The organism is Kineococcus rugosus, assembly GCF_050871975.1.
Lineage (GTDB): Bacteria > Actinomycetota > Actinomycetes > Actinomycetales > Kineococcaceae > Kineococcus.
The window spans coordinates 57,672-113,406 of the sequence record NZ_JBJLSJ010000003.1; the positions used below are offsets into that span (position 1 = coordinate 57,672).

A 55,735-nucleotide genomic window follows, 5' to 3' on the forward strand; every position below is an offset into this window, starting at 1 on the left:
GCCCTGGAGGCGCTGCCGGCGCGGCAGCGGGAGGTCCTGGTGCTGCGGTACCAGGGGGAGATGTCCGAGCAGGACATCGCCGACGCCCTCGGCATCAGCCGGGGTGCGGTCAAGACGCACGCGCACCGCGGGTTGTCCGCGCTGCGCGAGGTGATGAGCCGCGAGGTGAACCCGTGAACGACCAGACCCCGCTGGGTCCGCTGCCGGACCCGGACGGTGACGACGACCTGAGCCCCACCGCGCGGCAGCTGCGCGACGCCCTGGCCGCACGGGCGGCCGGGGTGCGGCCGACCGACCGTCTCGAGGAGATCCGCGTGAGCAGCCGAGCCCGCCGTCGTCGTACCCGCGCGTGGGCGGCGGTGGCCGGGGTCGCCGCCACCGTCGTCGTGGGCGGCGGGGCGTACGCCGTGACCCAGCGCGACGGGGGCGAGGTGCGGGTCGTGGCGGCCTCCTCGTCGTCGGAGACGTCCGTGGCCCCCGCGTCGTCCGCCCCGGCGCCCTCCTCGCCCCCGGAGGTCACGCAGGTCCCGGCGGCGCCGCGGTCGAGCGGGGCCCCGGCGCCGGCGACGTCCGCGCCGCAGCCGAGGGCCACCGGGTCGACGGCCGCGGCGCAGCCGTTGCCGTCGGGCGCGGCCTCGGTCCCGGTGTACTGGCTCGGCGGGCAGCCGGCGAAGCTGTTCCGCGAGTACGTGGCGGCCGGCGACGGGCCCGACGACGCGACGAACGCGCTGCGGGCCATGCTCTCCGGCGAGCCGAGCGACCCGGACTACTCCAGCCCCTGGTCGGCGGACCCCTCGGCCCGGGTGACCGCCACCGGCGGGCGGCTGGTCGTGGACCTGTCCGCGGCCGCGGCGGCGGGGTCCACCCCGGACCCGGCGGCGGCGGTGCAGCAACTGGTCCACACCGTGACGGCGGCGGCGGGGTCGACCGACCCGGTGGTGGTCCGCGTCGACGGCGCGACCGGCCCGACGCTGTTCGGGACGCCGGTCGCGCCGGAGCTGACCCGCGCGCCGCAGGCCGACGTGCAGGCCCCGGCGTGGATCACGCGGGTCGTGCCCGGGGCGGGGTCGGTGACGGTCGAGGGCGTCGGCACGGCCTTCGAGGGCACCCTGCTGTGCACGCTCACCGACGCGGCGGGCACCGAGGTGGCGCGGGACGCGGTGCAGGCGGGGGCGAACGGGACGTTCGGGGAGTTCTCGTTCACCGCGCAGGTGCCGGCGGGGACGTACACCGTGGCGGTGTTCGCCCCCGACGAGTCCGGCGGTGAGGGCACCCCGGCCGTGGGCGACACCAAGGACGTCACGGTGCGTTGACCCCCGGGCCTGAGCCGTCACCCGGACGGCTCAGGTCCGCACCCCCGGCTGCCGATCCTTCTAGAGCACCACCGCCCCGGAGCCCCGGGGCGGGGTGCCACGGATCCAACCAGGGTCGGGAGGCGCACGCGATGACGACGACGACGGGCCGGGAGCGACGAGCCCCCGTGCGGCCCACCGGGCAGGAGCGGACCTTCTCCGCCGACGAGCTGATCGTGTCCAAGACCGACCCGCGCGGGATCATCACCTACGCCAACGACGTCTTCCTGCGCGTCGGCGCCTTCGAGCGCCACGAGGTGATCGGGCAGCCGCACAACCTCATCCGGCACCCCGACATGCCCAAGGCCGTCTTCAAGCTGCTGTGGGACACCGTCTCCAGCGGCCGGGAGCTGTTCGCCTACGTGAACAACCTCGCCGCCGACGGCGCGAACTACTGGGTCCTGGCCCACATCACCCCCAGCCTGGACCGCTCCGGGCGGATCGTCGGGTACCACTCCAACCGCCGTCGGCCGCACCCGGAGGGGGTGCGCGCCGCGAGCGCGCTCTACGACCGGCTGCTGGCCGAGGAGCGCCGCCACAGCGGCGGCCGGGCGGCCGTGGAGGCCTCCAGCGCCCTGCTGGCGCAGCTGCTCGCCGAGCGCGGCGTCTCCTACGAGGAGTTCGTCTGGTCCATCGTCCCCGAGGAGGTCTGATCGTGAAGCTGTTCAGCGGTCGCGGCGGGCCGTCGCCCGCCGACGAGGTGGCCCTGTACCGCGAGCTGGTCCGCCAGGTCGCCGACGTCTGCGACCAGGCCGCCGCCGGTGACCTCGAGGCCCGCGTCGCCGGGGTGCCGGGGTCGGAGGCGGTGCCGGAGCTGGCGCGGCTGGCGAACTCGGTCAACCGGTCCCTGGACGTCTCCGACGCCTTCGTGCGCGAGGCCGGGGAGGTCCTCACCGCCGCCGCCGAGGGGCGGTTCCACCGCCGGCTGCTGCTGGGGGGCCTGGGCGGGGCGTTCCGCCACTCGGCCACCGCCATCAACTCCGGGCGCACCACGATGCAGGCGGGCAGCGCCGCCGTCGAGGGGGCCCGCACGACCCGCCTGGCCCTGGCCGACGAGTTCGAGACCGGGGTGCTCGGCGTGTCCGAGCAGCTGGCCACCGCCTCCACCGAGCTCAGCGCGTCCGCGCAGGGCCTGGCGACCGCGGCCGGCGCGGCCAGCGAGGAGGCCGACCAGGCGGCGCTGACCATGCAGGCGCTCACCGAGGCCTCCCGCGAGATCCAGCAGGTCGTCTCGGTCATCAACGCGATCGCGGACCAGACGCGGCTGCTGGCGCTGAACGCGACGATCGAGGCGGCCCGCGCCGGGGAGGCCGGCAAGGGCTTCGCCGTCGTCGCCGCCGAGGTCAAGGAGCTGGCCGACCAGTCCGGGCGCGCCACCGAGCAGGTCAGCCAGCGCGTGGACAGCATCCGCCAGAACGCCCAGGACGCCGTGCGCGCCATCACCGGGATCGGCAGCACGATCGGGGAGATGAACGGCCTCGTCGACGGGGTCCGCACCGCCGTCGACGGGTCCGCGTCCTGGGCCTCGGCGCAGGACACCACCGGCCTGTCGCAGCTGGCCGAGGAGCTGCGCAGCCAGATCAGCGGCTTCCTGGCGGGGATGCGCGGCTGAGCCGGGCGCCGGTCAGCGCCCGGACAACCGGTCCCGCAGCTTCGAGAACACCCCCTGGTGGGTCTCGGACAGCTTCCCGGACGGGCGCACCTCGCCGCGCAGCTCGGCGAGCCGGCGCAGCAGCTCCTCCTGCTCCTCGTCGAGGTCGCGGGGGGTCACGACCTCCAGGGTGACCAGGAGGTCGCCGCGGCCCTGGGCGCGCAGGTGCTCGGCGCCCTTCTGCTTGAGGGTGACGACCTCACCGGCCTGCGCCCCGGGGCGGACGTCGACCTCCTCGGCGCCGTCGAGGGTCTCCAGCGGGATCGTCGCGCCGAGCGCGGCCGCCGTCATGGGCACCTGCAGGGTGCACAGCAGGTCGTCCCCGGAGCGGGAGAACACCGGGTGCGGGCGTTCGTGGATCTCGACGTAGAGGTCACCGGGCGGGCCGCCGGCGGTGCCGACCTCGCCCTGGGAGGCGAGCTGGATCCGGGTGCCGGTGTCGACGCCGGCGGGGATGCGGATGGTCATCGGGCGGCGGGCGCGGACGCGGCCCTCCCCGGAGCACTCCAGGCACGGCGAGGGCAGGACGGTGCCGAAGCCGCGGCAGGTGGGGCACGCCTGCGTCGTCATGACCTGGCCCAGCAGCGAGCGCACGACCCGCTGCACCGAGCCCTGCCCGTGGCAGATGTCGCACGTCGCCGGGCTCGTGCCGGGCTGGCAGCAGGACCCCTTGCAGGTGGGGCACAGGATCGCGGTGTCGACCTGGATGGACCGCTCGCCGCCGAAGGCGGCCTCGGCGAGGTCGACGTCGACGCGGATGAGCGCGTCCTGACCGCGCTGGGTGCGGCTGGCGGGCCCGCCGCCGCGGCCGCCGCCGCCCTGGCCGAAGAAGGCGTCCATGATGTCGGAGAACCCGAACCCGGCGCCGAACCCGCCGCCGGGGCCGCCGACCCCGGCGCCGCCGCGGTCGTAGGCGGAGCGCTTCTCGGGGTTGGACAGCGTCTCGTAGGCCTGGGAGACCTCCTTGAACTGCTCCCCCGCCTCGGGGTTCACGTCGGGGTGCAACTTGCGCGCGAGCTTGCGGTACGCGCGCTTGATGTCCTCCGTGGAGGCGTCCTTGGAGACGCCGAGGACGTCGTAGTAGTCGCTCACGAGGTGGGGTCTCTCCTGTCGGTTCTGGGCACTGCGAAGATCACTGCGCGAGGATCCGCGAGACGTAGCGTGACACCGCACGCACCGCGGCCATCGTCGTCGGGTAGTCCATCCTGGTCGGGCCGAGGACGCCGAGCCGGGCCACGACCGCCTGGCTGCCGTACCCGCTGGTCACCACGGAGGTGCCGTCCAGGCCCAGGTGCAGGTTCTCCGCACCGATCCGGACGGTGAGGCCGCCGCGGTCGCCGTCCTCCTCCTCGGCGAGCTCCTGCACCAGCCGCAGCAGCACGACGTGCTCCTCCAGGGCCTCCAGGACGTTGCCGAGGGAGGTGGACAGGTCGGCGCCCTTGACGAGGTTCGCGGTGCCGGCGATGACCACGCGCTCCTCCAGGGAGGCGCTGAGGCAGTCCCCCAGCGCCGCGGCGACCTCGGCGGCGACCGCCATGTCCGGCTGCGGGGTCTGCTGGACCAGGTCGGTCAGCCCCTCGCGGGCCTCGCGCAGCCGCTTGCCGCCGACGGCGGCGTTGATCCGCGTGCGCAGGGTCGCCAGCGCGACGGCCAGGTCGTCGGCGTCGGTGGCCGAGCGGATGTCCAGGACGCGCTGCTCGACGCGGCCGGAGTCGGTGATGAGGACCAGCAGCGCGCTGCGGCCGCCGACGCCGACGAGCTCGACGTGGCGGACGGTCGCCCGGCTCAGCGAGGGGTACTGCACGACGGCGGCCTGCCGGGTGATCTGGGCCAGCAGCCGGACGGTGCGGTCGACGACGTCGTCGAGGTCGTCGGCGCCGTGCAGGAACGTCTCGATGGCGCGCTTCTCGGCCGCCGACATCGGCTTGACGTTGGCGAGGCGGTCCACGAACAGGCGGTAGCCCTTGTCGGTGGGGATGCGCCCGGCGCTGGTGTGGGGCTGGGTGATGTAGCCCTCGTCCTCCAGCACGGCCATGTCGTTGCGGATGGTGGCGGGCGAGACGCCGAGGGCGTGGCGCTCCACGAGGGTCTTGGAGCCGACGGGCTCGTGGCTGGAGACGTAGTCCTCGACGATGGCCCGCAACACCGCGAGCCTGCGGTCGTCGCTCATCCGTCCCTCCCTGCTCCGGCAGCCGGTGCTGCGCCCCCCGCGCGTCTGGCACTCCACGCGCGCGAGTGCCAAGTCTAGGCGCTCGGGCACCGGTCGCGCCTCCCCCGCCGGCCGCCCGGGCCTGGTTAGCGTTCCCCCGTGACCCGCTACGACGACCGGTACGGCGCCGACGTGCTCTCGGCCGACCCGCACGCCCGCAGCCGCCCGAAGCCCACCCACCGCGACGAGCCCGCCGTGCGCGGCCTGGTCGTGGAGGACGTCGACACCGGCTGGGTCGGCGCGGTCGTGCGGGTGGAGAAGAGCGGCGGGGTGCACGTCGTCGTCCTGGAGGACGCCAGGGGCCGCACCCGCACGTTCCCGCTGGGGCCGGGGTTCTGGGTGGACGGGCAGCCGGTGCGGCTCGTGGCGCCGCGGGCCGCGGGCCCGGCCCGGCCCACCCGCACCGCCAGCGGGTCGGTGGCCGTCGCCGGCGCCCCCGCCCGCACCGCGCGCGCCTCGCGCCTGCTCGTGGAGGGCCGCCACGACGCCGAGCTCGTCGAGAAGGTGTGGGGCGACGACCTGCGCGTCGAGGGCGTCGTGGTGGAGATGCTCGACGGCGTCGACGACCTCGACGCCGCGATCCGCTCCTTCGGGCCCGGGCCGGGGCGGCGCATCGGCGTCCTCGTCGACCACCTCGTGCCGGGGTCGAAGGAGTCGCGGATCGTCGCGGGTGTCGCGCGCAGCCCGCACGTCCTGGTGGTGGGGCACCCGTTCGTCGACGTGTGGCAGTCGGTCCGCCCGCAGCGGCTGGGCTGGACGGCGTGGCCGACGATCCCGCGCGGGCGGGACTGGAAGCACGGGATCCTCGCCGAGCTGGGCTGGCCGCACGCCACCCAGGCCGACGTCGCACACGGCTGGAAGCGCATCCTGGGGACGGTGCGCACGTACGCCGACCTGGAGCCGGCGCTGCTGGGCCGGGTGGAGGAACTCGTCGACTTCGTGACCGCCGACCTGGCGGACCGCTGAGGGAACGGTCAGGATCGGAGTCGTGACCCAGCCCCCGATGCCGCCGCAGCAGCCCTACGCCCCGGTCCCGATGTCGCCGTCGGACGAACGGATGTGGGGGATGTTCGGGCACCTGTCCGCGATCGCCGCGAGCTTCCTGACCCTGCCGTTCCTGGGGCCGCTGATCCTGTTCCTGGTCTTCAAGGACCGCAGCGGGTTCGTGCGCGGGCACACGGCCGAGGCGCTGAACATGACGATCTCGCTGATCGTCTACGAGGTGGTGCTGTTCGTCGTCTGCTCGGTCCTGGCGCTGTTCACCTTCGGGCTGTCGTACGGCCTCATGGTGGTGCCCGGCATCGTCGCGCTGGTCTTCGCGATCCTCGCGGCGGTCGCGGCGAACCAGGGCCGCGCCTACCGCTACCCGCTGATCTTCCGGCTGGTGCGCTGAGGCGCGGGCGGTCTCAGGCGCTCACCGCGCGCAGGTCCCCGGTGGGGTCGACCCCCAGGGGGACCAGCGCGACGGTGCTGACCCCGGCCCGGGCGTAGTCGTCCAGCCGGGACCGCACATGCGCCACCGGGCCCACCAGGCTCGTCGCCTCCACCAGGCCCGCCGGGACGGCCTGCACGGCGTCGTCCTTGCGCCCGGCGAGGTAGAGGTCCTGCACGGCGTCGACGGCGTCGGCGAACCCGAGGCGGCGGCCGAGGTCGGCGTAGAAGTTCTGCTCCCGCGAGCCCATGCCGCCGACGTACAGGGCGATGAGCCGGCGCACCGGCAGCTCCGCGCGGGCACGCTCCTCCCCCGTCGCGCCCGTCAGCACGAACGGCACCGAGGCCGTCACCTCGAACCCCTGCACCGGCCGGGTGCGGCGCGCGAACCCGGCGCGCAGCCGGTCGAACGACTCCGCGCAGTTCTCCGGGACCAGGAACGAGGGCAGCCAGCCGTCGGCGATCTCCCCGGCCAGCTCCACGTTGCGCGGGCCCACGGCGGCCAGGTGGATCGGCAGGTCGGGCCGCGGGGCGGGCTGCATGAGCTTGAGGGGCACGCCCGGGCCGCCGGGCAGCGGCAGCCGCAGGTGGGTGCCCTCGAACCGCGAGTCCTCGCGGGCCAGCAGCCGGCGGACCACCGCGACGTACTCGCGGGTCCGGGCCAGGGGGTGGGCGAAGGGCTGGCCGTACCAGCCCTCGGCGACCTGCGGGCCCGAGACGCCCAGCCCGAGCCGGAACCGGCCCCCGGACAGCCCGTCGAGGGTGGCCGCCGTCATGGCCGTGGAGGCCGCGGCCCGCGCGGGGACCTGCAGGACGGCCGAGCCGAGCCCGATGCGGGTGGTCCGCCCGGCGAGCCAGCCCAGGACGCTCACGGCGTCGGTGCCGTACGCCTCGGCGACCCAGGCGGAGGCGAACCCGGCGTCCTCGGCGGCGCGGGTCAGCTCCAGGGCCCGGGCCGCGGCGGGCCCGACGGGTCCGGTGAGGTAGCCCAGGCTCAGTCCGAGGTCCATCCCCGCACGCTACGGGACGGCCGCGCGGGCCCTTGCCGCCACCGGGCCCCCGGGGCATCCTGTGCCCCGTCCGTGCGGTTCCCGTGAGGGCGCACCCGGACCCCACCCCCGACCACCGCGGTCGACGACGCGAAGGACCCACCGTGCTCCGTACCCCCCTGCGCCGCTCCCCCCTGCTGCGCCGCCTCTGCGCGTCCGCCTCCCTCACCGCCGCCGTCGCCGGCGCCGGGCTGGTGGCCACCGCCGCCCCCGCGGCGGCCGCGACCTGCTCCGACGTCGAGGTCGTCTTCGCCCGCGGCACGGGTGAGGCGCCGGGCCTGGGCATCGTCGGCGGCCCGTTCGTGCGGGCCCTGACCAGCCAGCTGTCCGACCGGAGCGTCGGCTCCCACGCCGTCGACTACGCCGCGAACTCGTCGCAGACCAGCGCCGGTCCCGGGGCCAGCGCCATGAGCGCGCACGTGAGCTCGGTCGCGGCGCAGTGCCCGGGGACCCGCTTCGTCCTCGGCGGGTACTCCCAGGGGGCCACGGTCACCGACATCGCCCTCGGCATCCGCACGGGGACCACCAGCGGCACCCCCGTCCCGGCCGGGCTCGCCGGGCGGGTGGCGGCCGTGGTCGTGTTCGGCAACCCGCTGGGGCTGAGCGGGCGCACGATCGCCACGGCCAGCCCGACGTACGGGCCGAAGTCGAAGGACTACTGCAACAGCAGCGACACCGTCTGCGGCAGCGCCCCGAAGACGGGCACGGGCGGTCACCTCAGCTACGTCTCGAACGGGTCGGCGACCGCCGGTGCGCAGTTCGCGGCGGGCCTCGTCCGCGCCGGCGGGACCCCGACCCCGACCCCGGACCCGGACCCGACGGACCCGGGGGCGGGCACGTGCGTGCGGGACAGCACCCGCGCGCACGTCGCCGCCGACCGCGCCGTCAGCGTGTTCGGCCGCGCCTACGCGCGCGGCAGCCGCGACGACCTGGGCCTGGTGAGCAGCTACAGCAGCGTGTCGCTGCGCGCGGTCGACGGCGGCTGGGAGCGCGTCGCGTCCTGCTGAGACGGACCCCACCGGGCGGGGCCGGCGTGCTTCAGTCGAGCAGCCGGCGCACCACGGCGTCGGCCAGCAGCCGGCCCCGCCGCGTGAGGGCGACCCGGCCGCCGGGGGCCGGTTCCAGCAGCCCGTCGAGCAGGAGCTGCGCCGTCTGGGGGCGCACGTCCCACCAGGCGGGGTCGAACCCCTCCGCCAGCCGCGAGCGCAGCAGGACGTCCTCGACGCGGCGGTCGTCGGCGCCGAGCTGCTCGCGGGCGTGGGCCGGGGACTGCCCGGCGCCGATCCGGCCGGCGTAGGCGGTGGGGTGCTTGACGTTCCACCACCGCACCCCGCCGACGTGGCTGTGCGCGCCGGGCCCGATCCCCCACCAGTCGCCGCCGCGCCAGTAGGCGAGGTTGTGGGCGCAGGCGAACCGGGGTTCGCGGGCCCAGTTGCTCACCTCGTACCAGGCGAACCCGGCGGCGGCGAGGGTGTCGTCGACGATCTCGTACTTGTCGGCCTCGTCGTCGTCGGAGGGTTCGGGGACCTGCCCGCGGCGCATCTGGCCGGCCAGCTTCGTGCCCTCCTCGACGATGAGCGCGTAGGCCGAGACGTGGTCGGGGGCGCAGTCGAGCGCGGCGTCCAGGCTGCGGCGCAGGTCGTCCGGGGACTCCCCGGGGGTGCCGTAGATGAGGTCGAGGCTGACGTCGAGCCCGGCCTCGCGGGCCCAGCGGACGGCCAGGGGGACGCGGGCGGGGTCGTGGGTGCGTTCCAGGACGGCCAGGACGTGCGGGACGGCGGACTGCATCCCGAAGGAGACCCGGGTGAAACCGGCCTCCCGCAGCCGGAGCAGGCCCTGGGGGGTCACCGAGTCGGGGTTGGCCTCGGTGGTGACCTCGGCGCCGGGGGCGAGCCCGAACTCCTCGCGCACCGCGGTGAGCATGGTGGCGAGGTCCTCGGCGGGCAGCAGCGTGGGCGTGCCGCCGCCGAAGAACACCGTCGCGGCCGGGCGGGCGGCGTCGCCGAGGACGCCGGCGGCCATCCGCACCTCGGCCGCGGCCGTCGAGGCGTAGGCCGCCTGGGAGCCGCCGCCGCCGAGCTCGGTGGCGGTGTAGGTGTTGAAGTCGCAGTAGCCGCAGCGCACCGCGCAGAACGGGACGTGCAGGTAGACGCCGAAGGTGCGCCCGGCCGCACCGTCGAGGGCGTGCGGGGGCAGGGATCCGTCGGTGGGGGCGGTCTCGCCGTCGGGCAGGGTGCTGGGCACCCCCCCAGTGTCGCCCCTGGGACTCCCTGCCCGGGTACCCCTAGGGGGTAGGGGTTGCACGACACACCCCAGGGGGGTATCAAGGAGGCATGGAGCACGCACCCGGGTACGCCGGGGAGAAGACGGAGGTCCTCAAGCGGCTGCGCCGCGTCGAGGGCCAGGTGCGCGGCCTGCAGCGGATGGTCGAGGAGGACGCGTACTGCATCGACGTCCTGACCCAGGTCTCCGCCGCCACCAAGGCCCTGCAGGCGGTCGCCCTGTCCCTGCTGGACGACCACCTCGGGCACTGCGTGGCGCACGCGGCCGCCGAGGGCGGGACCGTGGCCGACGAGAAGATCAAGGAAGCGAGCGCGGCGATCGCGCGGTTGGTGAGGTCGTGATGAACCGGTTCGGCGTGTCCGGGATGACCTGCGGCCACTGCGTGGCGGCGGTGACCGAGGAGGTCTCGGCCCTGCCGGGCGTCGAGTCGGTCCACGTCGACCTCGTCGCCGGCGGCACCTCCACCCTCACGATCACCAGCGCGTCCCCGCTCGACCGCTCCGCCGTCGCGGCCGCGGTCGACGAGGCCGGCTACGACCCGGTGGACTGACGTGGTCACCACCAGCGGTTCCGTCGAGCTCCTCATCGGCGGCATGACCTGCGCCTCGTGCGCCAACCGCGTCGAGAAGAAGCTCAACCGGATGCCCGGCGTCGAGGCGAGCGTGAACTACGCCACCGAGAAGGCCACCGTCCGGCTGCCCGCGGGCACCGGCGTCGCCGAGGCCATCGCCGTGGTGGAGAAGACCGGGTACACCGCCACGCTCCCCGCGGCGGACCCCGCACCCGCTGCGCCGCAGGAGGACCCGGTCACCGCCGAGCTCGGCCACCGGCTCGCGGTCACGGCCGCCCTCGGGCTGCCCGTGCTGCTGCTGTCGATGGTCCCGGTCCTGCAGTTCGCGAACTGGCAGTGGCTGGCGTTCGCGCTGACCTCCCCCGTCGTCGTCTGGGGGGCCTGGCCGTTCCACCGCGCCGCCGTCGTGGGCGCCCGCCACGGCGCGGCGACGATGGACACCCTCGTCAGCCTGGGCGTCGTCGCGGCGTACCTGACGTCCGCGGCCTCGCTGTTCCTCGGCGACGCCGGGATGCCCGGGACGCACATGGGGTTCTCCCTGCTCGGCTCGACCGGGGACGAGCTGTACCTCGAGGTCGCGGCCGTCGTGACCGTCTTCGTCCTGGCCGGGCGGTACCTGGAGGCCCGCGCGCGGCGCCGGTCGGGAGCGGCGCTGCGGGCGCTGCTGGCCCTGGGCGCCAAGGACGTCGCGGTGCTGCGCGCCGGCGCCGAGGTGCGCGTCCCGGTCGCCGACCTGCGCGCCGGGGACGACTTCGTGGTCCGCCCCGGGGAGACCGTCGCCACCGACGGCACCGTCCGCGAGGGCACCTCCGCCGTCGACCAGAGCCTGCTCACCGGCGAGTCCGTGCCGGTGGAGGTGGGCGCCGGGGACGCCGTCGTGGGCGGCACCGTCAACGCCGGGGGCCGGCTCGTCGTGCGCGCGACCCGCGTCGGCGCCGACACCCAGCTGGCCCGCATCGGCCGGGCGGTCGAGCGGGCGCAGTCGGGCAAGGCCGCGGCGCAACGGCTCGCCGACCGCGTCTCGGGGGTCTTCGTGCCCGTCGTGCTCGTCGGGGCGCTGGCCACGTTCGTCGGCTGGCTGCTGGCCGGCACCCCCGCGCCGGAGGCGCTGACCGTCGCCGTCGCCGTCCTCGTCATCGCCTGCCCCTGCGCGCTGGGCCTGGCCACCCCGACGGCGCTGCTCGTCGGGACCGGCCGCGGCGCGCAGCTCGGCATCCTCGTCAAGGGGCCCGAGGCGCTGGAGTCGACCCGGCGCGTCGACACCGTCGTCCTGGACAAGACCGGGACGGTGACCACCGGGCGGATGTCCCTGGTCGCCGTGGTCCCCGCCCCCGGCGTCGACGCGGACGACCTGCTGCGGCGGGCCGGCGCCCTGGAGGACGCCTCCGAGCACCCCGTCGGCCGCGCGGTCGCCGCGGCCGCCCGCGAGCGCGGTCCGCTGCCGCCGGTCACCGACGTCACCGCGGTGCCCGGGGTGGGGATCAGCGGTGTCGTCGACGGCGTGCCGCTGCGGGCCGGGCGCCCCTCCTGGATCGGGCTGGACCTGCCCCCCGAGCTGGAGGAGGCGTTGCGGCAGAACGAGTCCGCCGGCCGCACCGCCGTCCTCGTCGCCGCCGACCGCCCGCTGGGGGTGCTGGCCGTCGCCGACACCGTGCGCGCCGGCAGCGCCGCCGCCGTCGAGGGGTTCCGGCGCCTGGGCCTGCACCCGGTCCTGCTGACCGGGGACAACGAGCGCACCGCGCGGGCCGTGGCCGCCGTCGTCGGGATCGACGACGTCGTGGCCGGGGTCCACCCCGAGGACAAGGTCGCCCACGTCGCCGCGCTGCAGCAGCGGGGCCGGGTGGTCGCGGTCGTCGGCGACGGCGTGAACGACGCCGCGGCCCTGGCCACCGCCGACCTCGGCATCGCGATGGGCTCGGGCGCCGACGCGGCCATCGAGGCCGGTGACCTCACCCTGGTGCGCGCCGACCTGGGCGCCGCCGTGGACGCGGTGCGCCTGTCCCGCCGGACGCTGTCGACGATCCGCGGGAACCTGTTCTGGGCCTTCGCCTACAACGTCGCCGCGCTGCCGGTGGCGGCGGCGGGGCTGCTGAACCCGGTGGTCGCCTCGGCCGCGATGGCGTTCTCGTCGGTGTTCGTCGTCACCAACTCCCTGCGGCTGCGCCGGTTCCGCTGACGGGCTCCCCCACCGCGGCCGCGGTGGGGCGGGCTCAGATGCGGAAGCGGCTCACGGCGGCGCGCAGGTCGGACGTCAGCGCGGCGACCTCCCCGGCCGCCAGCCCGGTGTCGCGGCCGCGGTCGGCGGTGAGCGCCACGCTCCGCGACAACGTGGACAGGTCCTCGGCGGAGCTGCGGGTCGAGGCGGCGACCGTCGAGACCTGGCGGACGTTCTCGTCGCTGGCGGCGCGCTGCTGCTCGGTGGCCGCCCCGATGGTGGCCTGCAGCTGCGACATGCGCCCGATGACCTCCGCGATCGCCTCCAGGGAGGAGATCGCGCCGGAGCTGTCGGCCTGCAGGGCCGCCACGGTCCGGGCGATGCCCTCGGTCGCGGTCGCGGTCTCCCGCGCGAGCTGCTTCACCTCGCCGGCCACGACGGCGAACCCGCGGCCGGCCTCACCGGCCCGGGCGGCCTCGATGGTCGCGTTGAGGGCCAGCAGGTTCGTCTGCGCGGCGATGCCCGCGATGACGCCGACGACCTGGCCGATCTCGCCGCTGGAGGCACCCAGCCGGGCCATCAGGGCGTTCGTGGCCTCGGCGATGCCGACGGCCTCGGCGGCGACCTCGTGCGAGGCGCCCGTGCTGCGGGTGATCTCCGCGATCGCCGTGACCACCTGCTCCCCGGTCCCGGCCATCCCGGCGGCGGTCAGGGACACCCGCTGGGCCTCCTGCGCGGCGGAGGCCGCCAGGTGCTCGGAGCGCTCGGTGGCGGTGGCGATCTCGGCCGAGGACGCGGTCAGCCGGTCCCCGGCGGTCTCGAGCCGGCCGGCGGTGGTGGAGATGGCGCCCACGAGCCCGCGCAGGCTGTCGAGCGCCTCGTCGAGCGCCTGACCGGTGCGCCCCACCTCGTCCTCGGCGTCCAGCCCCGACCGGGCGGTGAGGTCCCCCCCGCGCAGCGCGGCGGCGACCCCCGCGAGCGCGGTCAGCGGTCGCACGACGCTGCCGCCCACCCACCGGGCCACCAGCAGGACCAGCAGCGCGGTCGCGGCCAGCACGGCCACGACCAGCACGGTCCCGCGCGCGCGGGTGTCCCGCACCGCCCGGTCCTCCACGTCGAGGCGGTGGGCGGCGCTGTCGGCGACGGCGGGCAGCAGCTCCTCGACGGCCGAGAACCGCTCCAGGAAGGCGGGGTACCCGGCGAGGGCGGCGGCGGGGTCGGTCCCGGCGAGCACGACGAGGTCGCGCCCGGCGCGGGCGTAGTCCTCCACGGCCGGTGCGGCGGCCGCGACGGCGGCCTCGACGTCGGGCCCGAGCCCGGCGTCCCCGACCTCGCGCAGGCGGTCGAGGGGGGGGGGGGGGGGGGGGGGGGGGGGGGGGGGGGGGGGGGGGGGGGGGGGGCGGGGGGGGGGGGGCGGTGGGCGTGCTGCGGGGTGGGGCCGGGGGCGGCGGGGGGGCGGGCCGGCCGGGGCCCGCCGGGCGGGCCCGCGCGGCGGCCGCGGCCCGCGCCCCCCGCCCCCCCCGCGGCGCCCGCGGCGGCCTCGGCGTGCTGCTCCCCGCGGGGGAACAGCAGCGCCTGCAGGACGTTGCCGCGCAGGGCGTCGTGGGCCATGTCGGCTTCCAGGGTGGTCCGGACGGCCGCGCTGGCGGTGTTCAGCCGCGTCGTGGCCGCCGCCGTGCGGTCCAGCGCGACGAGCGTGACGGCGCCCAGCGCCGTGCTGCCGAGCAGGGCGACGCCGGTCAGGGCGGCGAGCTTGCGGCGCAGCCGGGCGTCGCGCCAGGAGCGGGCGAGGGCGCGGCGACCGGTCGTGGGCACACCAGGGGGATCGACCGCCCGCCGCCCCGGCTTGAGGGGGCTGCTCCTCCCCGCCGGTGCGGGGTCAGGGCAGCGCGCCGGCGCGGGCGACCCCGCCGTACCAGCGGGCGCTGGGCTTGGGGGTTCGGGCGAACGTCTCGCGGTCCCAGCTCACGAGCCCGAACGTGGGTCGGTACCCCGAGGCCCACTCGTAGTTGTCCAGCAGGCTCCAGTGCAGGTACCCCCGTACGTCGATCCCCTCGGCCAGGCAGTCGTGGACCCCCTCCAGCGCCGCCCGGGTGTAGGCGACCCGCCGGGTGTCGTCGGCGGTCGCGATGCCGTTCTCGGTGACCAGCAGCGGCACGCCGCCGGTGAGCTCCCAGGCCGAGCGCAGGCCGTCGGCGGCGGCGGCCGGGTAGAACTCCCACCCGGTGAGGGTCGTCTCGACGTCCTCGCGCACGGGCAGCGGGCCGCCGGGCCCGACGAAGGTGCGGGTGTAGGCCTGCACCCCGAGGAAGTCGTCGCCCTTCGCGGCCTCCAGGTACCAGTCGTCGCGGGGGTGGCCGTACTCGGCGAGCCGCTCGTCGGCGCCGGGTTCGCCGGTGCTCGTGAAGGCCTGGGTCGCGACCGTCCAGCCCGACTTCACCCCCGGGACCTGCGAGAGGACGTCGCGGGCGCGCCGGTGGGCGGCCAGGAGCTGGTCGGCGACGTGCAGGTCGGGGTTCGGCAGGCCGTGCGCGACGAGGTTGGAGGCGTCCTCGCCGCCGGCCAGCATCGCGGCGATGTTCGGCTCGTTGACGGTGCAGACCCACTCGACGTCGCGGACGACGGGCAGCGCGGCCTCGACGTAGCGGCCGAACCGGTCGGCGGCGTCGTCGGCCCGCCAGAACCCGTCGCGCTCGAACCAGCGGGGCACCGTGAAGTGCAGCAGCGTCACGACGGGTTCGACGCCGAACTCCCGGCAGGTGTCGACCATCCGCCGGTAGTGGTCGACCGCGGCCCGCGAGAACGACCCGCGCTCGGGTTCGACCCGGGCCCACTCGACGCTGAACCGGTAGGAGTTCAGCCCGAGTCCGGCCAGCAGCGCGATGTCCTCGCGGTAGCGGTGGTAGCTGTCGGCGGCGTCCCCGGACGGTTCCACGATCCCCCACGCCGCGGCGAGGGCGGGGTCGTGCTCGTGGACCCACCAGTTGCTGCCGACGTTGCCGCCCTCGACCTGGTGGGCGGCGGTGGCCGCCCCCAAGAGGAACCCGTCGGGGAAGGTCCGCATGGTGGTGCTCCTATCGCGTGCGTGCGGGGTTCGGGACGGCGTCGAGCAGGGACACCGTGTACGGGTCGGTGGGGTGCTGGAGGACCTGCGCGGTCGGGCCGCGCTCGACGACGCGGCCGGCGTGCAGCACGAGGACGTCGTCGGTGATGAGCCGGGCGCTGAGCAGGTCGTGGGTGATGTAGAGCAGGGAGACGCCGAGGCGGGCCCGCAGGTCCTCCAGCAGGGCCAGGACCCCGGCGCGCAGCGTCACGTCGAGCATCGAGACGGGTTCGTCGGCGACGATGACCTGCGGTTCGCAGGCCAGCGCGCGGGCGATGACGACCCGCTGCCGCTGCCCGCCGGAGAGCTGGTGCGGCAGCTTCTGCGCGAACTGCCGGGTGGGGGTGAGCCCCACGGTCTCCAGCAGTTCGTGGACGCGCCGGGTCGCCTCGCGCCCCGTGAGCCCGGTGTGGTTCACGACGGGGCGGGTGAGGGCGTACTCGACGGTGTGCAGCGGGTTCAGCGCGGCGTAGGGGTCCTGGAACACCATCTGCACGTCCCGGTGCAGCTGCTTCAGCTCGCGCCGCTTCAGCCGGCCGACGTCGAGGTCGCCGAACCGGACGGACCCGGCGGTGGGGGTCTCGATGCCGGTGATCATCCTGGCGATGGTCGACTTCCCGGACCCGCTCTGGCCGACCAGGGCCAGCGACGCGCCGGGTTCGAGGGTGAAGGAGACGTCGCGGACGGCGTGCACCTCGCCCTCCCCGCGCCGCGGCGGGGGGTAGGTCTTGGACACGGCCTCGACGACGACCGGGGTGCCCCCGGCGGGGGGTGCCGGCCGGGGCCGCAGCGACCGGTCCTCGAACCCGGGCAGCGAGACGACCTCGGCGCGCGGGTCGGCGTAGTGGCTCAGCAGGTGCCGGGTGTAGTCGTCGCGCGGGGCGGTGTGGACCTGCCGGGAGGTGCCGTCCTCCACGATCCGGCCCTCGTGCATGACCAGGACCCGCTCGGTGGCCTCCAGGACGATCCCGAGGTCGTGGCTGATGAGGACGGCGGTGAACCCCTCGGTGCGCTGGAGCTCGACGACGGTGTCCATGACGGCGTGCTGGACGAGCACGTCGAGCGCGGTCGTCGGTTCGTCGAACACGACCAGCTGCGGGTCGAGCGAGAGGGCCAGCGCGATGGAGACGCGCTGGCGCATCCCACCGGACAGCTCCCCGGGGAACCGGGCCAGGACGGCGGGGTCGAGCTCGACCTTGGCCAGCAGCTCGGCCGACCGGTCCTGCCAGCGGGCCCGCTCGACGTGGCCGTGGGCGCGGTAGATGTCGGCGAAGTGGTCCCGGACGCGCCGCACCGGGTTCAGCGCGTTCATGCCCGACTGCAGGACCATCGCGAACCCGCCCCGGCGCTGGCGGCGCAGGGCCTCGTCGTCGAGGTCGCGGATGTCGTGCCCGCCGAAGAGGATCTGCCCGCCGTTCGTGCGGGCCGGGGGTTTCTGCAGGCGGGTGACGGCGTAGCCGAGGGTCGACTTGCCCGACCCCGACTCCCCCACCAGGCCGACGAACTCGCCGCGGCGCAGCCCGAAGGAGACGTGGTCGACGGCCTGGACGGGGCGGTGCCCGCTGGACTCGTAGACGACCGACAGGTCGCGGACCTCGAGCAGGTCCTCCTCGACGGCGGTCGGGGCGCTCACGCGCGACGACGCGGTGGTCATCGGTTCTTCCCTTCACGCAGCCGGGGGTTGCTCACGGCGTCGACGCCGAAGTTGACGAGCGTCAGGCTCATGGCCAGCAGGGCGATGCACAGCCCGGGGGCGAACAGCAGCGCCCACTGCCCGGTGAGCAGGGCGCTGGAGTTCTGCGCCCAGTAGATGATCGTCCCCCAGCTGACGACGGAGGTGTCGCCGAGGCCGAGGAACTCCAGTCCCGCCTCGGCCAGGATCGCCGAGGTCGCCGCGCCGAAGAAGCTGCCGACGATGAGCGAGGTCATGTTCGGCAGGATCTCCCGGAACACGATGCGCGGGGCGCTGTCGCCGGAGAACCGGGCCGCCTCGACGAAGTCCCGCGACCGCAGCGACCGGGTCTGCGCGCGCAGGACCCGCGCGCCCCAGGCCCAGCCGGTGACGACGATGACGGCGATGATGACGCCGATCCCGCCGTTCTGCAGGTACGCCGCGATGACGATCATGAAGGGCAGGGCGGGGATGACCAGGAACAGGTTGACGACGAAGCCGATGACCTCCCCGACCCAGCCGCGGGTGTAGCCCCAGGACAGGCCGACGAGGACGGCGACGACCGTGGCGAGCAGCCCGGCGCTGAACCCCACCAGGACGCTGACGCGGGCGCCGTGGACGAGCTGGGACAGGACGTCCTCGCCCGCGGCGGTGGTGCCGAGCCAGTGCGCCGCGCTGGCGTCCTGGCTGCGCTCGAAGGTGTTCGTCTTGGCCCCGTACGGCGCCAGCAGCGGTGCGAGCAGGGCCACGAGCAGGAAGAACCCGAGGATCACGAGACCGACGCGAGCCTTGCCGTCGGACCAGATCGTGGCGATGATCCGGCCCGCGGCGCGCCACGCGCTCGGACCGCGCTGGACGGAGAGCTCTGCGGCGGTGCTTCCGGTGGTGGTCGTCATCGGGCTCACTTCCGGGTCCGCGGGTCGAGGAGGCCGTAGAGCACGTCGACGAGGAAGTTCGCGACGAGCACGCTGACGGTGATCATGAGGAACAGCGCCTGCATGAGCGGGTAGTCCTGGCCGATGACGGCGTTGAACAGCAGGTACCCGATGCCGGGGTAGCCGAAGACCTGCTCGACGAGCACCGACCCGCCGACGACGCCGCCGAGGGAGAGCCCGAACCCGGTGAGGTTGGGCAGGATCGCGTTGCGCGCGGCGTAGCGGACCGCGACGGTGCGCCCGCGCAGGCCGTTGGCCTCGGCGAAGGTCACGTAGTCGTCGCCCAGGGTGTTGATCATGGTGTTGCGCATGCCGAGGATCCACCCGCCGAGGGAGGTCAGCAGGATCGTCAGGGCCGGCAGGGCCGCGTGCGCGATCGCGTCGCCGAGGAAGTCGAGGGTGAACCCGGGGGTCGTGGTGGCCGAGTAGGCCCCCGTCGTCGGGAACCAGTGCAGCACGTACCCGAGGAAGAACAGCAGCAGCAGCGCGGTCCAGAAGTACGGGAACGTCGACAGGAAGCTGCCGGACAGGGTGGGCAGGGCGTCGAGCCAGGTGCCGCGCTTCCAGGCCGCCGCGACCCCGATGAGGGTGCCGAGCAGGAACGCCAGGACGGTGACGACCCCGACGAGCAGCAGGGTGTAGGGCAGCGCCCGGGCGACCATCGAGGAGACGGTCTGCGGGTAGAACGTGTAGGAGACGCCGAAGTCGAGGGTGACGACCTGCCGGAGGTAGGAGCCGTACTGGGCCAGCAGGTTCCCGTCGGGGACGCCGAGCTGGGCCTCGATGGCCGCGCGCGTCGCCGCGCTCACGGGGCCGTTCTGGGACAGCTTCGCGACGGCCGCGTCGGCGGGCGTGCCCGGCATGAGGCGGGGCAGGACGAAGTTGACGGTGACGGCGGCCCACAGCGTGAGGGCGAACAGGCCGAGCCTGCCGAGCAGGTAGCGGCCGGGGAAGGGGCCCCGCGAGCGGGTGGCGGCGGGCCCGGCGGACGTGTCGAGGATCGTCACGACGCACCTCCGGCCAGCTTGAGCCGGGTGAAGATCCCCAGCGGTGCCGAGTCGTAGTTCTGCGGGATCATGTAGGGGTCGGCCTCCGTGGGCCAGCCGACGAACTTGGCGTCGTTGTACAGACCCCAGGAGCCGCCGTGGTACAGGCCGATGACGGGCAGCTTGTCGTAGACCTGCCGCTGCAGGGCCCGCGCGGCCTGGAGCTGTCCGGCGGGGTCGGTGGTCGACTTGAACCGCGTGAGCAGCGCGTCGACCTCGGGGTCGGAGAAGCGCTCGAAGTTCGCGGCGGTGGTCTGGCCGACGTCGGTGACGAACTCGGAGGACATGAGGTCGTTGAAGGCGCGGAACACGTCGCCGTTGCCCATGCCGCCCAGGGCCACCTGGAAGTCGCCGTTCGCGATGGCCGACTGGTACCCGGCGGGCTGCGGGAGGAGCAGCGAGACCTCGACGCCGATCCCGGCGAGCTGGCGCTGGACCTCCTGCGCCGCGCGGGTCCAGTCGGTGTAGCCGTTGGCGGAGGTGAGCGCGAAGGAGAACTGCTCGCCGGCCGCGTCGACGAGCCTGCCGTCGCGCTGGGTGTACCCGGCGCGCGCGAACGCGGCCAGCGCGGCCGCGGTGTCCTGCGCGACCATCCCGGCGTCGGGGATGCCGGGGTCGAGCCAGTCCTGCTGGTTGGGGAGCATCAGGCCGGTCTGGCCCGCCGGTCCCATGTACCCCTCGCTGGCCACGTCGGCGATGCGGGCGCGGTCCAGGGCCAGCGACAGCCCCCGCCGCACGTCGACGTCGTCGAACGGGGCGACCGTGTGGTTCGGCACGAGGGCGACGATCCCGGCCGGGGGGAACCAGAACCTGTTGTGCGGGCTGGCCGCGCCCCAGGTCCCCTCGACGTCGGAGATGAACGAGTAGCTCCAGTCGTACCCGCGGGTCACGGTGTCGAGCTGGGAGTTCGTCGAGGGCAGGACGAGGTGGGCGATCTCGACCGCCTCGGCCTGCCAGTAGTTCTCGTTGCGGTCCATCGAGTACTGCTGGTCGTTGTAGTTCCCGAGGACGAACGGCCCGGTGCCGACGGGGTCCTCGTCGCGGAACGTCGCCGGGTCGGCCACCTGCGACCACAGGTGCTCGGGCACGATGCAGGTGGCGCCGAGGATCGGCAGCGCGGGCACGTCGTCGGTCTGCAGGTGCAGGACGACGTGGTCGCCGGAGACCTCGACGGACTCCAGGTGCTGCCAGGCCCCCTTGGTGTCCAGGGAGGGGACCTCCCGGAGCAACCGGAACGTGAAGGCGACGTCGCGGGCGGTGAAGGGGGTGCCGTCGCTCCACTCGGCCGCGCGGACCGTCATGTCGATCGTGCGGGCGTCGGGCAGTTCCCAGGACTCGGCCAGCCACGGGATCTGCTCGCCGTCCAGCGGGTTGACCAGGACCAGCGGTTCGTAGATCCAGGTCGCGGCCGTCCGCTTGTTGGTCAGGTACGGGTTGAACCTGCGGTCGAACAGGGGGTTGCCCTTGTCCGCGTTGATGAGCATGGTGTCCCGCCCGATCGTCGGGTCGGGCTGGCTGCGCACCTGCACGCTGCACCCGCCGATCCCCGCGCCCACGAGGGCGGCGGCTCCGCCGAACCCCGCGAGCACTCCCCGGCGGCCCAGCGCCGGTCCCTGCCGAAGCGTCATCGCTCGACCTCCACGTTCGTCGTGGAGGTCAGCGTATGCGCTTACATCCGAGTGTCAACCGGGGGGCAGCTCTCCCGCAGCAGCACCTCCACCGGGAGCCGGGCCACCAGCCGCGGCGCGTGCGGCGCCGCGAGGCGGTCCACCACCGCCCGCACCGCGGCCCGGCCCAGGTCCGCCATCGGCTGGGCGACCGTCGTGATCGGCGGGTCGCTGAAGCGGGCCCCGTCGACCCCGTCGAACCCCGTCACGTAGACGTCCCCCGGCACCGACAGCCCCGCCGCGCGCACCGCGTCCAGCGCCCCCAGCGCCGACTGGTCGTTCCCGCAGACCAGCGCCCGCGGCACCCGCTGCGCCAGCAGCCCCGACACCGCCTCGGAGGCGCGGTCGCGCCGGAAGTCCCCCCGCACCTGCGGCACCGGCGGCAGACCCGCGTCCGCCAGCGCCGCGGACAGCCCCAGCTGGCGCTCGGCGTCGTCCGGGGAGTCCGGCGGGCCCGCCACGTACACCACGTCCCGCACCCCCAGGGCGCCCACGACGTGCCCCACCAGCGCCCGCATCCCGGCCGCGTTGTCGACGCCGACGTGGTCGAAGGCGTCCCCCCGCTCGCCCGGGTGGGCACCGTCGGCCAGGACGACCACCGGGATCCGGCGGGCGACGTGGGCCAGCAGGTCGTCGGAGACCGTGCGGGCCACCACCGCCAGCCCGTCCACCCGGCCGGCCACGTCGTTGACGACGACGTCGCGCGCCGGCCCGCGCCCGGCCGCGACCATCAGCGCGAAACCGCGCCGCCAGGCCTCCACCTCCGCCCCCCGCAGCACCTCGTCGAAGTACAGGTTCGGGGTGCCCGGCCCGGCCCCGCGCCGGCGGTCGTCGACGACCCGCACCCCGCCCTCGGTGACCAGCGACGGCCGGTCGTCCTCCTCCAGCCCGTCGTGCCCCGGGAAGCACAGCCCGATGACCCCGGTGCGCCGGCCCGCCAGCGCCCGGGCGTTGCCCGACGGGACGTACCCCAGGGCCCGGACGGCGTCCATGACCCGCTCCCGGGTGGCCTCCCGGACCGCGTCGGGGGTGCGCAGGACCCGCGAGACCGTCGCGATCGACACGCCCGCGCGGTCGGCGACGTCGTAGACGGTCGGGGTCCTCGGCGCCTGCGGCCGGGTCGGGTGGCGGGCCATTCCCCCACGTCTCCTGCTCTGCTGCGGTTCGGCTGCTCGACCGCCGATGCTACGACGCACCCGGCGGGTCCCCTCCGGTTGCGGCGGCGCTGACCTGGCAGTTCCCTCGACGCATGTCCGGTCCAGCGCGTTCCCAGGCCAGCTCCGAGGTCCGTTCGCACGTCCGGCGCGGGGAGGCCTTCGCGCAGGCCCACGAGCAGGGCCTGAAGAAGGTCGGCCGGGCCGGTGTGGCCGCCGACGGCGTCGTCCACCTGCTCATCGCCTGGCTCGCCGCGCAGGTCGCGCTCGGCGGCTCCGGCGGCTCGGCCGACTCCAGCGGCGCGCTCGGGCAGGTCGCGGCGCAGCCGTTCGGCGCCGTCCTGCTGTGGGTGCTCGCGCTGGGGTTCGTGGCCCTGCTGGCCTGGCAGGTCGTCGCGGTCGTCACCGGCGGCAAGACCTCCCACCGCCTCAGCGCCGCCGTCAAGGCCGTCGTCGCGCTCGCCCTGGCCGTCTCCTGCGTGCGGTTCGCCACCGGTGGCGGGTCGTCACCGGGCACCCAGCAGCAGACCCTGACCCAGCGCGTCCTGGAGGCCCCCGGCGGGGCGGTCCTCGTCGTGCTGGCCGGGCTCGTGGTCGCCGGCGTCGGGATCGGCCTGGTCGTGCGGGGCGTCCGGAAGGACTTCGAGGACAAGGTCGAGGGGTCGCTGTCGCGCCCGCTGACCGCCCTGGGGGTGGCCGGCTGGGTCGCCCGCGGCGTCGCCTTCGCCGTCCTCGGCGCCCTGGTCGTGGTGTCCGCCACCGGCGACACCGGCAAGTCCCGCGGCCTGGACGCGGCGTTCCGCGAGATCGCCTCCCAGCCGTTCGGGGTCGTCCTGCTCCTGCTCGTCGCCCTGGGCCTGGCCGCCTACGGGGTGTTCGCCCTGCTCACCGCGCACCGGCGCGCCCGCGCCTGAGCGGGTGATCCACGGCACAACGGCTCACGGAACCCATCCACCGGCCGATGGGTTCCGAACCGTTGACGGCCTCACGTCGGGGTGCGCACCGTGCGCACCGAGCCCGACGCGCACCCGAGTCGCAGGCCAGGAAGCAGGAGATCCGTGTCGCGCAAGCTCATCACCCCAGCGGACATCCGCGACCACGTGCTGCGCCTGGGTGAGAAGCACCCGCCGATCCCGCTGGAGTCGGTCGACCGCACGGTGAGGGACCCGCGCGGGGTGCGCGAGCGCTTCGGCCACGTCGTCGACTACCTCGCCCGCGTCGAGCTGGAGGTCGACCGCAACGTCCTGGAGCTGCTGACGCTGCTGCCGGACGTCTCCGAGACCGACCGCCTCTTCTACGCCGACGTGTGGCAGCCGCAGGAGATCCAGCACGGCCTGATCCTGGACCGGCTCCAGCAGGACGTCGACCTCCCCCCGGCCGACCCGAACACCGACGAGGTCAGCGCGAAGATCCGCCTGCTGGGGTCGCTGGCGCACCTGCGCCCGGTGCAGGAGGTCGCGCGGCTGCTGTACTACCTGACCGGCGCCGCCACCGAGAAGGCCGCCGTCGTGGCCTACAACCTGCTCGTCGACGGCCTCGACGAGATGGGCGAGGACGCCGTCTCGCGCACCGTCGTGCAGCCCATCCGCCGCCAGGAACCGGGCCACTTCGCCTTCTACCGCCTCTCGGCGACCGAGATGCTCCAGCAGGAGGTCCTCGCGCCGTGGCAGCTGCGGCTGGCCCGGGTGCTGCGCCGGAAGTCCTTCGCCCCCGTCGGTGCGCACACCCCGGCCCAGCGCGCCCAGTTCGGCGCGGTGCTGACGACGCTGGGGCTGGCCGACCGCGTGGAGGACTTCGGCGCCCAGGTCGGGCTCGTCGAGCGCGAGCTGCTGTGGGCCCGCCACCAGGGCATGCGGGTGCCCGACTACGTCCTCACGGCGCTGCGCGACACCCTGGAGCAGTTCCGCGCCCACGGGCACCCGGCCACCGCCTGAGCGCCCGCGCCGGGGCCCGCAGTAGCGTCAGCACGTGCCGCTGACCGATCTGCCGCTGGACTCGCTGCGTACCTACACCGGCGAGGTCGGCGAACCCGCCGACCTCGACGCGTTCTGGGCCGGGAGCCTCGCCCTCGCCCGCCGCCACGACCTCGCCGTCGAGCTGACCCCGCACACCGGGCCGGCGCTGCCCGCGCTGGACGTCCTCGACGTCCGCTTCGCCGGCTGGGGCGGCGACCGGGTCGCGGCGTGGCTGATCCGCCCCGCCCACCTGCCCGGCCCGCTGCCGGTCGTCGTGGAGTTCATCGGCTACTCCGGCGGGCGCGGCCTGCCGGTGGACCGGACCGCCTGGGCCGCGGCCGGTTTCGCCCACCTCGTCGTCGACACCCGCGGTCAGGGCCACGACACCCCCGACCCCGACCCCGACGTCGCCGGCGGCCAGTGGGTCGGCGGGTTCATGACCCGCGGCATCGACGACCCGGCCACCCACTACTACCGGCGGGCCCTGGTCGACTGCGCCCGCGCGGTCGACGTCGCGCACGCGCTGCCCTCCCTGGGCGTCGAGGTGGACACCGCCCGCGTCGTCGTGCGCGGCGCCAGCCAGGGCGGCGCCTTCTCCATCGCCGCCGCCGCGCTGTCGCCGGGCCGGGTCGCGGCCGCGCTCGTCGACGTCCCGTTCCTGTGCGACGTGCGCCGCGGCACCCACCTCGCCGGCGACGGCCCCTACCTGGAGGTCGTCTCCTACCTGCGCCGGCACTCCCCCGAGAAGGCCGAGCGGGCCTTCACGACCCTGTCCTACGTCGACGGGGTCAACCTCGCCGCCCGCGCGAAGGCCCCCGCGCTGTTCAGCGTCGCGCTCATGGACCCGGTGTGCCCGCCGTCGACGGTGTTCGCCGCGTACAACCGCTGGGGCCACGACGACCGGGAGATCGACGTGTGGGAGTTCGCCGACCATGCCGGGGGCGGCGGGCACCAGACGCAGCGGCAGCTGCGGTTCCTCGACCGGCTCGGCCTGCGGTGACGCTCCCGGAGGAGACCGACCCCTGGTCGCTGTCGCTGGTCGCGCGGGTCGAGAAGGACGAGCGGGGCGAGCCGCTGCCCACCCACACCGACACCCTGGTCGCCGCGGCGCGCGCCGTCGTCCTGCTGCTGTCCGACCCCCGCGTCACCGACCCCGACGGTGAGCTGCGGCCCGCCGTCCAGGCGTGGCGGGACCGGCGCATCCGCAAGATCTGCCGCCGGGCGCGCGGGACCCGGTGGGAGCGCACCGCCGCCCTCCCGCACGCGCAGGCCACCAGCGGGGACGCCGTCGTGCGGGCGTTCGCCCCGCACCCGCGCGAGGAGGTGCCCGACCTGCTGCGGCCCCTGCAGGTGGGCGGGCTCGACCTCGCCGACCCGGAGGCCGGCCCCGACGGCCGCGAGGTCCCCGGCCCCGACGGCGTCCTGACGATCCGGCTGACGCCGGGGATCACCATGACCACGGGCAAGGCCGCGGCCCAGGTCGGGCACGCCGCGCAACTGGCGTACGAGCGGCTGCCGCAGGCCGCCCGCTGGCAGGAGGCGGGGTTCGGGGTCCGCGTCGTGACCGGCGCCCCGGTGCTGCCCGAGGGCCGGCGGGTCGACGTGCGCGACGGGGGTTTCACCGAGGTCCCCCCGGGCACGGTCACCGCCAGCGCGGGTTTCGAGGGGACGGTCTGACGTGCCGGTCGAGGGTGCCGCGCTGCGGCGGATGGGTTTCCTGACGATCGGGTCGTTCGACCCGGCCGACCCCGGGCCCGGCCACGAGACGACCCTGCGGGTCGTCGAGCTCGGCGAACGGCTGGGGTTCGACAGCGCCTGGCTGCGGCACCGGCACCTGCAGCCGGGGATCTCCTCCCCCGTCGCCGTCCTGGCCGCGCTCACCCAGCGGACGTCCCGGATCCACCTGGGCACGGCCGTCACCCCGCTGGGCTGGGAGAACCCGCTGCGGCTGGCCGAGGACCTCGCGACCGTCGACGTCCTGGCCCGGGGGCGACTGGAACCGGGCGTGAGCGTCGGACCGCCGATGCAGTTCGAGCACGTCAAGGCGTCCCTGTACCCCGACACCGCCGACGTCGAGGACTTCAGCTACGAGCGGGTGCTGCGGCTGCACCGGTTCCTGCGCGGGGACGAGGCCAGCGACTTCGCCGGCACGCAGGGCATCGAGGTCTTCTCCGACCGCGTCGAACCGCACTCCCCCGGCCTGGCCGACCGGCTCTGGTACGGCGGGGCCAGCCTGCGCTCCGCGCAGTGGGCCGGCGCGCAGGGCCTGCACCTGCTGGCCTCCAGCGTCGTGCGGGCCGAGGACGGGTCCACCGACTTCGCCGCGATCCAGGCCTCGCACCTGCGGGCCTTCCGGGACCTGCACCCCACCGGCCGCACCTCCCAGGGGCTGGTCGTCATCCCCACCGACTCCGCGACGCCCGCGCAGGTCGAGAAGTACCGGGCCTACGTGGAGCACCGCTCCGCGCGGGTCGGGGTCCCGCAGGGCCCGGGCCGGCTGCTGTTCGCCCAGGACCTGCTCGGCCGCTCCGACGAGATCGCCGACCGGCTGTGGGCCGACGCCGGGTTCCAGCTCGTCGAGGAGGTCGTGTTCGCGCTGCCGTTCGGGTTCGAGCACGAGGACTACGTGCAGATCCTCACCGACACCGCCGCCCACCTCGGCCCCCGGCTGGGGTGGGCCCCGGCCTCATGACGGGCGCACCCGCGCCGGGCGGGCGCCCAGGGCCGCGGCGGCCACGACGACGGCCAGCACGAGGAAACCCCCGCTGAGCGACGTCGCGGCCGCCACCGCGCCCAGCACCACCGGGCTCACGGTCGAGCCCAGGCCCTTGGCGACCGAGTCGGCGGCCGTGACGCTGCCGCGCAGGTCCGGGTGCCAGCCCACCAGGACCGCCGGGCTCAACGGCATCAGCACCCCCAGCACCGTCCCCAGCAGCACCAGGGTCACGAGCAGCCCGGCCACCGCCCAGGCCCCGGAGAACGCCACCACGACGGCCAGCACCGCGCAGGCCAGCGGCAACGCCGGGTAGGCGCAGCCGAACAGCTGCACGGCGCTGCGCCGCGACAGCGCGAACTGGTTCAGGCCCGCCCCCAGGAACACCCCGGCCGGGATCACCACCGACAACGCGATGCGCTGCGCCAGCGGCGGGGACAGCTCCTCGGCGAGGATCCCGACGGCGTAGTGGGTGGCCTGGATCGCCCACCCGACCCCGGCTGCCGCCAGCAGGAACCCGGCCGTCCGGGGCACCCGCAGCGCGGCGGCGCCCTCGCGCAGCACCGTGCGCAACCGCACCCCCGGGGACCGGCCGCCCGCGCGGTCCGCGGCGCGCGGCAGGCGGCGGGCGATGACCGGGGCCAGCGCGAGGACGAGCACCCCGTACCCCACGACGGTCCACGACCACACGTGCGGCCGCCCCAGCCCCGCGGCGGCCGCCCCGACCCCGAGGCCGACCATCGCCCCCAGGCTCGTGAACGTCTGCAGGCGGGAGAACCCCCGTTCGCGCGCCGTCCCGTCGTCCCGGTTCGCGTCGGCCACGACCACGGAGGCGCACAGCACCAGCGCGCTGTTCGTGACCCCCGACAGCACCCGCGCGGCGACGATCCCGGCGAACCCCGGTTCGAGCAGCAGCGACGCCGACAGCAGCACGTTGGCGGCGACCGCGACCGGCAGCACGCGCCGGGGGGACACCAGGTCGAACACCGGACCGAGGACGACCGTGGCGAGCGCGGCAGCGGCCGCGTAGACGCCGACCGTCAGGCCGACCTGGCCGACGCTCAGCCCGAGGCGTTCGCCCAGGACGAGCGAGACGGGGGTGAACCCCAGCTGGGACAACGGGGACAGCGCCACCAGGAAACCCGGGAGCACCCCGAGCCGCGGACGTCCGGGGTTTCGGGGCACGGGCCCGACCCTAGGGTCCGGCCGGTGCCCCCGCGCGGTGGCGCGGGGGCAGCGACCTCACTTCTTGGCGTTCTTGTCCTTCGCCTTGTCCCCGGCGGCGTCGGAGGACAGCGCGGCGATGAAGGCCTCCTGGGGCACCTCGACGCGCCCGACCATCTTCATCCGCTTCTTCCCCTCCTTCTGCTTCTCCAGCAGCTTGCGCTTGCGGGTGATGTCCCCGCCGTAGCACTTGGCCAGGACGTCCTTGCGGATGGCGCGGACGTTCTCGCGGGCGATGACCCGCGCGCCGATCGCGGCCTGGATGGGCACCTCGAACTGCTGGCGCGGGATGAGGTCCTTCAGCTTGCCGGCCATCATCACGCCGTAGCCGTACGCCTTGTCCCGGTGCACGATCTGGCTGAACGCGTCAACCTGCTCGCCCTGCAGCAGCACGTCGACCTTCACCAGGTCGGCGGCCTGGTCGCCGTCCACGTCGTAGTCCAGGGACGCGTACCCGCGGGTGCGCGACTTCAGCTGGTCGAAGAAGTCGAAGACGATCTCGGCCAGCGGCAGCCGGTACCGCATCTCGACGCGGTCCTCGGACAGGTAGTCCATGCCCTGCAGGTCGCCGCGGCGCTGCTGGCACAGCTCCATGATGGCGCCGATGAAGTCGGCCGGGGCCAGGATCGTGGCACGCACGACCGGCTCGCGGACCTCGGCGATCTTGCCCTCGGGGAACTCCGAGGGGTTCGTGACCTCCACGACCCGCTTGTCCTCCAGCGTCACCTCGTACGGCACGCTCGGCGCCGTGGAGATGAGGTCGAGGTTGAACTCGCGCTCGAGGCGCTCGCGGACGATCTCCAGGTGCAGCAGGCCCAGGAAGCCGATGCGGAACCCGAAGCCGAGCGCCACCGACGTCTCGGGCTCGTAGACCAGCGCGGCGTCGTTCAGCTTCAGCTTGTCGAGCGCGTCGCGCAGCAGCGGGTAGTCGGAGCCGTCGATCGGGTACAGCCCGGAGAACACCATCGGCTTGGGGTCCTGGTAGCCGCCCAGGGCCGTCGTCGCGGGTTTCGCGGCGTTCGTGACGGTGTCACCGACCTTGGACTGCCGGACGTCCTTCACGCCGGTGATGAGGTACCCGACCTCACCGACGCCGAGCCCCTTCGAGGGGGTCGGCTCGGGCGAGCTGACGCCGATCTCCAGGAGCTCGTGGGTCGCCTTCGTCGACATCATGGCGATGCGCTCGCGGGGCGTGAGCATCCCGTCGATGACCCGGACGTACGTCACGACCCCGCGGTAGGTGTCGTAGACCGAGTCGAAGATCATGGCGCGGGCGGGCGCGTCCGCGTCGCCCACGGGCGCGGGGACCTGCTTGACGATCTCGTCGAGCAGCAGGTCGACGCCGACGCCGGTCTTGCCCGAGACCTTCAGGCAGTCCTCGGGCTGGCAGCCGATGAGCTTGGCCAGTTCCTCGGCGAACTTCTCCGGCTGCGCGGCGGGCAGGTCGATCTTGTTCAGGACCGGGATGATCGTGAGGTCGTTCTCCATGGCGAGGTACAGGTTCGCCAGGGTCTGCGCCTCGATGCCCTGCGCGGCGTCGACGAGCAGCACCGCGCCCTCGCACGCCGCCAGCGACCGGGACACCTCGTAGGTGAAGTCGACGTGCCCGGGGGTGTCGATCATGTTCAGGACGTGGTCGGTGCCGTCCAGGGCCCACGGCATGCGCACGGCCTGCGACTTGATGGTGATGCCGCGCTCGCGCTCGATGTCCATCCGGTCGAGGTACTGCGCGCGCATGGCCCGCTCGTCGACGATGCCGGTCAGCTGCAGCATCCGGTCGGCCAGCGTCGACTTGCCGTGGTCGATGTGGGCGATGATGCAGAAGTTGCGCAGCAGCTCCGGCGCGGTCGCGGCGGGTGCCGGTGCGTCGGCGGCTCTCGGGGACACGGGTGGGGGGCACCTCTCGATCGGTCGGGCAGGCGGTGCCCATCGTCGCACGTCCGGGCGCACCGGTGTCCGGGGACGGAACCGCGCGGCACGGCCCGGCGTCCGAGCCGCACGGTCACGGCGACCGCCCCGCCCCGGAGGTGTCCTGTGCGCTCCCCGACCCCACCCGCACCCGCCCGCGCCGCCCGCCGGCGCCGCCGCCGCCGCCGGCTGCTCCCGGCCACCGCGCTCGCCCTGACCCTGCTGCTGGGGGCCGCGGCGTGCAGCGGCTCCGGGTCGGACTCCTCCTCGGGGTCCTCCGGGGCCCCCGGCGCCGCGCCGCAGGGCGTGCAGGACGCCGGGGGCGGGTCCGTCGCGGCGGAGGCCGGCGGCGCCGACGCCGCGGGGACGCAGCCGGGGGCGGTGGTGGGCCCGGGCACGGCCGGGGAGGACCGGGCGGTCGTCTCCACCGCCACCCTCGCCGTCCGGGTCCGGGACCTGCCGGCGGCGGTGGGAGCCGTCCGCGAGCGCGTCGCCGCGGTCGGGGGCCTGGTCAGCGCCAGCACCACCGGCGGGGCGGCGGGCGCGGGGACCGCGCACCTGACGCTGCGGGTCCCGGCCGCGGAGTTCGAGGGCACCCTCGACGCCGTCGCGGGCCTGGGGCAGGAGACCGACCGCACGACGAGCGCCGCGGACGTCACGGCCGAGGTCGCCGACGTCGAGAGCCGGGTCACCTCCGCCGAGGCCGTCCTGCGGACCTTCCGCGACCGGCTGCCGCTGGCGACGACCGTCCCCGACGTCCTGGCCGTCGAGGGCGAGATCGCGCGGCGGCAGGCCGACCTGGAGGCGCTGCAGGCCCGCCGGCGCGCGCTGGCCGACCAGGTGGCGCTGTCGACCGTGGACGTGGACCTGGTCCGGGGCGCCCCGCTGGACGCCGTGCAGGCGCGCGACGAGCCGGGGTTCACCGGGGGCCTGGCCGCCGGGTGGCACGCCCTGGGGGAGGTCGTGCGGGTGCTGTCGGTCGCCGTCGGCGCCGTGCTGCCGTTCGCCGTGCCGCTGGCCGCGGTCGCGGTCCCGGGGTGGGTGCTGGTGCGCCGGCGCCGCGCGCGGGTCGCGGGCGGGGTCGGGGGCGGGGTCGGGGTCGGGGGCGGGGTCGGGGGCGGGGTCAGCGGGACCGTCCCGGACTGATCCCTTGACGGCGACCCCTCCGTCACTGACTGTGTTCAGGTGATGACGGCGCAGCTGCTGTTCCTGGTGGGGACGGTGCTGCTGCTGGTCGCCGGGACCGGCAAGGTCCGCCACCCCGCCGGGACGGCCCGGGCGCTGCGCACCCAGGGGCTGCCGGCCCACCCCGCGCTGGTGCGGGCCCTGGGGCTGGCCGAGGTGGTGGTCGCCGCGGGGTCGCTGGCGGGCTCGGCCGCCGCGGCGTGGGCGAGCGCCCTGGCCCACGCCGGGTTCACCGGGTTCGTCCTGCTCGCCCTGGTCCGGCGCCGGCCGGCGAGCTCCTGCGGCTGCTTCGGCGAACCCGACCTGCCCCCCACCGGCGCGCACGCCGCCCTCACCGCGGCCCTCGCCCTGGCCGCGGGCGCGGCCGCCGCCGCGGGGACCCGCGGGCTGCCGGCCGTCCTGGCGCTGCGGCCGGGCGAGGTCGTCGCCCTCACCGCCGTCACCGGCCTGGTGCTCGCCCTGAGCCTGCTCGTCCTGACCGGGCTGCCCCGCCTGGTCGCCGCCCGCCCACCGACCCGGAGGTCCCTGTGAGCACGACCGTCACGATCCTGCTGGCCGGGCTGACCCTGGCCGTGGTGCTGCTCGCGGTGCTCGTGGCCGGGCTGCTGCGCTCGCACGCGGAGATCCTGCGGTCCCTGCACGCCCTCGGCGCGGGCCGCGAGGACACCGCCCCCGGGGCCCGCACGGACCTGCCGTTCACCGTGGGCCGGGGCGTCGTCGAGGCCGCCGGTCCCGTGGGCCTGCAGGGGTCGGCCATCGCCGGGACGACCCCGCAGGGGGACGCGGTCCAGGTCGCCGTCGGGGCCGGCGGCACGAACACCCTCGTCGCGTTCCTGTCCAGCGGGTGCCTGACGTGCCAGCGGATCTGGTCCCGGCTCGCCGACCCCGCACCGCTGGCGCTGCCCCCCTCGACGCGGCTGGTCGTGGTCACCCGCGGCGCCGAGGCGGAGTCCCCCAGCACCCTGGCCGCCCTGGCCGCCGGGCCGGTCGCCCGCGGCGTCGACGTCGTCCTGTCCACGGCGGCGTGGGAGGCGTACGAGGTGCCCGGCTCGCCGTACTTCGCCCACGTGGACGGCAGCAGCGGCCGGGTCACCGGGGAGGGCAGCGCGACCGACTGGGAACAGGTGGAGCGCCTGGTCGGCGAGGCCGCGGGCGACGGGGCCCTGCGGGGGCACCGGCACGACGGGCCGCACGACCACGACCACGACCACGACCACGACCACGGGCGCGACGGGCGCGGGGGCGGCGCCCACCGCGAGGCCCGCGCGGACGCCGAGCTCCTCGCCGCGGGGATCACCCCCGACCACCCCAGCCTCGGGCTCACGGCCGCGGACCGGCGGCGCTGATGGACCCGCTGGTGGGCCCGCTGGGGGACCCGGCCACCGCCGCCCTCGTCCTGGGGGTCCCCACGGCCGCCGTCGCGGCGCTGCGGGCCCTGTGGTCGCCTTGAGGCGAGTCGATGCTCTCGAGCATCACCCCGCTCGGGGAGCGGGGGCGCGCCAGCCGGTGGTCGGTCACGGTCACCGCCCACCTCCTGGGGTCCGCCGCGGGGGGCGCCGTCCTGGGCCTGCTGCTCGGCACCGCCGGCCTGCTGCTGCCGACGCCGGTCCCCCTCGCCGCGGCGCTGCTGGCCGCAGTCGCGACGGTGGCGGCCGAGGCGGGCCGCTGGCGGTGGTTCCCCAGCTGGCACCGGCAGGTCGACGAGGACTGGCTGCACCGGTACCGCGGCTGGGTCTACGGCGTCGGTTACGGCGCTCAGCTCGGCGTCGGGGTCGTCACGATCGTCACCTCCCCCGTCCTGTACGTGGCGATGGCGTTGATGGCCGCCACCGCCGGGCCCGGTGAGGGCGCCGTGCTGGGTGCGGTGTTCGGCCTCGTGCGGGCGCTGCCGCTGCTCACCGTCCGGTCGGTGACCACCCCGGGACGGCTCGCGGCCGTGCACCGGCGGCTGGAACGGCTCGCCCCGTCCGGCCGGCGGGTCAGCGCGGTGTGGTCGGCGGCGGTGGCCGTGTGCTCGCTGGTGCTGCTGGGAGGGGTCCTGTGAGGCTCGACGCGCACGGCATCTCGGTCGACGCCCCGCGGGGGTGGGAGGTGCGGATCACCCGCCGCGCCCCCGAGGGCCACGAACCGGGGTCGCACCGGCGGCCGGTGCTGCACGCCGCGACGGTCCCGCTCCCGGCGGTCCGCGGCGACTTCGGCGGCGGGGTCACCGGCACCCTCACCGGCGGGGACGTGTTCGTCAGCCTCTTCGAGCAGGACCCCGCCGCGGCGCGGACCGCGCTGTTCGCCGACGAGGGGTTCCCCGTCCCCGCGCTCGCCGACTTCTCCCCGAACCGGCTGCAGCGCAGCATCCCCGGCCAGAGCGGGGCCCAGTGGTTCTTCCACGTGGGCGACCGGGCGTTCAGCCTCTACGTCGTCCTGGGTTCGCACGCCCGCCGCGCGGAGCTGCTCGGGGTGCTCGTCCCGCTGCTCGGATCGGTCCAGCTGCCCGGAGGTCCACCGTGAAGGTCGTCGACGAGGTCCTGGCCACCGTCACCGGGTTCCTGGCCACCCGCACGAGCCGGCGGGGTTTCCTGGCCCGGACCGCCGTGGTGGGCTCGGCCCTCACGGTGAGCCCGTGGGGTTTCCTGACCCGCCCGCAGACGGCGTACGCGGCGGTGTGCGGCATCGACTCGACCTGCTCGTCCGGGTACACGGTGTTCTGCGCGACCGTCAACAACGGCGTCAACCGCTGCCCTCCCGGTTCCCTGGTCGGCGGCTGGTGGAAGTCCGACGGGTCGGGTTACTGCTGCGGCGGCGCCCGGTACTACATCGACTGCCACAGCTACTGCTCGTGCGGGTGCGGCGGCCGCCGGAAGTTCTGCGGCGAGGGCTGCCGGAACTGCTCGTGCGGGTGCGGCCCGGCCGGGCAGTGCGACCAGCGCAAGGTGTGCTGCAACGAGTTCCGGTACGGCCAGTGCAACCAGGACACCGGCTGCACCGGGCCGGTGTGGTGCCGGGTCGTGACCTGCACCCCGCCGTGGCGGATCCCGGCGTGGAACTGCACGACGACGTCGGCGACCGACCAGCGCACGAACGCGCACACCGCGCCGGCGCTGCGCGACTGCACCCCCATCGGCCGCGAGTACACGGCGATCGGCGGCCCCGGCAGCGTCCTGGGCGAGCAGCGCACCCCCGAGCTGGGGACACCGGGGCCCGGCGGGACGTACCAGTTGTTCGACCACGGCTCGATCTACCACTCCCCCGGCACCGGGGCGCACGAAGTGCACGGGCTGATCCTGGAGAAGTTCGGCGACCTGGGCTGGGAGGCGGGCGTCCTGGGGTACCCGACCACCGACGAGCTGAGCACCCCCGACGGCCGCGGCCGGTTCAACCACTTCGAGCGGGGCTCGGTCTACTGGACGCCCGGGACGGGGGCCAACGCGGTCGTCGGGGCCATCCGGGAGGCGTGGAAGGCGTGGGGCTGGGAGGCCGGCCCGCTGGGCTACCCCGTCACCGACGAGCTGGGGACCCCCGACGGCCGGGGCCGCTTCAACCACTTCCAGGGGCGGCGCACCGGGGGGTCGGTCTACTGGACGCCGGCGACCGGGGCGCAAGTGGTGCTGGAGGAGATCAGGGACGCCTGGGCCCGGCTCGGCTGGGAGACCGGCCGGCTGGGTTTCCCCGTCACCAGCCAGGCCGCCACCCCCGACGGCCGCGCCCTGTACAACCACTTCGAACGGGGCTCGATCTACTCCTCGCCGGCCACCGGCGCGCACGCCGTGGCCGGTGCCGTGCGGGACCTGTGGGCCGCGGCGGGCTGGGAGACCGGGCCGCTGGGGCTGCCGACGACGGACGAGACCGCCGTCGCCGGCGGCGGCTCCCAGGACTTCGAGGGCGGGTCGGTCTACCTGTCACCGGCCACGGGCGCCCACACCGTCACCGGCCCGGTCCGGACCGCCTTCCGCAGCGCCGGCGGCCCGGCCCGCTGGGGGTTCCCCGCGGCCGAACCCGAGACCGCCGGCGGCGGCCGGGTGCGGCAGCGGTTCGAGCGCGGGACGGCGGTGCTGACGACGGCCACCGGGGCGGTGATCTTCGGCTGACCGCGCCGGGGGCGCTCACCACGGCCCGACGGTGACGACCAGCCAGCGCCGGAACGCCTCCGTCCACTGCGCCGTGTGCGGGATCGCCCGCTGCCCGAACCCGCCGCGGGCCACCCCGTCGGCCAGCCCGACCCCGTGCCCGCCCTCGGGGTAGACGTGCAGCTCCACCGGCACGTCGTGCTCGGCCAGCACCCGCGCCCAGGCCAGGGCGTTGGGCAGGCCGGGCCGGTCCTGCGCCGTGGCCCAGACGAACGTCGGCGCGGTGCCCGCGTCGACGTGGTGCACCGGAGAGAGCTCCGCGGCCAGCCCGACCGCCCCGCCCAGCAGCCCCGCGACCGCCGCGGCGGGCAGCAGCGCGAGGTCGGCCAGGCCGTAGGACTGGACGTGGAAGGCCGGCCGGGGCACGGCCGCGGGCGGCGGCTCGACGCTCAGCACCGCGCCGGTGGCCAGCAGACCGGCGAGGAGCCCGCCCGCGCTGGACCCGATGACACCGGTGCGCGTGCGGTCCGCGCCCGCCAGCAGGTCCCCGGACTGCAGCACCGCGAGCGCCGTGCGGGCCTGCCGGAGGGCCAGCGGGAAGGGGTCGGGCCGCAGCCGGTAGCGCAGGACGACGGCCCCGAGGCCGAGGGAGTTCAGCCAGCGGGCGTAGCCCTCGCCGTCGTGGGCGGTGTGCTCCCGGAACCCGCCGCCGGGCAGCACCAGCACCGCGGGGGCCCCGGGGACGGGGAACCGCTGCACGTCGAGGTCCACCCCGTCGACCACGACGGTGGTCCCGGCGCCGGTCTCGGCGCCGGTCACAGCGGGCCCAGGGCGTCGGTGCGGGCGGCGGGCAGGTCCAGGGCGTCCAGCACGGTCGTCAGCTGCCTCTCCTCGTACCGGAAGTGGTTCTCCACCAGCGCCTCGACGCCGTCGAGGTGGCGGGCGAGGTCGTCGGGTCCGGCGCCGCGATCGACGGCGTCGGCGAGCCCGGCCAGCAGGTGCTGGAGCGTGGAGTGGTCCTGCTCCAGGGACCGCAGCACGGGCCGCAGCCGCGGGTGGGCGGCGGCGATCGCGGGGAACAGCGTGCGGTCCTCGCCGCGGTGGTGGCCGTCGAGGGCGGCGCAGAACCCCCGGCAGTGCAGCAGGAGGTCACCGGCGGTGGGCGCGTCCAGTCCGTCGCGGGCCAGGCGCAGCGCCTCGCGGAGTCGTTCGTGCACCTGGTGCAGTTCGCGGCCCCAGGCGGTGAGGCGTTCCGTCCCGCGCTCAGTCACGCGGGGACGGAAGGGGGCGACGGTCCACGTCGGGCTCCCTCGGTCCGGCGCCTCCATGCCTGGGACGGTCTCCCACCGGCACGCGACGCTGGTCCCGATGCTACCGACGGTGACCGTTCCCGTCACGGGTGCGGGCGGTGCGGGCCACGGCGCGTGTCGTGGGTCCGGCACATCCGCTGGTAACCTTGACGATGCCTTCGCTCCGTGCGGAGGTCACGGTCTCCCGCCGTCCCCTCCCGGTGTCCCCACGCCGGAAGTCCCCGGTGGAGCGACCGCCCTCTGACACTGATCACCGATCGACAGGAAGACGGAGCACGTGGCCAACATCAAGTCGCAGAAGAAGCGCATCCTCACCAACGAGAAGGCGCGCCTGCGCAACAAGGCCGTCAAGTCGGAGCTGCGCACCGTCGTGCGCCACTTCAAGGAAGCCCTCGCCTCCGGCGACTCGGCCAAGGCCCAGGCCGCGCTGGCCCTGGCGAGCAAGAAGCTCGACAAGGCCGTGAGCAAGGGCGTCATCCACAAGAACCAGGCCGCCAACCGCAAGTCGGCCATCGCCAAGGCCGCGGCCAAGGCCTGATCCACGGATCCTCGCTGAGGGCCGGTCCCCGTCCGGGGGCCGGCCCTCGGTGCGTCCGGGCCCGGTTCAGCGGCGGGCCGCGGCCACCACCCGCACGGCCCGCTCGAGCGCGTGCTCGGCGTGGGCGCCGCCGCCCTTGACCGCGTGGTCGGCGGCCGCGACGGCCAGGATCGCGTCGGCCAGCCCCTGCGGGGACAGGTTCCGCACCTCCCGCTGGGCCTTCTCCACCAGCCACGGCGCCATCCCGAGGTCACGGGCCAGGTCGGCGGCCCGGCCCCGGCCGGCGGCGGCCACCTTCGCCAGCTGCCGCAACCGGGACGCCAGCGCGGCGACGACCACGACGGCGGGCACCCCGGTGGCGGCGGCGTGCCGCACCAGGACCAGCGCCCGCCCCTCCTCCCCCGCGATCGCGGCGTCGGCGACCTCGAAGCCCGTCGCCTCGCGCCGGCCCCCGTGGTAGCGGTGCACGGCCTCCTCGGTGACCGTCCCGTCGGTGTCGGTGAGCAGCTGGTCGACCGCGGCGGCCAGCTCCCCCAGGTCGCTGCCCAGGGCCTGCACCAGGGCCCGCGCGGCCTCCACGTCGATGCGGCGGCGCGCGCGGCGCACGTCGGCCAGGACGAAGTCGACCTTCTCCTGGTCGCGCTTGAGCGGCTGGCAGGACACCTCCGCGACGCCGGGCACCGCCCGGGCGGCGTCGAGGACCTTCTTGGCCTTGTTCCCGCCGCGGTGGCGCAGCACGAGGACGACCGAGTCCACCGGGGCGCGCAGGTACTCCAGGACGTCCTCGACGAAGGCGTCGGCCGCGGCGTCCACCCCGTCGACCAGCACCAGGGACCGCTCGTCGAACAGCGACGGGGACGTCCACGTCGCCAGCTGCCCCTTCTGGTAGCCGGCCGCCGCGACGTCGGTGCGCTCGAAGGCCGGGTCCTGCTCGCGCACGCGCGCCAGCAGCGCCGAGAACGCCCGGTCGGCCAGCGCCTCCTCGGACCCGGCGAGCAGGACGACCGGCGCGGGGGCCAGGTCGTGGGGGGTGACGGTGTTCTCGCCGCCCTTGGCGGCGGCGGACCGGCTGCGGCCCGCGGTGCGGCTCTTGCTGGACGGCTGGGCGGCGGGCACGGCCACACTGTCGCACGGGGGGCCGACACCCCTCACCCGTCGGAGTGCCGGGCCCGCCGCTCCGCCTCGCGCGGGTCCGAGCCCCGCACGAGCGTCCGCAGGGCCGAGGCGGTGCCCGCCACGGCCACGTCCCCGTCGCGGTCGGTCCGCAGCACCCGCGCCCCGGCGGCCTCCAGCAGCTCCAGCGTGGGCGCGGCGGGGTGGCCGTAGTCGTTGACCGCGCCGACCTCGACGATCGCCACCCGGGGACGGACGTCGGCGTACAGGCCGGGGAACTGGTCCGCCGAGCCGTGGTGGGCGACCTTCACGACGTCGACGAGCGTCCCGGGCGGGACCCGCGCCAGCGCCCGCCGCTGCCCCTCGCGCTCCAGGTCGCCCGTCAGCAGCACCCGCACCCCGCGCACGTCGGCGAGCAGCGCCAGGCTCGCGTCGTTGACCTGCCCGGAGTCCGGGGCGGGCAGGTCCGCGACCCCGGCGGCCGGGCCGAGGACCGTCCAGCGCACCTCCCCCGCGGCGCCGGACTCGCCCGCGCTGGTCGTGACCACCGGGCCCGCCAGGCGCCGGACCCGCCCGGCGGCCGGTTCCACCGCCAGCGGCGGGACGAGCACCCGGCCCACCGCGCGTCCCTCCAGCGCGCCGGCCAGGCCCGCGACGTGATCGGCGTGGAAGTGGGTGAGCACCACCGCGTCGAGCCGGTCGACGCCGAGGCGGTCCAGGCAGCCGTCGACCAGCACCTCGTCCGGCCCGGCGTCGACGAGGACCGCCGACGACGGTCCCGACCGCAGCACCACGGCGTCGCCCTGACCGACGTCGCAGCCCACGACGAGCCAGTCCGGCGGCGGCCAGGGACCGGCCGGCCCGCCCCAGCGGGGCGCGCAGCGCACCAGCAGCGCCGCGCTCAGCACGAGGACGGCCGCCAGCGCCAGCCGGCGGCGGCGCGCGCCGGCGGCCCGCGAGCGCAGGGCGGCCGCCGCCGCGGCGAGGACGAGCAGGGTCAGCAGCACCACGACGACGGCACCGGCGGTCCCGGCCGGGACGGGTACCGACGTGGGGAGCGCGGCCGCGGCGCGCGCGACGGCCCCGATCCACCACGCGCACAGCCCGGCCGGCCAGGCCAGCCCGGCGGCCCCGGCCGGCCACACCGGCGCCAGGAGCGTGGCGGCCAGCCCGAGCACCGTGGCCGGGGCCACCGCCGGGGCGACGAGCACGTTCGCGGGGATCGACACGAGGTTCACCGCGGGGTTCAGCAGCACCACCACCGGACCGCAGACCGCCTGCGCCGCAGCGGGGACCGCGACCGCGTACGCCACCGCGCGGGGGACCCCGGCCGTGGTGAGGCGCTCGGCCCACGGCCGGGCCAGCAGCACCAGGGCGGCCGTCGCCAGGGCCGAGAGGACGAACCCGAACTCCCGCGCCAGCCACGGGTCGGCGACCAGCAGCACCACGACGGCCGCGGCCACCACGCCGATCCCCCGGGCGGGCCGGCCGGCCGCGAGCCCGGCCATCGCGACGCCCCCCATGACCGCGGCCCGCAGGACGCTCGGTTCGGGGCGGGCGAGCACCACGAAGCCGACCAGGCCCGCGGCGGCCAGCAGCAGCCGCGTCCGCCGCCCGCACCCCAGCCAGGACGCGACCAGGACGAGGAACCCCACGACGAGCGTCGTGTTGGAACCGCTGACGGCCGTGAGGTGGGTCAGCCCCACGTCCCGCATGGCGGTCTCGAGGTCGGCGGGCAGCGCGGAGGTGTCCCCGACGACGAGGCCGGGCAGCAGGCCGCGCGCGTCGGCGGGCTGACCGGCGACCGCGTCCCGCAGCCCGCGCCGCAGGGTCTCGGCGACGGTGAGGAACCCGGCGGGACGCCCGGCGGCGGTCAGCGGCCCGGCCGAGACCACGACGACCGACCGCCGGCCCGGGTCGGCGGGGCCCAGCGTCCCGCGGAACCGGACCCGGTCGCCCCAGCGCACGTCGCGCCACCCCCCGACGCCTGCCTCGGCGTCGGCGTCGGCGAAGACGGTGGCCGGGGTCGCTCCCGCGCGGGCCGTCCCGCGCACGTCCGCCGTGGTGATCCGCACGTCGAGGACCACCCGCGGCGGCGCCCCGTCGCGCAGCGGCGGCAGGTCGTGCGGGTCCGAGCGCACCAGGGCGGTGAACTCCCCCGACACCCGGCGGTCCGCGAGCCCGGTCAGCCCGCCGGCGGTCGCCCGGTCGTGCTGGAGGGCGACGGAGACCACGACGAGCAGGCCGCCGGTGACCACGAGGACCACCCGCGCCCCCCGGCGGTGGCGGGCCAGCACCAGCAGCGCCACCAGCAGCGCGGCGGCACCGGCCGCGGCGGCCCCCCACGCCCGGTCGGGGCGGGCCACCGCGAGGAACGCGCCGAGCCAGGTGGTGAGGGCGCACGCGACCAGCCGCAGGTCGAGCGGGACCGGCGGGGCACCGACCCGGCGGGCGGGTGGTGGGGTCTCGGCGGTCCTCACACCGCCACCAGGTCGCGCAGGCCCTCCAGGACCTTCGGGCCGATGCCCTGCACCTCGCCGAGGTCCTCGACGGCGGAGAACGGCCCGTTCTCGGTGCGCCAGGCGACGATGCGACCGGCCAGGACCTCCCCGACGCCGGGGAGGGCGTCGAGGTCGGCCGCGGTCGCGGTGTTGAGGTCCACCGGCTCCGCGGCGGCGGGCGCGGCGGCGGGCGCGGCGGCGGCCTGCGGGAGTGCGGCGGGGGCGGGGTCGCCCGGGCCGGGGACGAGCACCTGCTCGCCGTCGACGAGGGCGCGGGCCAGGTTCAGGGCGTCGAGGTCGGCCTCGGCGGCGGGCCCGCCGGCCGCGGCGAGGGCGTCGGCGACGCGGCTGCCGGCCGCCAGCGTCACGACGCCGCCGGAGGCGACCCGGCCGGCGACGTGCACGACGACCGGTCCCGGGGACGGCGTCCCCGTGGGGTGCCCGGACGGTTCCGGGGCAGCCGGCTCGGCCGGGGCCGCCGCCTCGCTGCGCGCCGGCAGCGGCTCCCCCTGCGCCGCAGCGTCCCCCAGGCGGTCGTGACCGGTCAGCAGGACCAGCGCGCCCGCCGCGGCGAGCGCCACGAGGACGGCCCCGACGGCGGCGCGGGCGCCGACGCGGACGCGGGCGGCGCGCAGGGCCGGAGGTGTTCGGTCGGCCAGGCGGCGTCGCCACTCCGGCACCGGGCGGGACGGCGGGACCCCGTCCTCCGGCGAGTCGTCCAGCCCGTCCTCCAGCCCGTCGTCCAGCCCGTCCTCCGACTCGTCGAGGTCGCGGAACTGCCGGACGGCCAGCTCCCGGGCGCGGACGACCCGGTCCCGGGCGTCGCGGGGGTCGCGGGGTCGGTAGGGCGGGGCCACCCGCGGGAACCTAGGTCGCCGGCGGGCCGGGAGCGGGACCCGGGCGGTTGCCGGTGGACCACCGCAGGCGCCGACGGTCCTGTGGGGACCGCGGCGTCACCGCGCGAGGGTGACCTCACCGAGCTCGGCGTCGACCTGGGCCCGCACCTCGGCGACCATGTCGACCTCGTCGGGATGCGTGAGCCACTGCACCTGCAGCCCGTCCACGACCGCGACCAGGCGCCGGGCCGCGGACCGCGGCCGCGGGTGGCCGCAGTCGGCGAAGGCGTCGGCGACGGCGGTGACGGTCCGCTCGTACCGCTGCGCGAAGAAGGCGTGCGCGGGGTGGTCGGCGGCGGTGGCCTCGGCGGACAGGACGGTGAACAGCTCGACGATGCCGCGGCGGCCGGTGTTGCGGCGCACGACCTCCACGAGCGCGTCGAGGCGTTCGCGGCCGGTCCCGATCAGCAGACCGGCGGTGGCCGCGTCCTGCTCGTCGCGCTGCTCCAGCACCGCCAGCAGGAGCGGCGCCTTGCCGCCGAAGTGGTGCAGCAGACCGGCGTGCGAGAGCCCGCACCGGGCGGCGAGGTCGCGCAGCGACGCGGCCCGGTACCCGGACTCGGCGAACACCGCGACGGCCTCGGTGAGGATCTGCGCGCGCCGGGCGCGTCCCTTCGCGTACTCCCCGCGGGTCACCATGACCAATACCTACCAGTTGATTGGTTTTCGGGCGTAGTCTCCGGCCATGACCGACACCGACGTCCCGCTCTCCCCGGCCGACCTGCTCGCCCGGCTGACCCTCGAGGAGAAGGCCTCGCTGCTCGACGGCTCCGACTTCTGGCACACCCAGCCCGTCGAACGCCTCGGCGTCCCGGCCCTGATGGTCACCGACGGGCCGCACGGCCTGCGCAAGCAGAGCGGCGAGGGCGACCACCTCGGCCTGAACGCCAGCGTCCCCGCGACCTGCTTCCCGCCGGCCGCCGGCCTGGCCTCCTCGTGGGACGTCGAACTGCTGCAGCGCGTGGGTGAGGCCCTCGGTCGCGAGACCCGCGCCGAGAAGGTGTCGGTCCTGCTCGGCCCGGGCGTGAACATGAAGCGCTCGCCGCTGTGCGGGCGGAACTTCGAGTACTTCTCCGAGGACCCGGTGCTGGCCGGCGACCTGGCCGCCGCCCTGGTCGCGGGCGTGCAGAGCCAGGGCGTGGGGACGTCGCTGAAGCACTTCGCGGCCAACAACCAGGAGACGCAGCGGATGACGATCTCCGTCGACGTCGACGAGCGCACGCTGCGCGAGATCTACCTGACCGCCTTCGAGCGCGTGGTGACGAAGGCCCAGCCGTGGACGGTCATGTGCTCCTACAACCGCATCAACGGCGTGTACGCCTCCGAGGACCCGTGGCTGCTGACCCGGGTCCTGCGCGAGGAGTGGGGTTTCGACGGTCTTGTCGTGTCCGACTGGGGCGCGGTGAACGTCCGCGAGGACGGCGTGCGTGCGGGCCTGGACCTGGAGATGCCGTCGTCCTCCGGCGCGGGCACCCAGCGCATCCTCGACGCCGTGGAGGCCGGCACGCTGAGCATCGAGACGCTCGATGCGGCCGTGCTCAACGTCCTGAACCTCGTCGAGAAGTCCAGAGCCGCCCTGGCCGACCCGGGCACGTTCGACGTCGACGCCCACCACGCCCTGGCCCGCGAGGCCGCCACCCGGAGCGCGGTCCTGCTGAAGAACGAGCAGGACGTGCTGCCGCTCGCGCCGACGGGCGGAACCGTCGCCGTCGTCGGCGAGTTCGCCCGCACCCCGCGCTACCAGGGCGCCGGCTCCTCGCAGGTGAACCCGACCCGGCTCGACGACGCGCTCAGCGCGCTGCGGGCCCAGTTCCACGGAGCCCGCGAGGTCGTCTTCGCCGCCGGGTACGAGCCGGAGAACGAGGACGCGAACGCCGAACTCGTCGCCGAGGCCGTCGCGACCTCGGCCGCGGCCGAGGTCGTCGTGCTGTTCCTCGGCCTGCCCGCCTCCTACGAGTCCGAGGGCTACGACCGCGAGCACACCAACCTGCCGCCGGTGCAGCTGGACCTGCTGGACCGGGTCGTCGCCGCCAACCCGAACGTCGTGGTCGTCCTGGCCAACGGTTCGGTGGTCAACCTCGAACCGTGGCAGCACTCGGTGAAGGCGATCCTGGAGGGCTGGCTGGGCGGGCAGGCCGGTGGCGGCGCGATCGCCGACCTGCTGTCCGGGGTGGCCAACCCGTCCGGCAGGCTCGCCGAGACGATCCCGGTGAACTACCGCGACAACCCGACCGTCGGGAACTTCCCCGGCGAGCAGGGGCACGTCCGCTACGGCGAGGGCCTGCTCATCGGGTACCGCTGGTACGACACACGGTCGCTGCCGGTGGCCGCCGCGTTCGGTCACGGCCTGTCCTACACGACGTTCGCGTACTCCGGCCTGCGGCTGGCGGCCGGTGAGGACGGCCTCGACGTCCACGTGACGATCACCAACTCCGGGGACGTCGCCGGCAGCGAGGTCGTCCAGGTCTACGTCTCCGACACCGAGGCGAGCGTCGCGCGCCCGGAGCAGGAGCTGAAGGGCTTCTCCCGCGTCACCCTGGAACCCGGTGAGAGCCGCGAGGTCGTCGTGACCCTCGACGAGCGCGCGTTCTCGTTCTGGCACAGCACCGCCCGCCGCTGGGTCGTCGAGGGCGGCGAGTTCGGCATCCGCGTCGGCGCCTCCTCGCGCGACATCCGCCTGGCCACCACGGTCGAGCTCCCCGGCGACGGCGTCGTCACGCCGCTGGCGCTGGACTCCGAGGCCGGGGAGTGGCTGGCGCACCCGGTGGCCGGTGACCGGGTCCGCGGCGCGCTCGCGGGCACGCCGTGGGAGGAGATGCTGTTCGACCCGCACAACGGGCAGATGATGCGGGCCATCCCGCTGGTGCGGCTCACGCGCTTCCCCGGGTTCCCGATCGCGGAGACCGAACTGCCGGGGCTGCTGGCCGACGCCTCCTGAGCGGACCGACCACCGGCGGGGGCGGGAGGCTCAGAGGTCGAGGACCGTCACCACGTGGGGGCGGCCCTCGGCCTCGGCGCGCCAGCCCTCGACCATCCCGAGCTTGCGGGTCACGGCGAGGCTGGCGGCGTTGCGCGGGTCGACGACCGAGATGAGCCGGGGCAGGCCCAGCTCCCGCGCGTGCCCGACCCAGGCGCCGGCGGCCTCGGTCGCGTACCCCCGCCCCCACGCCCACCGGGCCAGCCGCCAGCCGATCTCGACGTCCTCGGGGTACCAGCGCATCCGGTGCAGGCCCACGAACCCGGCGAACCGGCCGTCGGTGCGCTGCTCGACCGCGCTCAGCCCGAAGCCCAGCCGGTCGAAGCAGCCGTCGGCGTAGTCGGCCAGCCGGTCAGACGCCTCCCGGTCCAGGGCGGCCGGGAAGTACCGCATGACCTCGGGGTCGGCGTTCAGCGCCGCGAACGGCTCCCGGTCCGCGGCCGTCCACCGCCGCAGCGTGAGCCGGGCGGTGGACGGGACGGGGAGCACCATCAGGCGGTGACGATGTTGACCAGCTTCGGCGCGCGGACGACGACGGTCCGCACGGACTGCCCCTCGATCGCGGCCCGCACCTTCTCCGAGGCCAGCGCCAGTTCCTGCAGCGCCTCCTGGGTGATGTCCGGGGACACCTCCAGGCGGTCACGGACCTTGCCCTTGACCTGCACGACGCACGTCACGGTGTCCTGGACCAGCAGCGACTCGTCGACCGCCGGCCAGCCGGCGCGCGCCACGGCCGGCTCGTGCCCCAGCAGCGACCACATGTCCTCGGCCACGTAGGGCGCGAACAGCGACAGCACGACCGCGACGGCCTCGGTGGCCTCGCGCACCGCGGGGTCGGCCGCGCCGGGACCGGAGTCGATGGCCTTGCGGGTCGCGTTGACCAGTTCCATGAGGCGGGCGACGGCGACGTTGAACCGGTACGCCTCGACGTGCCCGGCGACCTCGTGCAGCGTCCGGTGCGTGACCTGGCGCAGGGCGAGGTCGCCGGTCGTGACGTCCGCCCCGGCCGGGGACGCCACGTCGCGGGCCAGCCGCCAGGCGCGGCCCAGGAACTTCGCCGAACCCGACGGGGACACGTCGGCCCAGTCGATGTCGTCCTCGGGCGGGCCCGCGAAGGCCATGGTCAGCCGGACGGCGTCGACGCCGTGCTCCTCCAGCTGGTCGGACAGCCGGACGATGTTGCCCTTCGACTTGCTCATCGCCGAGCCCTCCATCTGCACCATGCCCTGGTTCAGCAGGCGGGTGAAGGGTTCGTCGAAGGGCAGGTAGCCCATGTCGTGCAGCACCTTGGTGATGAACCGCGAGTACAGCAGGTGCAGGATCGCGTGGGTCACGCCGCCGACGTACTGGTCGATCGGCCCCCACTGCGCGATCAGGTCGCGGTCGAACGCCTGGGTGTCGTCGTTCGGGGACACGAAGCGCAGGTAGTACCAGGACGAGTCGACGAACGTGTCCATCGTGTCCGGGTCCCGGCGCGCGGGGGTGCCGTCGACCGGGCTGGGCACGTTGACCCAGTCCTGCGCCGCCCCCAGCGGCGAGGTGCCCTTGGGCGTCAGGTTCAGCCCCTCCGACGGCGGCAGCACGACGGGCAGCTGGTCCTCGGGGACGGGGACCTCACCGGTCTGCGTGTGCACGATCGGGATCGGCGTGCCCCAGTAGCGCTGGCGGGAGATCAGCCAGTCGCGCAGCCGGTAGTTCTTCGCCGGCCGGCCCTTGCCCTCGGCCTCCAGCAGCTCGATCGCCTTGGCGATGCCGGCCTTCTTGTCCAGCCCGTCCAGCGGGCCGGAGTTCACCAGCACGCCGTCACCCGCGGTCGCCTCGCCCGACTCCACCGGGTCCGGCAGCGCGTCGCCGTCGGCGTCACGCACGTCGACGACGACCCGCACCGGCAGGCCGAAGGCGCGCGCGAAGTCCAGGTCGCGCTGGTCGTGCGCGGGCACCGCCATGATCGCGCCGGTGCCGTAGTCGGCCAGCACGTAGTCCGCGGCCCAGATGGGCAGCCGCTCGCCGTTGACGGGGTTGAGGGCGAACCGGCCCAGGTCGACGCCGGTCTTCGCCCGCTCCGAGGACAGCCGGTCGATCTCGGAGGTCTCCTGCACCTGCGTGCGGTACGCCTCGAACGCCTCGCGCACCTCCGGGGAGGCACCGGAGGCCAGTTCCTCGGCCAGGTCGGAGTCGGCGGCAACGACCATGAAGGTCGCCCCGTGCAGGGTGTCCGGGCGGGTCGTGTAGACCGTCACCGGTTCGTCGCGGCCCTCGATCGCGAACTCGACCTCAGCGCCGGTCGAGCGCCCGATCCAGTTGCGCTGCATGGAGATGACCTTGGCGGGCCACTTGCCCTCCAGGCCGTCCAGGTCGTCCAGCAGGCGGTCGGCGTACTCGGTGATGCGGAAGTACCACTGCGTCAGCTTCTTCTTGACGACCTTGGCGCCGGAACGTTCCGACGTGCCGTCGGGCAGCACCTGCTCGTTGGCCAGCACCGTCTGGTCGACCGGGTCCCAGTTGACCAGGGAGTCCTTGCGGTAGGCCAGGCCCTTCTCGTACAGCTTCAGGAACAGCCACTGGTTCCACTTGTAGTACTCGGGGTCGGACGTGTGCAGCACGCGGTCCCAGTCGAACGAGCACGCGTAGCGGCGCATCGAGGCGCGCTGCTGGGCGATGTTGTCGTAGGTCCACTGCCGCGGGTCCAGCCCGCGCTTGATGGCGGCGTTCTCGGCCGGCAGCCCGAACGCGTCCCAGCCGATGGGGTGCATGACGTCGAAACCGCGCTGCAGCCAGTACCGGGCGATCACGTCGCCCAGGGCGTAGGCCTCGGCGTGCCCCATGTGCAGGTCCCCGGAGGGGTACGGGAACATGTCCAGCACGTACTTCTTGGGGCGCTCGTCCCCGGCCTGGCCGCTGCGGAACGGCTTGAGCTCGTCCCAGACCGGCAGCCACTTGTCCTGCAGGGCGAACGCGTCGTACCGCTGCTCGTCCTGCTCCTCGACCCGATCGGTCGTCACGTCAGTCATCCCGTCCTCCCGGTGCGCTCGTGCGTCCCGCACCTGCGAACTCGCCTGGACAGCCGAAGACCCCTCCCGCGGGAGGGGTCGCGGTGCGAGCACCTGCGAGGCCGCAGCAGCTCAGCACCGGCTGGGAAGTCGGCGGGAAGACACGAGGGAGAGACTACTCGCTCACGTCGGAGGCCGAACCGGTCGGGCGCTCGGGGCGGGTGGCGCGGTCCTGGCGACGGCGCCCCCAGCCGTGCTGGGGCACGCTGCGGCGCAGCGCGCGGCGCTGGGACAGGGCCTGCCCGGCCCGCACCAGGAGGTCGCCGACCCCGCCCTCGTCCCACGGCGCCAGGACGGCCGCACCGGCCTCCACGCCCAGCCGCGCGGGCTGGTCGCCGCCCCCGGCCAGCCGGCCCTGGGCCAGCCAGACCCGGACGCGGCGCTCGAGCTCCTGGGCGTGCAGGCCGGCCCCGGGGCCGAGCACGATGAAGCGCCCCTCGCCCTCGTGGGCGACGACGTCGGAGGTGCGGGTGGCCCCGCGCAGCGCCGCGGCGGCCGCCGCCCAGTCGGCCTCGCGCCGGGCACGGACCTCCTCGGCGCTCGCGGGCGCCCCCCCGAGCTGCACGCCCGGGCTCACCTCGACGAGGCAGGCGTGGACGGCGCCACCGGCCCGGCGCGCCGACTCCAGGACCTGCTCGCCCACCAGCGCCAGCCCGCGGCGGTTGAGCAGCCCCGTGACGGCGTCGTGGACGCTCTCGTCGCGCGCGGTCTCCAGCGCGCTCAGGAGGGCCTGCGCGGACCGCTCGGCCTCGCGGTGGGCCCGCACGGCCACGACCAGCGCCACCGCCAGCACGGCGGCCACCACCGAGACCGCCACGAGGGCCACGACGAGCGCGACCGTCGTGGAGGCGAGCGCGGCGGCGACGACGGTCGCGGCCGCGCCCGCGGCCGGCAGGAGCAGCAGGGCGGCCCCGCGGCCCTCGACGGCGCTGGTGGTCCGGCGGGGCGGCACCGCCGGCCCGACGGGTCCGGGGGCACCGGCCGCGCCCTGCCCGTCGGCGGGGTGGGGCACCGGCGGGAGGCGGTGGGCGGGTGACGGGCGCATGACCCGATCCTCCCGCGCCCGGTCCCCCGCCGGGCCCGGCTCACCCCTGCCCGCGCGAGAACTCACCCGCTCGGCGCACCTGGTCGGCACTCGGACGGACGCCGGTGTAGAGCACGAACTGCTCGGCGGCCTGCACGGCCGCGACCTCGGTGCCGGTGACGGTCGGCAGGCCCAGCTCGCGGGCCAGCCGGACCAGCGGGGTGACCTCGGGGACGGCGACGACCTCGAACACGGCGCCGGCGGCCTCGACGACCTCGCGCGGGACGGGCAGGTCGTCGGCGGCCGGTCCGCCGGCCATCCCCACCGGGGTCGCGTTGAGCAGCAGCCGCGGGCGCTCGACGCCGATCCGCGGCTGCCAGCGGGCGCCGTAGCGCGCGGCCAGCGGCGCGCCGGTGCCCTCGTTGCGGGCGACCACGAGCAGGTCCTCGAAGCCGTTGTCGCGCAGGGCGGCGAGCGCGGCCTTGGCCATCCCGCCGCTGCCGAGGACGGCGGCGGTGCCCTGCGGGGTGACGCCGTGCTCGGCGAGGAGCCCGGCGACGGCGAGGTAGTCGGTGTTGTGGGCGACGAGGCGCCCGCCGGTGTTGACGATCGTGTTGACGGAGTCGATGGCCGCCGCGGAGGGGTCGAGCTCGTCGACGAGCGGGATGACGGCCTCCTTGAAGGGCATCGAGATCCCGGCGCCGCGGACGCCGAGGGCGCGCACGCCGCCGATGGCGGCGGGCAGGTCGTCGGTGGTGAACGCCTTGTAGACGAAGTCGAGGCCGAGCTCGGCGTAGAGGAAGTTGTGGAAGCGGGTGCCGAGGTTGCTCGGACGGCCCGACAGGGACAGGCACAGCTGGGTGTCTTTGGACAGCACGACCCCATCTTGGAACACACCCGGCTTGTTGATGGTTCAATGACTACGTGAAGCGCATCGGGTTCCTGTCCTTCGGGCACTACCAGCCGGTCCCGGGCTCGGCCGCCCGGACCGCGCGCGAGGCCCTCGTCCAGACCGTCGAGCTCGCCGTCGCGGCCGAGGAGCTCGGCTTCGACGGCGCCTACGTGCGGGTGCACCACTTCGCCCGCCAGCAGGCCGCGCCCTACCCGGTCCTGGCCGCGATGGCGGCCCGCACGAGCCGCATCGAGCTGGGCACCGGCGTCATCGACATGCGGTACGAGAACCCCCTGTACGCCGCCGAGGAGGCCGCGCAGGTCGACCTGCTCTCCGGCGGCCGCCTGCAGCTGGGCGTGAGCCGGGGCTCACCCGAGCCCGCGCTGCACGGCCCCGCGACGTTCGGGTACGTCCCCGCCGAGGGCGAGACCGAGGCCGACATGGCCCGCCGCCACACCGACGTCTTCCGGCGCGCGATCGCCGGCGCGGGCGTCGCGGAGTCGAACCCGCGGATGACCGGCCGCAGCGTGCAGCTGCCCGTCCTGCCCCAGTCCCCCGGCCTGGCCGACCGGGTCTGGTGGGGCTCGGGCACCCGCGAGACGGCGCGCTGGACCGCCCAGCAGGGCATGAACCTCATGAGCTCGACCCTGCTGACCGAGGACACCGGCGTGCCCTTCGACGAGCTGCAGGCCGAGCAGATCGCCCTGTTCCGGCAGGTGTGGGCGGAGTCGGGCTGGCAGCGTGAACCGCGGGTCTCGGTCTCCCGCAGCGTGATGCCCATCGTGAACGACCTGGACGAGGCGTACTTCGGCCGGGACCGGGGCTCCACCGACCAGGTCGGTTCCCTCGGCGAACCCGGCCTGGCGCGCTTCGGCCGGACGTACGCCGGTGACCCCGACCGGGTCGCCGAGGACCTCGCGAAGGACGCCGCCGTGCGGGAGGCCGACACCCTGCTCGTGACGATCCCCAACGCGCTCGGGGTGGACTACAACACCCACCTCATGAGCTCGATCGTCGAGCACGTCGCCCCGGCCCTGGGGTGGCGGCCGGCCACCTGACCCCGGCGCCCCGCTCCGGGGCCGGCCCCGGGCCGGCCCCGCACGCGGCTCACCGCGCTCGACGCGACCCGGCGGCCCGTGCCCGGGAACGACGAAGGGCCCGGACTCCCGTCCGGGCCCTTCAAGGGTGGAGCTGAGGGGATTCGAACCCCTGACCCCCTCCATGCCATGGAGGTGCGCTACCAGCTGCGCCACAGCCCCTTGCCTTCTTCGTCACCCGGCGTTTCCCCCGGCGACGAAGAGAACATTACCCCATCCGGGAGGTGGTCGTGACCACCCTCAGCCCTCGGCGCCCACCGCGGCCCCGGCGGGGCCCGCGTTGTACTCCTCCAGCACCCACCCCGACCCCCGGGCGGCCAGCACCGCCCAGTGGCCGTTGCGGAAGCCGGCGAGCGCCCCCGCGGCCTGGACGGGCAGGCCCACGAGCCGCACCAGCCCGGCCTTCAGCGCCGCGCCGTGGCCGACGACGAGCAGCGTGCCCTCGGCCGGGCCCGCGTGCCGCGCGACGGCGGCGGCCACCCGCTCGCCGAGCTCGGCGCGGGTCTCCCCCGTCTCCCCGGGCCGCACGTCGTCACCGCGGCGCCAGGCGGCGTGCTCGTCGGGCCACCGTCGGGCGATCTCGGCGCCCAGCAGCCCCTGCCACCGCCCGGCGAACACCTCGCGCAGGGCCGGGTCGGTCCGCACGTCCTGACCGGTCAGCGCCGTGAACGCGCGGGCCGTGTCCACGGCCCGCGACAGGTCCGAGGCGACCACCGCACCCACCCCGAGGTCCACGAGGTGCGCGGCGGCCGCCCCGGCCTGCGCGCGGCCGACGTCGTCGAGCGGGACGTCGAGCTGGCCCTGCATCCGCTCCTGCGCGTTGAACGTCGTCCGGCCGTGCCGCCACAGGACGACGCGCCGGGCGCTCACGCCTGCTGGTCGCTCACAGCGTGCTCGGGCAGCTCGATGAGCGGGCAGTCCTTCCACAACCGCTCGAGCGCGTAGTACTCGCGCTCCTCGGTGTGCTGGACGTGCACGACGACGTCGACGAAGTCGAGCAGGACCCAGCGGCCCTCGCGCTCGCCCTCGCGGCGCACGGGCTTGGCGCCCCGCGGCAGCAGGGCCTCCTCGACGGCCTCGGCGATCGCGCGCACCTGGCGCTCGTTGGGGGCCGAGGCCAGCAGGAAGGCGTCGGTGATGAACAGCTGGTCGGAGACGTCCAGCGCGATCACGTCGGTCGCGAGCTTGTCGGAGGCCGCCGCCGCGGCAGCGGACACCAGCTCGAGAGAACGGTCGGAAGCGGGCACGAGACTCCTAGCGGGGGTGTTCGGGACGGGTTCAGCCCGTCGATTCTCCCACGGCGGCCGGGACGGCCTCGTCCACGCGCGCGTAGAGCCGGTGCTTGGAGATGTGCTGGACGACGCCGTCCGGCACCAGGTACCAGACCGGCAGCCCCTCGGCGACGCGGTCCCGGCAGTCCGTCGAGGAGATCGACAGCGCCGGCACCTCCATGAGGCTGACGCCGTCCAGCGGCAGGCCGTCGTCGGTCAGGGCGTGCCCGGGCCGGCTGACGCCCACGAAGTGGGCCAGCGACCACAGCTCGGCGACGTCCTTCCACTGCAGGATCTGCGCCAGCGCGTCGGCCCCGGTGATGAAGAACAGGTCCGCCTCGGGCCGCAGCTCGCGCAGCTCCCGCAGGGTGTCGATCGTGTAGGTGAACCCCCCGCGGTCGATGTCCACCCGGGACACCGTGAACCGCGGGTTCGACGCCGTCGCGATGACGGTCATGAGGTACCGGTGCTCGGCCGGGGCGATGTCCCCGCGGGACTTCTGCCACGGGCGGCCGGTGGGGACGAACACCACCTCGTCCAGCTCGAAGCGGGCGGCGACCTCGCTGGCCGCCACCAGGTGCCCGTGGTGGATCGGGTCGAACGTGCCGCCCATCACGCCCAGGCGCGGGCGGCGGCCGTCCGGCCGCGAGGTCAGTGACGGGTCCCGACGCTGCGGAAGGCCATGGTGCAGATGAGCATCATCGCCAGGACGCAGAGCGCGACGATCCCGTACACGTACGGCGAGGCCACGCCCGCGCCGTGCGTCTCCTCGGTCTGCTGAGCGGCCTCGGCGACCAGCGCGTGCAGCATGGTGGGTCCTCCTGCGGGGTGACGACGGGTCAGACGTGCAGGCCAGTCTCGCACGCCCCGCCCCGCGACCGTGCGGCAGGATCGACGCGTGCCCCCGCCCGAGCCCGCCCTCTCGGTGGTCGTCCCCGCCTACGACGAGGCCGAGGTCCTGCCCGAGTTCGCCCGCCGCCTGCGGCCGGTGCTGGACGGCCTGGAGGCCGCCGGGCTGGGCGGGTACGAGGTCCTCGTCGTCGACGACGGCAGCTCCGACGCCACCCCGGTCGTGCTCACCCGGCTGCGGCGGCAGTGGCCGCAGCTGCGGGTGGTGCGGCTGCGCGCGAACTCCGGGCACCAGGCCGCGCTGTCGGCCGGGCTGGCCCGGGCCCGGGCCCGGGACGCGGTCGTGACCATGGACGCCGACCTGCAGGACCCCCCGGAGGTCCTGCCCGCCCTGCTCGCCGCCGGGCGGGACCACGACGTCGTGTACGCCGTGCGCGAGGACCGCTCGGTCGACTCCCGGCTCAAGCGCGTCACGGCCGCCGGCTTCTACCGGCTGGTCCGCCGCCTCGGCGGCCGCGCCCCGGAGCAGGCCGGGGACTTCCGGTACACCAGCCGCGTCGTGGTCGACACCGTGCTGCAGCTGCCCGAGGCCCACCGGGTGCTGCGGCTGGTCATCCCCGACCTCGGGTTCGACTCCGCGACCGTCGGCTACGCCCGGCAGGCGCGCGGCGCGGGCCGCACGAAGTACCCGCTGACGCGGATGGTGCGGCTGTCGCTGGACGCCATCACCGGCTCCTCCACCGCCCCGCTGCGGCTGGCCTCGTTCTTCGGCCTCGGCGGGGCCGTCCTGACCTCGCTGCTGCTGCTGTACGCGCTCGTCTCGTTCGCCGTCGGCCGGACCGTGCCGGGCTGGACCTCGACGCTGGCCGTCGTGGCCGGGGTCGGGACGCTGCAGCTGCTGTGCCTGGGCGTCCTCGGGGAGTACGTCGGCCGGCTCTACGTGCAGGCGCAGAACCGGCCGACGTACCTGGTCGCCAGCGACTCCCTGGACCCCCCGGGCGGTCAGACCCGCACGTGACCGTCGCCGAGGACCTGCCAGGTCGTCGTCGTCAGCTCCGCCAGGCCCATCGGCCCGCGCGCGTGCAGCTTCTGCGTCGAGATGCCGACCTCGGCGCCCAGGCCGAACTCCCCCCCGTCGGTGAAGCGCGTCGAGGCGTTGACCGCCACGACGGCGGAGTCGACCGCCGCGCAGAAGTAGTCGGTGACCCGCACGTCGGTCGCCAGGACGGCCTCGGTGTGCGCCGAGGACCACCGGGAGATGTGCTCCACCGCGTCCTGGACCGAGTCCACGACGCCGACCGCGATCTCCAGGCCGTGGAACTCCGCGGCCCAGTCCGCGTCCGTGACGGGCTCGGCGGGCACGTCCGCCGCCCGCGCCGCCCGCAGCGACCGCTCGTCGGCGTGCAGGGCGACACCGGCCCCGTGCAGCGCCCCCAGCAGGGTCGGCAGGAAGTCGGCGGCCAGCGCGGAGTGCACCAGCACCGTCTCGGCCGCGTTGCAGACGCTCGGCCGCGACGTCTTGGCGTTCAGGACGACCTCGACCGCCTGCGCGAGGTCGGCGGAGGCGTCGACGTACACGTGGCAGTTCCCGACCCCGGTCTCGATGACGGGGACGGTGGCCTCGCGCACCACGCGCTGGATGAGGTCCGCACCTCCGCGCGGCACCAGCAGGTCGACCAGGCCGCGGGCGCGCAGCAGGACGCCCACGCCGTCGCGGCCGTGCTCGTCGATGCTGGTGACCGCGTCGGCCGGCAGGCCCGCGGACTCCAGCGCCCCGCGCAGCACCTCCACGAGGACCGTGTTGCTGCTGCGCGCCGCCGACCCGCCGCGCAGCACGACCGCGTTCCCGCTCTTGAGCGCCAGGACGGCCACGTCGACGGTCACGTTCGGCCGGGCCTCGTAGACGACGCCGAGCACGCCCATGGGCACCCGCAGCTGGCGCAGCCGCAGCCCGTTGGGCAGCGTCGAGCCGCGCACGACCTCCCCCACGGGGTCGGGCAGCGCGGCGACCTCGCGGACGGCGCCGGCGATGGCGGCGACCCGGGCCGGGTCCAGGGCCAGGCGGTCCAGCAGGTGCTCGCTCGTCCCCTCCGCCCGGCCGCGCGCGAGGTCCTCGGCGTTCGCGGCGACGATCCGGTCGGTCGCGGCCTCCAGGGCGTCGGCGACGGCGTGCAGCGCGGCGTCCTTGGCGGCCCGGGTCGCGACCCGCAGCGGTCGCGAGGCCACCTTCGCGCGGCGGCAGGTGGCCAGGACGGCGTCGGCGAGGGTCTCGGTGCTCGCGGCGGTGGTCATGGGGCCAGCCTACGCCCGGCCCCCGGATCGTTGAACGATCGTTCGGGGGCGCCGCAGCGCCTCACCAGGGCGCGATGTCCCCGATGAGGTCCAGCGTCCGCGCCCGGCGCGCACCGGGACGGCGGTGCGCCGCACCGGCCTGCGCCTGCGCGCGGTGCTCCACCGTGTCGCGGTCGACGACCTCGACGCCCACGACCGACCAGTCCGGCAACCGGGCGCTGCCGCGGTGCTCGGGCCACAACCGCAGGGCCATCGCGGCCGCGTCGTCGACGTCGCGCGCCTCGTCCCAGTACCGCAGCTCGGCCCGGGTCGCGCTGTAGCGGACGCTGGACAGGAACGGCCGCTCGGCCAGCAGCCGGTCGAGCCCGGCCCGCACCTCGGTCACCTCGCACGCCTGCCCGGCGACCGTCAGGGTCACCGACCACAGCGACGACGAGTCACCACTCACGCCGGCCCCTCCGCTCGTGGACGCACCGCCGGTGCCTCACCGGCCGAGGAGGACCAGGTGGTCGCGGTGGACGACCTCCCGCTCGTACGCCGGACCCCACTGCCGGGCCAGCTCCCGGGTCGACCGGCCGAGCATCTCCGGCAGCTCCTCCGA

55 protein-coding genes and 1 tRNA gene (2 of these 56 only partly in view) are annotated in these 55,735 nt (G+C 75.6%); 25 read left to right on the forward strand and 31 right to left on the reverse strand.

All coding sequences use genetic code 11. From position 1 onward, the window contains the following. The 4 genes from ACRYM6_RS02330 to ACRYM6_RS02345 all read left to right on the forward strand — a co-directional run. Positions 1–177, forward strand: the final stretch of a protein-coding gene (locus tag ACRYM6_RS02330) for an RNA polymerase sigma factor (protein ID WP_432540860.1). The gene continues 360 nt to the left of window position 1, outside the view; 177 of the gene's 537 nt are visible here — the last part of the coding sequence; its start codon lies beyond the left edge, outside the window; the stop codon is at positions 175–177. Next, positions 174–1,313 (forward strand): Gmad2 immunoglobulin-like domain-containing protein, encoded by a 1,140-nt coding sequence (locus ACRYM6_RS02335; protein ID WP_432540862.1) that lies wholly within the window; start codon positions 174–176, stop codon positions 1,311–1,313. The genes ACRYM6_RS02330 and ACRYM6_RS02335 overlap by 4 nt, the downstream gene beginning before the upstream one ends. 131 nt (positions 1,314–1,444) lie before the next feature. After that, positions 1,445–2,005 carry a PAS domain-containing protein gene (locus tag ACRYM6_RS02340; protein ID WP_432540864.1) on the forward strand — a complete coding sequence of 187 codons (561 nt, stop codon included), beginning with the start codon at positions 1,445–1,447 and terminating at the stop codon, positions 2,003–2,005. A 341-nt stretch (positions 2,006–2,346) separates the two neighbouring features. Further along, entirely contained in the window at positions 2,347–2,964 is a 618-nt protein-coding gene (locus tag ACRYM6_RS02345; RefSeq protein ID WP_432541006.1) for a methyl-accepting chemotaxis protein, read from the forward strand. A 12-nt stretch (positions 2,965–2,976) separates the two neighbouring features. On the opposite strand, the gene dnaJ is transcribed toward ACRYM6_RS02345, so the two are convergent. Both dnaJ and hrcA read right to left on the reverse strand, forming a co-directional pair. Further along, the gene (dnaJ, locus tag ACRYM6_RS02350) at positions 2,977–4,095 is read right to left on the reverse strand and encodes a molecular chaperone DnaJ (RefSeq protein WP_432540865.1); all 1,119 of its coding nucleotides are present in this window, start codon (positions 4,093–4,095) and stop codon (positions 2,977–2,979) included. Positions 4,096–4,135: 40 nt separating this feature from the next. Beyond that, entirely contained in the window at positions 4,136–5,173 is a 1,038-nt protein-coding gene (hrcA, locus tag ACRYM6_RS02355) for a heat-inducible transcriptional repressor HrcA (RefSeq protein WP_432540866.1), read from the reverse strand. A 138-nt stretch (positions 5,174–5,311) separates the two neighbouring features. On the opposite strand from hrcA, the gene ACRYM6_RS02360 reads away from it, so the two are divergent. After that, positions 5,312–6,178, forward strand: coding sequence for a DUF3097 domain-containing protein (locus tag ACRYM6_RS02360; protein ID WP_432540868.1), 867 nt, complete (start codon positions 5,312–5,314; stop codon positions 6,176–6,178). A 22-nt stretch (positions 6,179–6,200) separates the two neighbouring features. Next, positions 6,201–6,605, forward strand: coding sequence for a DUF4870 domain-containing protein (locus ACRYM6_RS02365; RefSeq protein WP_432540870.1), 405 nt, complete (start codon positions 6,201–6,203; stop codon positions 6,603–6,605). 13 nt (positions 6,606–6,618) lie between these two features. Here ACRYM6_RS02365 and ACRYM6_RS02370 read toward each other — a convergent pair whose 3' ends face one another. Then, positions 6,619–7,653, reverse strand: a complete 1,035-nt coding sequence (locus ACRYM6_RS02370; protein ID WP_432540871.1) for an LLM class F420-dependent oxidoreductase — start codon at positions 7,651–7,653, stop codon at positions 6,619–6,621. A 143-nt stretch (positions 7,654–7,796) separates the two neighbouring features. On the opposite strand from ACRYM6_RS02370, the gene ACRYM6_RS02375 reads away from it, so the two are divergent. Beyond that, complete coding sequence (locus ACRYM6_RS02375) at positions 7,797–8,699, forward strand: cutinase family protein (RefSeq protein ID WP_432540873.1); 903 nt, start codon at positions 7,797–7,799, stop codon at positions 8,697–8,699. Between the two features lie 31 nt (positions 8,700–8,730). Here ACRYM6_RS02375 and hemW read toward each other — a convergent pair whose 3' ends face one another. Next, positions 8,731–9,936: a radical SAM family heme chaperone HemW gene (gene hemW, locus ACRYM6_RS02380; protein ID WP_432540875.1), complete on the reverse strand. Its 1,206-nt coding sequence runs from the start codon at positions 9,934–9,936 to the stop codon at positions 8,731–8,733. A gap of 89 nt (positions 9,937–10,025) precedes the next feature. Between hemW and ACRYM6_RS02385 the strand changes: the two genes are divergently transcribed. From ACRYM6_RS02385 to ACRYM6_RS02395, 3 genes are read left to right on the forward strand one after another with little or no spacing between them, the layout of a single operon-like run. Continuing rightward, on the forward strand, positions 10,026–10,316 hold the full coding sequence (locus ACRYM6_RS02385) for a metal-sensitive transcriptional regulator (protein ID WP_432540877.1): 291 nt from the start codon (positions 10,026–10,028) through the stop codon (positions 10,314–10,316). After that, positions 10,316–10,525 carry a heavy-metal-associated domain-containing protein gene (locus ACRYM6_RS02390; RefSeq protein WP_432541008.1) on the forward strand — a complete coding sequence of 70 codons (210 nt, stop codon included), beginning with the start codon at positions 10,316–10,318 and terminating at the stop codon, positions 10,523–10,525. The genes ACRYM6_RS02385 and ACRYM6_RS02390 overlap by 1 nt, the downstream gene beginning before the upstream one ends. Positions 10,526–10,568: 43 nt before the next feature. Then, positions 10,569–12,722 (forward strand): heavy metal translocating P-type ATPase, encoded by a 2,154-nt coding sequence (locus ACRYM6_RS02395; protein WP_432541010.1) that lies wholly within the window; start codon positions 10,569–10,571, stop codon positions 12,720–12,722. A 34-nt stretch (positions 12,723–12,756) separates the two neighbouring features. Here the strand turns inward: ACRYM6_RS02395 and ACRYM6_RS02400 are convergent, their stop codons facing one another. From ACRYM6_RS02400 to ACRYM6_RS02430, 7 genes are all read right to left on the reverse strand, one after another. Then, entirely contained in the window at positions 12,757–13,971 is a 1,215-nt protein-coding gene (locus tag ACRYM6_RS02400) for a methyl-accepting chemotaxis protein (protein ID WP_432540879.1), read from the reverse strand. 609 nt (positions 13,972–14,580) lie between these two features. Continuing rightward, complete coding sequence (locus ACRYM6_RS02405; protein ID WP_432540880.1) at positions 14,581–15,765, reverse strand: glycoside hydrolase family 1 protein; 1,185 nt, start codon at positions 15,763–15,765, stop codon at positions 14,581–14,583. 10 nt (positions 15,766–15,775) lie between these two features. Then, positions 15,776–17,458: an ABC transporter ATP-binding protein gene (locus tag ACRYM6_RS02410; RefSeq protein ID WP_432540882.1), complete on the reverse strand. Its 1,683-nt coding sequence runs from the start codon at positions 17,456–17,458 to the stop codon at positions 15,776–15,778. Beyond that, the gene (locus tag ACRYM6_RS02415; RefSeq protein WP_432540884.1) at positions 17,455–18,372 is read right to left on the reverse strand and encodes an ABC transporter permease; all 918 of its coding nucleotides are present in this window, start codon (positions 18,370–18,372) and stop codon (positions 17,455–17,457) included. The genes ACRYM6_RS02410 and ACRYM6_RS02415 overlap by 4 nt, the downstream gene beginning before the upstream one ends. A gap of 5 nt (positions 18,373–18,377) precedes the next feature. Next, positions 18,378–19,349, reverse strand: coding sequence for an ABC transporter permease (locus ACRYM6_RS02420; RefSeq protein WP_432541012.1), 972 nt, complete (start codon positions 19,347–19,349; stop codon positions 18,378–18,380). Positions 19,350–19,414: 65 nt separating this feature from the next. After that, entirely contained in the window at positions 19,415–21,085 is a 1,671-nt protein-coding gene (locus ACRYM6_RS02425) for an ABC transporter substrate-binding protein (protein WP_432540886.1), read from the reverse strand. A 41-nt stretch (positions 21,086–21,126) separates the two neighbouring features. Further along, positions 21,127–22,260 carry a LacI family DNA-binding transcriptional regulator gene (locus ACRYM6_RS02430; protein WP_432540888.1) on the reverse strand — a complete coding sequence of 378 codons (1,134 nt, stop codon included), beginning with the start codon at positions 22,258–22,260 and terminating at the stop codon, positions 21,127–21,129. Positions 22,261–22,373: 113 nt separating this feature from the next. Here ACRYM6_RS02430 and ACRYM6_RS02435 point away from each other — a divergent pair, with 113 nt between their 5' ends. The 5 genes from ACRYM6_RS02435 (at position 22,374) to ACRYM6_RS02455 (ending at position 26,925) form a co-directional block, all read left to right on the forward strand. Continuing rightward, positions 22,374–23,192, forward strand: coding sequence for a DUF1206 domain-containing protein (locus ACRYM6_RS02435; protein WP_432540889.1), 819 nt, complete (start codon positions 22,374–22,376; stop codon positions 23,190–23,192). Between the two features lie 144 nt (positions 23,193–23,336). Continuing rightward, the gene (locus ACRYM6_RS02440; protein WP_432540891.1) at positions 23,337–24,212 is read left to right on the forward strand and encodes a GTP-binding protein LepA; all 876 of its coding nucleotides are present in this window, start codon (positions 23,337–23,339) and stop codon (positions 24,210–24,212) included. 34 nt (positions 24,213–24,246) lie between these two features. Further along, positions 24,247–25,233: an acetylxylan esterase gene (locus tag ACRYM6_RS02445; protein WP_432540893.1), complete on the forward strand. Its 987-nt coding sequence runs from the start codon at positions 24,247–24,249 to the stop codon at positions 25,231–25,233. Beyond that, entirely contained in the window at positions 25,230–25,910 is a 681-nt protein-coding gene (locus ACRYM6_RS02450) for an aminoacyl-tRNA hydrolase (protein WP_432540895.1), read from the forward strand. Before ACRYM6_RS02445 ends, ACRYM6_RS02450 begins: the two co-directional genes overlap by 4 nt. 31 nt (positions 25,911–25,941) lie before the next feature. Continuing rightward, positions 25,942–26,925, forward strand: coding sequence for an LLM class flavin-dependent oxidoreductase (locus ACRYM6_RS02455; protein WP_432541013.1), 984 nt, complete (start codon positions 25,942–25,944; stop codon positions 26,923–26,925). Here the strand turns inward: ACRYM6_RS02455 and ACRYM6_RS02460 are convergent. Next, positions 26,920–28,131, reverse strand: a complete 1,212-nt coding sequence (locus ACRYM6_RS02460) for an MFS transporter (protein ID WP_432540897.1) — start codon at positions 28,129–28,131, stop codon at positions 26,920–26,922. The two genes, ACRYM6_RS02455 and ACRYM6_RS02460, sit on opposite strands and share 6 nt — an antisense overlap. A gap of 57 nt (positions 28,132–28,188) precedes the next feature. Next, positions 28,189–30,057: a translation elongation factor 4 gene (gene lepA, locus ACRYM6_RS02465; RefSeq protein ID WP_432540899.1), complete on the reverse strand. Its 1,869-nt coding sequence runs from the start codon at positions 30,055–30,057 to the stop codon at positions 28,189–28,191. Between the two features lie 147 nt (positions 30,058–30,204). Here lepA and ACRYM6_RS02470 point away from each other — a divergent pair, with 147 nt between their 5' ends. The 6 genes from ACRYM6_RS02470 to ACRYM6_RS02495 all read left to right on the forward strand — a co-directional run bounded on the left by ACRYM6_RS02470 (position 30,205) and on the right by ACRYM6_RS02495 (position 35,345). Continuing rightward, a complete protein-coding gene (locus tag ACRYM6_RS02470) occupies positions 30,205–31,224 on the forward strand; it encodes a DUF4349 domain-containing protein (RefSeq protein ID WP_432540900.1) in 1,020 nt (339 codons plus the stop codon). 42 nt (positions 31,225–31,266) lie between these two features. Then, positions 31,267–31,794: a MauE/DoxX family redox-associated membrane protein gene (locus tag ACRYM6_RS02475; protein WP_432541015.1), complete on the forward strand. Its 528-nt coding sequence runs from the start codon at positions 31,267–31,269 to the stop codon at positions 31,792–31,794. After that, the gene (locus ACRYM6_RS02480) at positions 31,791–32,609 is read left to right on the forward strand and encodes a hypothetical protein (RefSeq protein ID WP_432540902.1); all 819 of its coding nucleotides are present in this window, start codon (positions 31,791–31,793) and stop codon (positions 32,607–32,609) included. The genes ACRYM6_RS02475 and ACRYM6_RS02480 overlap by 4 nt, the downstream gene beginning before the upstream one ends. A 113-nt stretch (positions 32,610–32,722) precedes the next feature. Beyond that, positions 32,723–33,307, forward strand: coding sequence for a hypothetical protein (locus ACRYM6_RS02485; RefSeq protein ID WP_432540903.1), 585 nt, complete (start codon positions 32,723–32,725; stop codon positions 33,305–33,307). Next, positions 33,304–33,768, forward strand: a complete 465-nt coding sequence (locus tag ACRYM6_RS02490) for a hypothetical protein (RefSeq protein WP_432540904.1) — start codon at positions 33,304–33,306, stop codon at positions 33,766–33,768. Before ACRYM6_RS02485 ends, ACRYM6_RS02490 begins: the two co-directional genes overlap by 4 nt. Then, the gene (locus ACRYM6_RS02495; protein ID WP_432540905.1) at positions 33,765–35,345 is read left to right on the forward strand and encodes a twin-arginine translocation signal domain-containing protein; all 1,581 of its coding nucleotides are present in this window, start codon (positions 33,765–33,767) and stop codon (positions 35,343–35,345) included. Before ACRYM6_RS02490 ends, ACRYM6_RS02495 begins: the two co-directional genes overlap by 4 nt. A 15-nt stretch (positions 35,346–35,360) precedes the next feature. On the opposite strand, the gene ACRYM6_RS02500 is transcribed toward ACRYM6_RS02495, so the two are convergent. Together ACRYM6_RS02500 and ACRYM6_RS02505 are read right to left on the reverse strand one after the other, a co-directional pair. Then, positions 35,361–36,143, reverse strand: coding sequence for an alpha/beta hydrolase (locus tag ACRYM6_RS02500; protein WP_432540906.1), 783 nt, complete (start codon positions 36,141–36,143; stop codon positions 35,361–35,363). Continuing rightward, positions 36,140–36,595: a hemerythrin domain-containing protein gene (locus tag ACRYM6_RS02505; protein ID WP_432540907.1), complete on the reverse strand. Its 456-nt coding sequence runs from the start codon at positions 36,593–36,595 to the stop codon at positions 36,140–36,142. The genes ACRYM6_RS02500 and ACRYM6_RS02505 overlap by 4 nt, the downstream gene beginning before the upstream one ends. A gap of 316 nt (positions 36,596–36,911) precedes the next feature. On the opposite strand from ACRYM6_RS02505, the gene rpsT reads away from it, so the two are divergent. After that, the gene (gene rpsT, locus ACRYM6_RS02510) at positions 36,912–37,172 is read left to right on the forward strand and encodes a 30S ribosomal protein S20 (protein ID WP_432512567.1); all 261 of its coding nucleotides are present in this window, start codon (positions 36,912–36,914) and stop codon (positions 37,170–37,172) included. A 66-nt stretch (positions 37,173–37,238) separates the two neighbouring features. Here rpsT and holA read toward each other — a convergent pair whose 3' ends face one another. From holA to ACRYM6_RS02530, 4 genes are all read right to left on the reverse strand, one after another. Continuing rightward, complete coding sequence (gene holA / locus ACRYM6_RS02515; RefSeq protein ID WP_432540908.1) at positions 37,239–38,288, reverse strand: DNA polymerase III subunit delta; 1,050 nt, start codon at positions 38,286–38,288, stop codon at positions 37,239–37,241. Between the two features lie 32 nt (positions 38,289–38,320). Then, entirely contained in the window at positions 38,321–40,765 is a 2,445-nt protein-coding gene (locus tag ACRYM6_RS02520; RefSeq protein WP_432540909.1) for a ComEC/Rec2 family competence protein, read from the reverse strand. Further along, a complete protein-coding gene (locus ACRYM6_RS02525; RefSeq protein WP_432540911.1) occupies positions 40,762–41,643 on the reverse strand; it encodes a ComEA family DNA-binding protein in 882 nt (293 codons plus the stop codon). The genes ACRYM6_RS02520 and ACRYM6_RS02525 overlap by 4 nt, the downstream gene beginning before the upstream one ends. 96 nt (positions 41,644–41,739) lie before the next feature. Beyond that, complete coding sequence (locus ACRYM6_RS02530) at positions 41,740–42,321, reverse strand: TetR/AcrR family transcriptional regulator (protein ID WP_432540913.1); 582 nt, start codon at positions 42,319–42,321, stop codon at positions 41,740–41,742. 46 nt (positions 42,322–42,367) lie between these two features. Here ACRYM6_RS02530 and ACRYM6_RS02535 point away from each other — a divergent pair, with 46 nt between their 5' ends. Then, positions 42,368–44,620 carry a glycoside hydrolase family 3 C-terminal domain-containing protein gene (locus ACRYM6_RS02535; RefSeq protein WP_432540915.1) on the forward strand — a complete coding sequence of 751 codons (2,253 nt, stop codon included), beginning with the start codon at positions 42,368–42,370 and terminating at the stop codon, positions 44,618–44,620. Positions 44,621–44,650: 30 nt separating this feature from the next. Here ACRYM6_RS02535 and ACRYM6_RS02540 read toward each other — a convergent pair whose 3' ends face one another. The 4 genes from ACRYM6_RS02540 to ACRYM6_RS02555 all read right to left on the reverse strand — a co-directional run bounded on the left by ACRYM6_RS02540 (position 44,651) and on the right by ACRYM6_RS02555 (position 49,610). Beyond that, positions 44,651–45,151 carry a GNAT family N-acetyltransferase gene (locus ACRYM6_RS02540; protein WP_432540917.1) on the reverse strand — a complete coding sequence of 167 codons (501 nt, stop codon included), beginning with the start codon at positions 45,149–45,151 and terminating at the stop codon, positions 44,651–44,653. After that, the gene (gene leuS, locus ACRYM6_RS02545; protein ID WP_432540919.1) at positions 45,151–47,670 is read right to left on the reverse strand and encodes a leucine--tRNA ligase; all 2,520 of its coding nucleotides are present in this window, start codon (positions 47,668–47,670) and stop codon (positions 45,151–45,153) included. Before leuS ends, ACRYM6_RS02540 begins: the two co-directional genes overlap by 1 nt. Before the next feature lie 154 nt (positions 47,671–47,824). Continuing rightward, positions 47,825–48,754 (reverse strand): hypothetical protein, encoded by a 930-nt coding sequence (locus tag ACRYM6_RS02550; protein ID WP_432540920.1) that lies wholly within the window; start codon positions 48,752–48,754, stop codon positions 47,825–47,827. A gap of 40 nt (positions 48,755–48,794) precedes the next feature. Continuing rightward, positions 48,795–49,610: a shikimate 5-dehydrogenase gene (locus tag ACRYM6_RS02555; protein ID WP_432540921.1), complete on the reverse strand. Its 816-nt coding sequence runs from the start codon at positions 49,608–49,610 to the stop codon at positions 48,795–48,797. Between the two features lie 47 nt (positions 49,611–49,657). Between ACRYM6_RS02555 and ACRYM6_RS02560 the strand changes: the two genes are divergently transcribed. After that, positions 49,658–50,683 carry an LLM class flavin-dependent oxidoreductase gene (locus ACRYM6_RS02560; RefSeq protein ID WP_432540922.1) on the forward strand — a complete coding sequence of 342 codons (1,026 nt, stop codon included), beginning with the start codon at positions 49,658–49,660 and terminating at the stop codon, positions 50,681–50,683. 128 nt (positions 50,684–50,811) lie between these two features. On the opposite strand, the gene ACRYM6_RS02565 is transcribed toward ACRYM6_RS02560, so the two are convergent. The 5 genes from ACRYM6_RS02565 to ACRYM6_RS02585 form a co-directional block, all read right to left on the reverse strand. Continuing rightward, a tRNA-Ala gene (locus tag ACRYM6_RS02565) sits at positions 50,812–50,884 on the reverse strand. Between the two features lie 78 nt (positions 50,885–50,962). Further along, on the reverse strand, positions 50,963–51,592 hold the full coding sequence (locus ACRYM6_RS02570; protein WP_432540923.1) for a histidine phosphatase family protein: 630 nt from the start codon (positions 51,590–51,592) through the stop codon (positions 50,963–50,965). Further along, positions 51,589–51,969 carry a ribosome silencing factor gene (rsfS, locus tag ACRYM6_RS02575; protein ID WP_432540924.1) on the reverse strand — a complete coding sequence of 127 codons (381 nt, stop codon included), beginning with the start codon at positions 51,967–51,969 and terminating at the stop codon, positions 51,589–51,591. The genes ACRYM6_RS02570 and rsfS overlap by 4 nt, the downstream gene beginning before the upstream one ends. Positions 51,970–52,000: 31 nt before the next feature. Then, complete coding sequence (gene nadD, locus ACRYM6_RS02580) at positions 52,001–52,606, reverse strand: nicotinate-nucleotide adenylyltransferase (RefSeq protein WP_432512532.1); 606 nt, start codon at positions 52,604–52,606, stop codon at positions 52,001–52,003. A 38-nt stretch (positions 52,607–52,644) separates the two neighbouring features. Next, complete coding sequence (locus ACRYM6_RS02585; RefSeq protein WP_432540925.1) at positions 52,645–52,803, reverse strand: hypothetical protein; 159 nt, start codon at positions 52,801–52,803, stop codon at positions 52,645–52,647. An 88-nt stretch (positions 52,804–52,891) separates the two neighbouring features. On the opposite strand from ACRYM6_RS02585, the gene ACRYM6_RS02590 reads away from it, so the two are divergent. Then, a complete protein-coding gene (locus tag ACRYM6_RS02590) occupies positions 52,892–53,860 on the forward strand; it encodes a glycosyltransferase family 2 protein (RefSeq protein WP_432540926.1) in 969 nt (322 codons plus the stop codon). On the opposite strand, the gene ACRYM6_RS02595 is transcribed toward ACRYM6_RS02590, so the two are convergent. From ACRYM6_RS02595 to proB, 3 genes are all read right to left on the reverse strand, one after another. Continuing rightward, positions 53,845–55,134 carry a glutamate-5-semialdehyde dehydrogenase gene (locus ACRYM6_RS02595; protein WP_432540928.1) on the reverse strand — a complete coding sequence of 430 codons (1,290 nt, stop codon included), beginning with the start codon at positions 55,132–55,134 and terminating at the stop codon, positions 53,845–53,847. The two genes, ACRYM6_RS02590 and ACRYM6_RS02595, sit on opposite strands and share 16 nt — an antisense overlap. Before the next feature lie 61 nt (positions 55,135–55,195). Next, positions 55,196–55,582 carry a hypothetical protein gene (locus ACRYM6_RS02600; RefSeq protein WP_432540929.1) on the reverse strand — a complete coding sequence of 129 codons (387 nt, stop codon included), beginning with the start codon at positions 55,580–55,582 and terminating at the stop codon, positions 55,196–55,198. A 36-nt stretch (positions 55,583–55,618) separates the two neighbouring features. Further along, on the reverse strand, positions 55,619–55,735 hold the end of the coding sequence (gene proB, locus ACRYM6_RS02605) for a glutamate 5-kinase (protein WP_432540931.1). It continues 1,029 nt past the right edge of the window; the window shows 117 of its 1,146 coding nt (coding positions 1,030–1,146); its start codon lies off the right edge, out of view; it ends in the stop codon at positions 55,619–55,621.

What these genes read in the sequence shown, in the direction of transcription:
- ACRYM6_RS02370 (WP_432540871.1), bottom strand. Translation starts at nt 7,653, where the DNA reads ATGGACCTCGGACTGAGCCTGGGCTACCTCACCGGACCCGTCGGGCCC.
- ACRYM6_RS02410 (WP_432540882.1), bottom strand. Translation starts at nt 17,458, where the DNA reads ATGACCACCGCGTCGTCGCGCGTGAGCGCCCCGACCGCCGTCGAGGAG.
- ACRYM6_RS02535 (WP_432540915.1), top strand. Translation starts at nt 42,368, where the DNA reads ATGACCGACACCGACGTCCCGCTCTCCCCGGCCGACCTGCTCGCCCGG.
- ACRYM6_RS02435 (WP_432540889.1), top strand. Translation starts at nt 22,374, where the DNA reads ATGTCCGGTCCAGCGCGTTCCCAGGCCAGCTCCGAGGTCCGTTCGCAC.
- ACRYM6_RS02340 (WP_432540864.1), top strand. Translation starts at nt 1,445, where the DNA reads ATGACGACGACGACGGGCCGGGAGCGACGAGCCCCCGTGCGGCCCACC.
- ACRYM6_RS02585 (WP_432540925.1), bottom strand. Translation starts at nt 52,803, where the DNA reads ATGCTGCACGCGCTGGTCGCCGAGGCCGCTCAGCAGACCGAGGAGACG.
- ACRYM6_RS02430 (WP_432540888.1), bottom strand. Translation starts at nt 22,260, where the DNA reads ATGGCCCGCCACCCGACCCGGCCGCAGGCGCCGAGGACCCCGACCGTC.
- ACRYM6_RS02550 (WP_432540920.1), bottom strand. Translation starts at nt 48,754, where the DNA reads ATGCGCCCGTCACCCGCCCACCGCCTCCCGCCGGTGCCCCACCCCGCC.
- ACRYM6_RS02390 (WP_432541008.1), top strand. Translation starts at nt 10,316, where the DNA reads ATGAACCGGTTCGGCGTGTCCGGGATGACCTGCGGCCACTGCGTGGCG.
- ACRYM6_RS02415 (WP_432540884.1), bottom strand. Translation starts at nt 18,372, where the DNA reads ATGACGACCACCACCGGAAGCACCGCCGCAGAGCTCTCCGTCCAGCGC.
- ACRYM6_RS02405 (WP_432540880.1), bottom strand. Translation starts at nt 15,765, where the DNA reads ATGCGGACCTTCCCCGACGGGTTCCTCTTGGGGGCGGCCACCGCCGCC.
- ACRYM6_RS02475 (WP_432541015.1), top strand. Translation starts at nt 31,267, where the DNA reads ATGACGGCGCAGCTGCTGTTCCTGGTGGGGACGGTGCTGCTGCTGGTC.
- ACRYM6_RS02540 (WP_432540917.1), bottom strand. Translation starts at nt 45,151, where the DNA reads ATGGTGCTCCCCGTCCCGTCCACCGCCCGGCTCACGCTGCGGCGGTGG.
- ACRYM6_RS02425 (WP_432540886.1), bottom strand. Translation starts at nt 21,085, where the DNA reads ATGACGCTTCGGCAGGGACCGGCGCTGGGCCGCCGGGGAGTGCTCGCG.
- ACRYM6_RS02395 (WP_432541010.1), top strand. Translation starts at nt 10,569, where the DNA reads ATGACCTGCGCCTCGTGCGCCAACCGCGTCGAGAAGAAGCTCAACCGG.
- ACRYM6_RS02530 (WP_432540913.1), bottom strand. Translation starts at nt 42,321, where the DNA reads ATGGTGACCCGCGGGGAGTACGCGAAGGGACGCGCCCGGCGCGCGCAG.
- ACRYM6_RS02595 (WP_432540928.1), bottom strand. Translation starts at nt 55,134, where the DNA reads ATGACCACCGCCGCGAGCACCGAGACCCTCGCCGACGCCGTCCTGGCC.
- ACRYM6_RS02455 (WP_432541013.1), top strand. Translation starts at nt 25,942, where the DNA reads ATGGGTTTCCTGACGATCGGGTCGTTCGACCCGGCCGACCCCGGGCCC.
- leuS (WP_432540919.1), bottom strand. Translation starts at nt 47,670, where the DNA reads ATGACTGACGTGACGACCGATCGGGTCGAGGAGCAGGACGAGCAGCGG.
- nadD (WP_432512532.1), bottom strand. Translation starts at nt 52,606, where the DNA reads ATGGGCGGCACGTTCGACCCGATCCACCACGGGCACCTGGTGGCGGCC.
- ACRYM6_RS02485 (WP_432540903.1), top strand. Translation starts at nt 32,723, where the DNA reads ATGCTCTCGAGCATCACCCCGCTCGGGGAGCGGGGGCGCGCCAGCCGG.
- ACRYM6_RS02345 (WP_432541006.1), top strand. Translation starts at nt 2,347, where the DNA reads ATGCAGGCGGGCAGCGCCGCCGTCGAGGGGGCCCGCACGACCCGCCTG.
- ACRYM6_RS02385 (WP_432540877.1), top strand. Translation starts at nt 10,026, where the DNA reads ATGGAGCACGCACCCGGGTACGCCGGGGAGAAGACGGAGGTCCTCAAG.
- hrcA (WP_432540866.1), bottom strand. Translation starts at nt 5,173, where the DNA reads ATGAGCGACGACCGCAGGCTCGCGGTGTTGCGGGCCATCGTCGAGGAC.